Source organism: Chloroflexus sp., from assembly GCF_034434295.1.
Taxonomy (GTDB): domain Bacteria; phylum Chloroflexota; class Chloroflexia; order Chloroflexales; family Chloroflexaceae; genus Chloroflexus.
Map to the genome: position 1 here is coordinate 1 of NZ_DAOTZQ010000148.1, position 57,671 is coordinate 57,671.

Annotated in this window: 41 protein-coding genes, 1 tRNA gene and 2 pseudogenes (1 of these 44 running past the window's edge); 18 read left to right on the forward strand and 26 right to left on the reverse strand. The window is 57.3% G+C overall.

The window, feature by feature from the left end; genetic code table 11:
• Window positions 1-731: 731 nt before the first annotated feature.
• A complete protein-coding gene (locus VAE57_RS18320) occupies window positions 732-1,169 on the reverse strand; it encodes a CBS domain-containing protein (RefSeq protein WP_322823267.1) in 438 nt (145 codons plus the stop codon).
• 247 nt (window positions 1,170-1,416) lie between these two features.
• On the opposite strand from VAE57_RS18320, the gene VAE57_RS18325 reads away from it, so the two are divergent.
• The 4 genes from VAE57_RS18325 to VAE57_RS18340 all read left to right on the forward strand — a co-directional run bounded on the left by VAE57_RS18325 (window position 1,417) and on the right by VAE57_RS18340 (window position 6,103).
• Entirely contained in the window at window positions 1,417-1,632 is a 216-nt protein-coding gene (locus tag VAE57_RS18325) for a hypothetical protein (protein WP_322823268.1), read from the forward strand.
• Window positions 1,633-1,637: 5 nt separating this feature from the next.
• Window positions 1,638-4,016 carry a histidine kinase gene (locus VAE57_RS18330; RefSeq protein WP_322823269.1) on the forward strand — a complete coding sequence of 793 codons (2,379 nt, stop codon included), beginning with the start codon at window positions 1,638-1,640 and terminating at the stop codon, window positions 4,014-4,016.
• A 160-nt stretch (window positions 4,017-4,176) separates the two neighbouring features.
• Entirely contained in the window at window positions 4,177-5,439 is a 1,263-nt protein-coding gene (locus tag VAE57_RS18335; protein WP_322823270.1) for a DUF418 domain-containing protein, read from the forward strand.
• A 34-nt stretch (window positions 5,440-5,473) separates the two neighbouring features.
• Entirely contained in the window at window positions 5,474-6,103 is a 630-nt protein-coding gene (locus VAE57_RS18340) for a response regulator transcription factor (RefSeq protein ID WP_322823271.1), read from the forward strand.
• A 222-nt stretch (window positions 6,104-6,325) separates the two neighbouring features.
• Here the strand turns inward: VAE57_RS18340 and VAE57_RS18345 are convergent, their stop codons facing one another.
• The 6 genes from VAE57_RS18345 to VAE57_RS18370 form a co-directional block, all read right to left on the reverse strand.
• The gene (locus VAE57_RS18345) at window positions 6,326-7,447 is read right to left on the reverse strand and encodes a sodium ion-translocating decarboxylase subunit beta (protein WP_322823272.1); all 1,122 of its coding nucleotides are present in this window, start codon (window positions 7,445-7,447) and stop codon (window positions 6,326-6,328) included.
• A gap of 18 nt (window positions 7,448-7,465) precedes the next feature.
• Window positions 7,466-7,927, reverse strand: a complete 462-nt coding sequence (locus VAE57_RS18350) for a biotin/lipoyl-containing protein (RefSeq protein WP_322823273.1) — start codon at window positions 7,925-7,927, stop codon at window positions 7,466-7,468.
• Between the two features lie 6 nt (window positions 7,928-7,933).
• A complete protein-coding gene (locus VAE57_RS18355) occupies window positions 7,934-8,287 on the reverse strand; it encodes an OadG family protein (RefSeq protein WP_322823274.1) in 354 nt (117 codons plus the stop codon).
• 15 nt (window positions 8,288-8,302) lie between these two features.
• On the reverse strand, window positions 8,303-9,847 hold the full coding sequence (locus VAE57_RS18360; RefSeq protein ID WP_322823275.1) for an acyl-CoA carboxylase subunit beta: 1,545 nt from the start codon (window positions 9,845-9,847) through the stop codon (window positions 8,303-8,305).
• Between the two features lie 288 nt (window positions 9,848-10,135).
• Window positions 10,136-10,885: a type II CAAX endopeptidase family protein gene (locus tag VAE57_RS18365; RefSeq protein ID WP_322823276.1), complete on the reverse strand. Its 750-nt coding sequence runs from the start codon at window positions 10,883-10,885 to the stop codon at window positions 10,136-10,138.
• On the reverse strand, window positions 10,882-11,937 hold the full coding sequence (locus tag VAE57_RS18370; RefSeq protein ID WP_322823277.1) for a histone deacetylase family protein: 1,056 nt from the start codon (window positions 11,935-11,937) through the stop codon (window positions 10,882-10,884). The genes VAE57_RS18365 and VAE57_RS18370 overlap by 4 nt, the downstream gene beginning before the upstream one ends.
• Window positions 11,938-12,371: 434 nt before the next feature.
• Between VAE57_RS18370 and VAE57_RS18375 the strand changes: the two genes are divergently transcribed.
• The 8 genes from VAE57_RS18375 (at window position 12,372) to VAE57_RS18410 (ending at window position 25,377) form a co-directional block, all read left to right on the forward strand.
• The gene (locus VAE57_RS18375; protein ID WP_322823278.1) at window positions 12,372-13,397 is read left to right on the forward strand and encodes a GHMP kinase; all 1,026 of its coding nucleotides are present in this window, start codon (window positions 12,372-12,374) and stop codon (window positions 13,395-13,397) included.
• Between the two features lie 115 nt (window positions 13,398-13,512).
• Window positions 13,513-15,894, forward strand: coding sequence for a hypothetical protein (locus tag VAE57_RS18380; protein WP_322823279.1), 2,382 nt, complete (start codon window positions 13,513-13,515; stop codon window positions 15,892-15,894).
• Between the two features lie 10 nt (window positions 15,895-15,904).
• On the forward strand, window positions 15,905-16,762 hold the full coding sequence (locus tag VAE57_RS18385; RefSeq protein WP_322823280.1) for a class I SAM-dependent methyltransferase: 858 nt from the start codon (window positions 15,905-15,907) through the stop codon (window positions 16,760-16,762).
• On the forward strand, window positions 16,759-18,414 hold the full coding sequence (locus VAE57_RS18390) for a hypothetical protein (protein ID WP_322823281.1): 1,656 nt from the start codon (window positions 16,759-16,761) through the stop codon (window positions 18,412-18,414). The genes VAE57_RS18385 and VAE57_RS18390 overlap by 4 nt, the downstream gene beginning before the upstream one ends.
• Window positions 18,415-18,425: 11 nt before the next feature.
• Window positions 18,426-20,654 (forward strand): hypothetical protein, encoded by a 2,229-nt coding sequence (locus VAE57_RS18395; RefSeq protein ID WP_322823282.1) that lies wholly within the window; start codon window positions 18,426-18,428, stop codon window positions 20,652-20,654.
• Window positions 20,655-20,657: 3 nt separating this feature from the next.
• Window positions 20,658-21,779 carry a glycosyltransferase family 4 protein gene (locus tag VAE57_RS18400; RefSeq protein ID WP_322823283.1) on the forward strand — a complete coding sequence of 374 codons (1,122 nt, stop codon included), beginning with the start codon at window positions 20,658-20,660 and terminating at the stop codon, window positions 21,777-21,779.
• A gap of 49 nt (window positions 21,780-21,828) precedes the next feature.
• Window positions 21,829-23,052, forward strand: coding sequence for a glycosyltransferase family 4 protein (locus VAE57_RS18405; RefSeq protein WP_322823284.1), 1,224 nt, complete (start codon window positions 21,829-21,831; stop codon window positions 23,050-23,052).
• A gap of 288 nt (window positions 23,053-23,340) precedes the next feature.
• The gene (locus VAE57_RS18410) at window positions 23,341-25,377 is read left to right on the forward strand and encodes a cation:proton antiporter (protein ID WP_322823285.1); all 2,037 of its coding nucleotides are present in this window, start codon (window positions 23,341-23,343) and stop codon (window positions 25,375-25,377) included.
• Window positions 25,378-25,650: 273 nt separating this feature from the next.
• Here the strand turns inward: VAE57_RS18410 and VAE57_RS18415 are convergent, their stop codons facing one another.
• Together VAE57_RS18415 and VAE57_RS18420 are read right to left on the reverse strand one after the other, a co-directional pair.
• Window positions 25,651-28,344: a beta-galactosidase gene (locus VAE57_RS18415; protein ID WP_322823286.1), complete on the reverse strand. Its 2,694-nt coding sequence runs from the start codon at window positions 28,342-28,344 to the stop codon at window positions 25,651-25,653.
• Between the two features lie 39 nt (window positions 28,345-28,383).
• Window positions 28,384-30,294, reverse strand: coding sequence for a glycoside hydrolase family 31 protein (locus VAE57_RS18420; RefSeq protein WP_322823287.1), 1,911 nt, complete (start codon window positions 30,292-30,294; stop codon window positions 28,384-28,386).
• Window positions 30,295-30,714: 420 nt separating this feature from the next.
• Here VAE57_RS18420 and VAE57_RS18425 point away from each other — a divergent pair, with 420 nt between their 5' ends.
• Window positions 30,715-31,734, forward strand: a complete 1,020-nt coding sequence (locus VAE57_RS18425) for a LacI family DNA-binding transcriptional regulator (RefSeq protein ID WP_322823288.1) — start codon at window positions 30,715-30,717, stop codon at window positions 31,732-31,734.
• A 54-nt stretch (window positions 31,735-31,788) separates the two neighbouring features.
• The gene (locus VAE57_RS18430; protein WP_322823289.1) at window positions 31,789-32,895 is read left to right on the forward strand and encodes an ABC transporter ATP-binding protein; all 1,107 of its coding nucleotides are present in this window, start codon (window positions 31,789-31,791) and stop codon (window positions 32,893-32,895) included.
• A 96-nt stretch (window positions 32,896-32,991) separates the two neighbouring features.
• Here VAE57_RS18430 and VAE57_RS18845 read toward each other — a convergent pair.
• The 9 genes and pseudogenes from VAE57_RS18845 to VAE57_RS18480 all read right to left on the reverse strand — a co-directional run bounded on the left by VAE57_RS18845 (window position 32,992) and on the right by VAE57_RS18480 (window position 43,330).
• Window positions 32,992-33,901, reverse strand: a pseudogene (locus VAE57_RS18845) (Bpu10I family restriction endonuclease).
• A complete protein-coding gene (locus tag VAE57_RS18445) occupies window positions 33,898-35,139 on the reverse strand; it encodes a DNA methyltransferase (protein ID WP_322823292.1) in 1,242 nt (413 codons plus the stop codon). The pseudogene VAE57_RS18845 and the gene VAE57_RS18445 overlap by 4 nt, the downstream one beginning before the upstream one ends.
• 45 nt (window positions 35,140-35,184) lie before the next feature.
• Window positions 35,185-36,186 carry an N-acetyl-gamma-glutamyl-phosphate reductase gene (gene argC, locus VAE57_RS18450; RefSeq protein ID WP_322823293.1) on the reverse strand — a complete coding sequence of 334 codons (1,002 nt, stop codon included), beginning with the start codon at window positions 36,184-36,186 and terminating at the stop codon, window positions 35,185-35,187.
• Window positions 36,187-36,560: 374 nt separating this feature from the next.
• Window positions 36,561-36,971, reverse strand: coding sequence for a DUF2237 domain-containing protein (locus VAE57_RS18455; protein ID WP_322823294.1), 411 nt, complete (start codon window positions 36,969-36,971; stop codon window positions 36,561-36,563).
• 512 nt (window positions 36,972-37,483) lie between these two features.
• Entirely contained in the window at window positions 37,484-37,756 is a 273-nt protein-coding gene (locus tag VAE57_RS18850) for a tetratricopeptide repeat protein (protein WP_416208478.1), read from the reverse strand.
• A 481-nt stretch (window positions 37,757-38,237) separates the two neighbouring features.
• Window positions 38,238-39,896, reverse strand: a pseudogene (locus VAE57_RS18465) (CHAT domain-containing protein); the annotation flags it as partial.
• 519 nt (window positions 39,897-40,415) lie between these two features.
• On the reverse strand, window positions 40,416-40,685 hold the full coding sequence (locus VAE57_RS18470; RefSeq protein ID WP_322823296.1) for a hypothetical protein: 270 nt from the start codon (window positions 40,683-40,685) through the stop codon (window positions 40,416-40,418).
• Between the two features lie 298 nt (window positions 40,686-40,983).
• Window positions 40,984-41,059, reverse strand: a tRNA-Gly gene (locus VAE57_RS18475).
• Window positions 41,060-41,374: 315 nt separating this feature from the next.
• Window positions 41,375-43,330: a tRNA uridine-5-carboxymethylaminomethyl(34) synthesis enzyme MnmG gene (locus VAE57_RS18480; protein ID WP_322823297.1), complete on the reverse strand. Its 1,956-nt coding sequence runs from the start codon at window positions 43,328-43,330 to the stop codon at window positions 41,375-41,377.
• A gap of 66 nt (window positions 43,331-43,396) precedes the next feature.
• Here VAE57_RS18480 and VAE57_RS18485 point away from each other — a divergent pair, with 66 nt between their 5' ends.
• Window positions 43,397-44,350 (forward strand): response regulator, encoded by a 954-nt coding sequence (locus VAE57_RS18485; protein ID WP_322823298.1) that lies wholly within the window; start codon window positions 43,397-43,399, stop codon window positions 44,348-44,350.
• A gap of 241 nt (window positions 44,351-44,591) precedes the next feature.
• Here VAE57_RS18485 and VAE57_RS18490 read toward each other — a convergent pair whose 3' ends face one another.
• Window positions 44,592-45,131 (reverse strand): cob(I)yrinic acid a,c-diamide adenosyltransferase, encoded by a 540-nt coding sequence (locus VAE57_RS18490; RefSeq protein WP_322823299.1) that lies wholly within the window; start codon window positions 45,129-45,131, stop codon window positions 44,592-44,594.
• Window positions 45,132-45,643: 512 nt separating this feature from the next.
• Here VAE57_RS18490 and VAE57_RS18495 point away from each other — a divergent pair.
• Together VAE57_RS18495 and metG are read left to right on the forward strand one after the other, a co-directional pair.
• Window positions 45,644-46,618, forward strand: a complete 975-nt coding sequence (locus VAE57_RS18495) for a cation diffusion facilitator family transporter (RefSeq protein WP_322823300.1) — start codon at window positions 45,644-45,646, stop codon at window positions 46,616-46,618.
• 842 nt (window positions 46,619-47,460) lie between these two features.
• Window positions 47,461-49,263, forward strand: coding sequence for a methionine--tRNA ligase (metG, locus tag VAE57_RS18500; protein WP_322823301.1), 1,803 nt, complete (start codon window positions 47,461-47,463; stop codon window positions 49,261-49,263).
• A 148-nt stretch (window positions 49,264-49,411) separates the two neighbouring features.
• Here metG and VAE57_RS18505 read toward each other — a convergent pair whose 3' ends face one another.
• Entirely contained in the window at window positions 49,412-49,999 is a 588-nt protein-coding gene (locus VAE57_RS18505) for a DoxX family membrane protein (protein WP_322823302.1), read from the reverse strand.
• Between the two features lie 687 nt (window positions 50,000-50,686).
• On the opposite strand from VAE57_RS18505, the gene VAE57_RS18510 reads away from it, so the two are divergent.
• A complete protein-coding gene (locus tag VAE57_RS18510; protein WP_322823303.1) occupies window positions 50,687-51,694 on the forward strand; it encodes a hypothetical protein in 1,008 nt (335 codons plus the stop codon).
• A 602-nt stretch (window positions 51,695-52,296) separates the two neighbouring features.
• On the opposite strand, the gene phnE (VAE57_RS18515) is transcribed toward VAE57_RS18510, so the two are convergent.
• The 6 genes from phnE (VAE57_RS18515) to VAE57_RS18540 all read right to left on the reverse strand — a co-directional run.
• Window positions 52,297-53,109: a phosphonate ABC transporter, permease protein PhnE gene (gene phnE, locus VAE57_RS18515; protein ID WP_322823304.1), complete on the reverse strand. Its 813-nt coding sequence runs from the start codon at window positions 53,107-53,109 to the stop codon at window positions 52,297-52,299.
• Window positions 53,109-53,921 (reverse strand): phosphonate ABC transporter, permease protein PhnE, encoded by an 813-nt coding sequence (gene phnE / locus VAE57_RS18520; RefSeq protein ID WP_322823305.1) that lies wholly within the window; start codon window positions 53,919-53,921, stop codon window positions 53,109-53,111. The genes phnE (VAE57_RS18515) and phnE (VAE57_RS18520) overlap by 1 nt, the downstream gene beginning before the upstream one ends.
• Before the next feature lie 24 nt (window positions 53,922-53,945).
• On the reverse strand, window positions 53,946-54,755 hold the full coding sequence (phnC, locus tag VAE57_RS18525) for a phosphonate ABC transporter ATP-binding protein (RefSeq protein ID WP_322823306.1): 810 nt from the start codon (window positions 54,753-54,755) through the stop codon (window positions 53,946-53,948).
• A 73-nt stretch (window positions 54,756-54,828) separates the two neighbouring features.
• The gene (gene phnD, locus VAE57_RS18530; protein ID WP_416208479.1) at window positions 54,829-55,845 is read right to left on the reverse strand and encodes a phosphate/phosphite/phosphonate ABC transporter substrate-binding protein; all 1,017 of its coding nucleotides are present in this window, start codon (window positions 55,843-55,845) and stop codon (window positions 54,829-54,831) included.
• A 222-nt stretch (window positions 55,846-56,067) separates the two neighbouring features.
• On the reverse strand, window positions 56,068-56,928 hold the full coding sequence (locus VAE57_RS18535; RefSeq protein WP_322823308.1) for a xanthine dehydrogenase family protein subunit M: 861 nt from the start codon (window positions 56,926-56,928) through the stop codon (window positions 56,068-56,070).
• A gap of 56 nt (window positions 56,929-56,984) precedes the next feature.
• Window positions 56,985-57,671, reverse strand: partial view of a xanthine dehydrogenase family protein molybdopterin-binding subunit gene (locus VAE57_RS18540; RefSeq protein ID WP_322823309.1) — the end only. 1,677 nt of this gene lie beyond the right edge of the window; only the last 687 of its 2,364 coding nucleotides appear in the window; its start codon lies off the right edge, out of view; it ends in the stop codon at window positions 56,985-56,987.

Sequence of the window (57,671 nt, forward strand, 5' to 3'; positions counted from 1 at the left end):
GGTGGTGCGCTCTGACCGTCATCTGCATCGCTCTCGTGCGTTGTGTCTCGTCGCTATCATGTTGTGGTGCGTTGACCGAATTGTGAAATGAGTTCTAGAACCCATTTCAAAAAACATCTCCTGGAAGTTATCGTATTCATTCCTGACCAACCCCATGACCGTAACGAGCACATTCAGCCTCACGGTGACCAGTAGGGTCACCGACAAACCTCGCACCGGATCGTGAGCACGGCCGGTGCGGCAGCCTGGCCGCCGCACTCCAAACGCTGCGCCACGCGGATGGCGAGCGGGTAAGGCCACCAATCCAGCGCGTGATAGCACCGGAGATGGTCGGCAGACCTCCTCGCTGCCACGCAGATAGACTGGAAGCAAGATACTGTCATTGGTGGCTGGCAAGCGTGCAGGAGCTGTGCGGTAGACTCGAAGCACAGCAGCACAGCTTTTATGAAATAAGTTCTAGTATGAATGATCGATGCTTTGAGATGCACCAAACGCACTCTATGCCAGATTCATCCGCTGCGTCAGCCTGGCCGCCGCACTCCGAAACAGTAAGACGTGCAGTATAAAGTAGTTTTACCCCATGGTCTGATCTCTACAATGAGAACTCAGGATATTCTCAACTGGCTGTGAGATACTGCTTTGGGCAGTTTGTTTTGTGAACGATAAGGGATCGTCCCCTTTATCCCCATCCACACTCTGGTGAACCTGCGTCTAAAGACACTATCCCACCACTACCCATTCTCCTCGGCGGCCCAGGTGCTGGCAACCAGCCGGAAGATATCCGATTCGGTGATAATCCCGATCAACCGTCCGTTATCCATTACCGGTAGACCACTGACGCGGGCGCGGATCATCATGGCTGCTGCTTCGCCAATGGAGGCGTCGGCGGCGACAGTGATGGGGTTGGCGGTCATGTATTCGGCAACCGTCTGTCCGGCCAGGCTGAAGCGAGCGATACGGCGTTCTTCCTCGCTGCGCGGGTGGCTCATGGCCTTCTCGATGTCGCTACGGGTGATGATACCGACCAGCGTTCCATCTTTATCCACGACCGGCATCCGGCGGATTCCGCGGGTGCGCATCCGCTCGTAGGCGGCTAATACGGAGAAATCTGGCGTGACGGTGACGGGATTTTCGGTCATCCACTCAGCTACACGCTCGGTCTTTGGCATATGATGCTCCTTTAGGAGTGACTCCCTTCGTCTTCTCATCTATAGTATAGCTGTCCGGGTATCGCGACACAGAAAAGAAATGCTCACTGCCGGGGTAACTCTGGCGACGGGTGAATGTGAGGCGCTGAAAGTAGCACACTCCCTCGAAAGAGTGAGCCAGAATCGCTCGTTGCAGGGTAGCACAATCTGGTCGCCATCACTATGCTGAAGATGTGCTGGCAAGCGGAATCGCGAATGGAGTAACGGCGTGGATCGCAAGCGAATCAGACAATGGACTGGTTGGGGAACAGGTGTCCTCATTACGATGACAGGGCTATTCCTGATCGGGATGGGAGTACGCGAGCTGCTGGTGGGTGATGCGGTGTTTGGCGCAGCATTGATGATGATAGGCGCTGTCAGTATCCCTTTTGCCAACCCGTTTCGCTTCCTATCGGACGATGGTGAAGGTAGGGGAACGGAGTGACTGCTATGGATCGGGTCGAGACGGTCATGCAGTGGGTGCGTTGGGTATCGCGTGTAATCGTCGCGGTAACAGGGCTATTCCTGATCGGGATGGGAGTACGCGAGCTGCTGGTGGGTGATGCGGTGTTTGGCGCAGCATTGATGATGATAGGCGTTGTTGTTATCCCCACTGCCAGCCCGTTTCGCTTCCCGTCTGAGCGGGGTGAAGATCGATTGGCGGAGCAATCGAGCCGCAATCAGTTCACCAATCTGGTCACGCAACTGATCGCAGCCGGTTTCGGGCTGATTGCCATCATCGCTACACTGCTGATCATCTTCGGCCCGACCACGCTCAACGAACTCGGCTGGGCGGAATATGCCCTGCACTACACCGCCCTGGGTGTTGTGGTGTCGGTTGGCATGGTGTTTCTGAGCATCCTGATGCTCATGCGACACCTGATCCTGCCGCGGTTGCAACAGGAGATTGAGGAGCGGGCACAACAGCTCAGTGAGCGACAATCGCTCTTACTGGCCCAACTGCGCGAGGCGGCGGCGCAAGAGGAGCGGAATCGGCTGGCGCGTGATCTGCACGATACGATCAAGCAGCAGTTATTCAGCATCAATATCGCTGCGGCAACCGCTCAGAGCCTGTATGAACGCGATCCGGCCGGTGCTGCCCGGCACATTCAACACGTGCGTGACCTGACTCAGGCGGCGATGATCGAGATGAAAGCGTTGCTCACCCAACTGCGCCCGCAACCACTGGTAACCATTGGCCTGATCGAGGCGATCCGCGAACAGCTTGAAGCGCTCCATTTTCGGGCAGAGGTCAGCACTGCGTTGCACCACGATGGCTTCCCGGATGAAGCGTTCCTGCTGCCTGGTACCCAGGAGACGGTGTTTCGGGTTATTCAGGAGGCACTCTCGAATGTAGCCCGTCATGCTCGTGCCTGTCACGTACAGGTCTCATTCGGGCAAGAGATGGTTGCCGGCAGAGCCTGGCTGACGGTGACCGTTGCCGACGATGGGCGGGGCTTCGATCCGGCGACCAGTACATCGGGGATGGGGATGACCAATATGCGTGCCCGAATTGAAGCGTTCGGTGGCGAGCTGGCAGTGCGCTCAGCGCCACAAGCCGGAACGACAATCCAGTTTCGGATTCCGCTTGCCGACAATGAGAGTCAACACGAGAAGGAGGCACGTATGCGAGAGGAGCGTTTACAGCACATCTTCACCCTCAGTAGTTTGACTTCCGTGACCGGTATGGCGTTCATTATCGGTGGGCTATCGTTGATCATGGTACTTCAGAACGCGCCTCTGTACTTTGGAGGCATCGGTATTCTTGGTGTGCTGATCGGTATTGGTCTATTGCCGGTGATGGTGAACCGACGGCGGCGGGCACATCCCTGGACAACACATTCGATCTGGCAAACATTGCTGCGCTTCTACGACCTTTTGACGGTGTGTTTCCTGCTGTCGATTATTGCCTGGGTAACATTCTCGCTAAAGGCGTTTGCACTCACGTTTCTTCTTGGAGTCGGGGTTGCCGGCGCAGCAATTGCTCTCGTCCGCACACACCGCATCCTCAACGACCGCGTTGCAGAATGGGCAACGATATCTACGCTACGCACGCAGGTTCGGGAAGGCTGGTTCTTTCTGGGATTTGTGATCGGTTTTCAAGTACTGGTCTACAGTGGGTTGTTCGGCTCGATGCAGACAGTTAACCTGTTCCACGACACGCTTGATCGAAGCTGGTTTGTGTCGCTGCTAGCGATTGGCTATCCGCTGGTGATGCTGCCGTACAGCGTTATCGGGTTGCTCATCAGTCATCATCACCTCCGACGGCTAACAGCTCTTGAAGGTTGGTCGTCGGCGACTGAACCGGTGGTGGATAGCGGATTGCGCCGTCTGCATCGTACAGCCATCCTGCTCACGCTGGCCTACCATATCCTGTGCATCAGTGTCGGCGTGCTGATCGCATTCCAGGTGCCATTTGGCAGCGCGGCGGCGATTGTACTGGCCCTGGGAGTGTTGGTGGGCAAGTGGTGGATCGAACGCTCACTGACAGCACGAATTGTTGAGTGGTCATCTCGTTATAGTCAGTTGTCGGCATTGACGCTGTACGGTACGTTTCTCTTCACCTACATCTTCAGCTTCCTGGGGCTGCTGATCGGTGCGGCGATTGCGATCAGCCAGGGAGGGATTACTGCATCACTCCAGGATGTCGTGATCGACAGTTCACTTGCTAGTCTGCCAACCGCAGACCCGTGGGCAATTTTCGGTTTTGGCACCTGGTGGCTGGGTGTCTTCCCGTACCTGTTACTCCAGACCATCAATACCTGGCGTCGTTTGCAGATTGTGGCGCGAGAGCAAGCGGACACGGCACAATCACTGTCAGACAGATAATGAGCTGGTGTGGATGCAGAAGCTTTGTTTCTGCATCCACATGACGCAGATCGGGTTTTGTGGGAGTGCAACGCTCTCTTTACCTGGTTCGTCACATCGGTGGTGAGTAAGGATGAACTGTTCCCTGGCAAGCATATCGCAGGCAAAGGAGTAGTGTAGTATGGTGGCACATGGTATTCAACCGACGCGGAAGCACGACCGAATCGATCTTCTCGACATCTTACGCGGTTTCGCACTGTTGGGCATTCTGGTCGTCAATATGGCCATCTTCAGTTTTCCGTTCCTTGCCCTGTTCACCAGCACACCACGCGGCGAAGGGTTTGTTGACCACGTGAGCGAGATGCTTATTCTGGCGCTGGCAACCGGTAAGTTTTATCCGCTGTTCTCGTTTCTCTTCGGATTAGGCCTGTGGATGCAGATCGAGCGGGTGGAAGCAGCGGGTGGCAGGCCGGGGCGATTTATGGTGCGCCGCCTGATGATCCTTTTGGGCCTGGGGCTGATGCATGCGCTCTTGATCTGGAACGGTGACATCCTCTTTATATATGCACTGGCGGGTTTGGTGGCACTCTTGTTTCGGCGGTTACAACCACGCACCTTGTTGATCTGGGTCGCAGTGCTATTTGGGCTGCCAGTCGTGCTTGGGTTGGGATTCCTGGCTCTCGGCCTGCTGCTCGGTGGCTCCACTGCTGGCGCAAGTGGTGAGACCGATCAATTCATGGCAATGATAAGCGATCTCGAACAACGGGCCATTGCAATCTACGGTAGCGGCTCGTGGGGAGACATCTTTGTCTGGCGTGCGCTAGAGTGGATCGCCGCAATGGCGATCTACTTCTTCAGCGGGAATGTGTTGCAAATCCTGGCCTTCTTCCTGATCGGGATGTATGTCGGGAAGCAGCGACTTGCGCAACACCTGTACGAACAACCGGCTGCGCAGCGTCGGCTGCCGTTTGGCGGGATGTGCCTGGCAATCGGTCTGGTAGCTAACCTTGCGCTGGCATGGCTGGTAAGATATGGCAACCTCGATAACATCCTGCTTGGCTTACTGCAACAGGGGTTACTGATCGCCGCCCCCATCCTTACGTATGGGTATGTGGCAATGATGATTGCCCTTACCCGCAGCGATACCTGGCGACGCTGGTTGCAGCCGCTGGCAGCAGCCGGACGTATGGCATTGAGTAGCTATATTGCGCAATCGATCATCTGTACCTTCATCTTCTACAGCTACGGGCTGGGCTTGTTCGGTCAGGTTGGTGCCTTCAACGGCCTGCTGCTCAGCCTCGTGATCTGGATTGTACAATTGGGTCTCAGCGTGGTGTGGTTGCGCTTCTTCCAGTACGGGCCACTCGAATGGGTGTGGCGTAGTCTGACCTACGGTGCCCCGCAACGGATGACCCCTCGGCCACAGCAGTCGTCGGTGGTTTGACCGCCGGTTCTGGCGGGTAACAGGGAGAGACCAGATGAGTCCGATTCGAGTTGCACTAGTCGATGATCACAGCATTGTTCGGCGTGGACTGAGTGCGTATCTTGCCGCTCAACCCGATATTGTGGTTGTGGGTGAGGCAGCGAATGGCGAGAGTGCCTTGCAGATGGCATCGACCTGGCAGGCGGATGTGATTGTGATGGATGTGCTCATGCCGGGTGGAATCGATGGGATCGAGACTACCCGGCAGCTCAAGCGCCTGATTCCACACACGCACATCATCATTCTGAGCGGGTATGCCGATGATGCGCGGGTGATCGGTGCCTTGCGCGCCGGTGCGATTACGTACATCGAAAAAGAGAGTCAGCCGGAACAGCTTCTCGAAGCGATTCGGGGCGCTATGACGGGGAAGGCAATACTGGCACCAACATTGATGCAACGGATTCTCGAAGCTCAAACGTCCAAAGCCACTGATACATTGACCGAACGCGAGCGTGAGGTGCTGAAACTGGTGGCTGAAGGTCTCACCAATGCCGAAATCGCGAGTCGGCTAACAGTCAGTGAAGAGACGGTCAAAACCCACGTCGCCAGCATCCTGCGCAAACTCGGTCTGGCTCATCGCACGCAAGCGGCGATCTATGCGCTACGGCATGGATTGGTGAGTTGACGAGTACTGGTGGTGGCTGGCAGCGTAGCTTACGCATGGTGTGCTACCGTCGAATCGTTAGCAAGTGGTCGTCGGTGTTGCAGTAGGGGTACAGCATGCCGTGCCCCTAACGCATCAATGCGCTCCATCGTAGCGGAAATGTAGCCCCGCCTGAATCCTAGACTACATGTTCACAACAAATTCACCCCCTACCCCTACCTCCTATCTTCTATCTCCTACGTCCTACCTCCCCGCCCCCATCAAGGCCAACAGTACACCACCTGCCACGACACTGGCAATCTGACCAGCAGCGTTCGCTCCCATTGCGTGCATCAGCAGGAAGTTTTCAAAATCTTCTTCGTTTGCCAGCTTCTGCACCACTCGTGCCGCCATAGGAAAGGCACTGATTCCGGCGGCACCGATGATGGGGTTGAACCGTCCACGGCTCAGGAGATTCAGGAATTTGCCGAACAGAAGGCCGGCGGCTGTGTCGAGAGCAAAGGCCAGAATACCCAGGGCCAGGATCGCCAGCGTTGCCGGTTGCAGAAAGCGCGTTCCCTCCATGGTTGAACCAATCGCCAGGCCGAGGAAGAGGGTGACGATATTCGCCAGCTCCTGGGCCGAGGTGTTGGTTAAGCGCTGAACAACCCCCGACTCGCGCATCAGGTTGCCCAGCATCAGCATACCGATAAGCGGAATGGCGAAGGGCACCAGAATACCCACAATCACGGTAGTCACGATGGGAAACAGAATACGTGTGCGGCGGCTGACCGGACGGGTGACGTATGCCATCCGAATCTGTCGTTCTGCCGGTGTGGTGAGCGTGCGGATAATCGGCGGCATAATCACCGGCACCAGCGACATATAGCTATACGCAGCGACTGTGATCGGGCCGAGGAGGTGGGGAGCCAGCAGGCTGGAGACATAAATTGAGGTTGGCCCGTCGATGGCACCGATAATTCCAATCGAGGCGGCCTCTTCACGACTAAACCCCAGTGCCAGTGCGAGTAAGAGCGTACCGAAGATGCCAAACTGCCCGGCAGCCCCCGTCAACACCATGCGTGGGTTGGAAAGCAGCGGACTAAAGTCGGTCAGCGCACCTATCCCGATGAAGATCAAGAGGGGGAAGAGTTCGTTACCAACACCGGCATTGTAGAGGATGGTCAGTAAGCCATCCTCACCTGCTAACGGCGAGAGCGGGAGATTAGCCAGGAGCGCACCGGCACCAATTGGCAAGAGCAGCAGCGGTTCATACTGATGCACTATCGCCAGATAGAAAAGCAGGGCGGCAATCCCTATCATCACCAGTGATTGCCAGGAAAGCGCACCAATGCCGGCGAAGATGCTGGCGATCAATTCACTCATAGATCGTTCCATTCTCTGTTATTCAATCTGAGCCAGCGGTTCACCGTACCCGACACTTTGCCCGGTTTTGACCAGGATGGCAGAAATGACGCCATCACGTGGTGCACCGATGCTGTTATTCATCTTCATGGCTTCCAGGACGATGACCGGTTGACCGCGTTTGACCCGTGTACCGGGAGTGACCACGATCTGCAAGATTGTGCCCGGCATCGGTGCCCGAATAAGCTGATCGCTAATGGCCGTTGGTGGCGGAATTGACGGTGTAGGCGGTGCGGGCGGCGGTGTTGGAGCGTTCGGTAGCGGTGGTGACACAACCGGTAGCGGTGCCGAACGGGGTACAGGGTCGCTTACCTCACCGCTCTCGGTCAGTTGCACCTCGAATTCGCGGCCATCGAGCTGGACGATAAAGCGGTCGCTTCCCGTCTCGGTGACAGCCACCGTGTAGGATTTACCGTTAACTGTTAATTGATAGCGGCGCATAGCGTTCTATCTCCTGCGCTGCCAGCTCTGATTCTGGCGCGTGCGACCGGCGGCAACCCAACGACTGGCAAAGAGCAGACTCCCCGGCCAGTAGCTACGGACAGTTGGTGCAGCTTCCTGACGCAGGGTTGCTGCGTGGAGACGCACTGCAATGGTAATAGCGACAAGTTCTTCCGGTGAAAGCGAGCTGGCAGTCGTTCCCTCTGGTTCAGGTTCTGGTGTCAGGTCTGGCGATTCTACGGCGGCTGGCTGATCGAAACGAGTGAGCAGGTTGAGAATGCTCCACAGTAATGCCAGGACACTAAACACCAGCCCCATCCCTGTGACGGTGATGCTCAGGCCAAAACTGAAATCATTCATCGCCTTGCCCCCAGCTTATGATGGGTACAACCCGTGTTTACGGGGCGGATTCTGCTGCACTTTGGTACGCAAAATCTCAAGCGCACGGATTAGCCGTGGTCGGGTTTCAGCCGGTTCGATCACCTCGTCAATCTGTCCCAGATCGGCGGCGTGATAGGGGTTGAAGTACCGGCGGCGGTAATCAGCGATAAACTGCTCCATCAGTTGGGCAGGATTCTTGGCGGTGCGCAATGCTTCGCGGTGCAGAATGCGCACTGCACCTTCAGCCCCCATGACCGCAATTTGGGCCGAGGGCCAGGCAAAGTTGAGATCGCAGCGCAACTGTTTGCTTGACATTGCGACATACGCTCCCCCAATTGCCTTGCGCACGACAACCGAAATCTTGGGCACGGTAGCTTCGCTATAGGCGTAAATAATTTTCGCACCGTGACGGATCACACCGCCGTACTCTTGCTCTACACCAGGCAGGAAGCCCGGTGTATCGACAAAGGTGATGAGCGGGATATTAAAGGCATCGCAGATACGGACAAAGCGGGCAATTTTATCGCTGGCGTCGATATCAAGCGCACCGGCCATCACTGCCGGCTGGTTGGCAACAATCCCGACGGCGTAGCCATCAAGACGGGCAAAGCCAACCACAGCATTGGGAGCGAAGAGCGGCTGGATTTCGAGAAAGCTATCGTAGTCGCAGATCAGGTTGATCAGGGTATGGATGTCGTATCCCTGCCGCTCGTCTGCCGGTACCAGACTATTGAGGGCCAGTTCAATCCGATCAGCGCGGTCGTAGGGCATGATCTGGGGTGGGTCTTCATTGTTGTTCTGAGGCAGATAGCTGAGCAGCCGCTTGATCAACTCAATCACGGCCCGGTCGTCGGCCGCCGAAAGATGTGCAACACCGCTGCGCACGCAGTGTACCGCCGCGCCACCCAGCTCTTGGGTCGAAAGTTCACGCCCGGACACCGCTTTGATCACATCAGGCCCGGTCAGGAACATATACCCGGTTGACTCCGACATAATCACGAAGTCGGTCAAGGCCGGCGAATAGACAGCGCCACCGGCGCAGGGGCCAAGGATCGCCGATATTTGCGGCACAACACCAGATGCCATGACATTGCGCACGAAGACTTCACCATACGCCGCCAGGGAGCGAACGCCCTCTTGAATGCGAGCACCACCTGAGTCGTTCAACCCGATGATAGGAATACCGCTCTCGATAGCCAGGTCTTGCATGCGACAAATCTTATTCGCCTGCACAGCCGAGAACGATCCACCCATCACGGTGAAATCTTGCGCGAACACGGCGACGCGGCGGCCATTGATCTTCCCGAAACCGGTCACGATCCCATCACCAGGCATCTGCTGATCGTCATCACCGATAGGGCTGCTGGCAAGGGATCCAATCTCTTGAAATGAGTTGGGATCAAGAAGCAATCCCAGACGCTCACGAGCCGTCAATTTTCCGCGGGCGTGTTGTTGGGCAACGCGCTCAGGGCCACCACCTTGCAACGCTCGTTCGCGTAGCCGACAGAGGGTTGCGAGCTGTTCTTCAGGAGTTTCCACTACCACACCTCATTGTATGCTGTTATTGCAGGCAAAGGCAGTATAGAAGAGATCAGGGGGGTGGCGAGGAAAAGAATTCGCTACTACAGGCAAATGTTTAGCGACGAACAGTATCGGCGTGGTCAGATGAGGGGGAAGGCTGGCGTTGCACGTGGGACAGATGAACGATTCACATAACGCCACCCAGACGTCTGGCTCTGGCTGTTCTGGAAAAGGCGACGTGGCACAGGTTGAATCCTGTGCTACGTCGAAGCGTTTTCGCGCTATATTGCTGTATGCAAGCCCGGTCTACCCGGCACCTCCACCTGTGGCCAGCACAAACGCCATCGCCAGCAGTGCCAGCGTGTTTTGCAGCATGTGAAACAAAACGCTAGGCCAGATCGAGCCACTCTGCTCGCGCAGATAACCGAGACACAATCCGGCCACGAAGAGGCCGGGCACCAGCACCGGAATGAAATGGACGACGGCGAAGATCGCGGCACCGAGTACAATTGTGACCGCAGCACTGAAGCGACGGCGCAGCAGGTGGTGGAGTACCCCACGGAAGAAGAGTTCTTCAACCAGGGGCACAATCCCGACCACCAAGATCAGGAGTGCCAGTAACTCACTCAGGCCAAATGGTTGCCCCCCAGAAAGGCTGTCGATCTGCGGGTTTTGGAACTCACCGAAGAGCAAAACCACACCGAGATTGGTTAGAAACATCATTCCCATGCCAAAAATGAATACCGGCGGAACGAGGGCCAGATGTATCCAACCCGGCCATTGAAGGCCCAGATCACGCCAGGCGGCACGCGGCCCGATCACGGCCAGGATCGCACCGCCGATGATTAGGTAGAGTAACGCACCCGCCAGGTAGACCGGTAAGCTGATCAACCCGCGTGATGTATCCCAGTTGGCGATGTCGGTTACGAAGCGCAGGCCCAGTATCGTAAGCGAGCCGCCAACCCCAATGATTAACAGGGTGATGAACAGATCGCGCCAGCCCCACCCCGGCCTCAGCGACGGTTGTGGCTGGTCGAGCGAATTATCGTTGATCATGCTGTGAAAACTCCTTGTAGCAATGCCACGACATTGGCACCCAGGGCTGCGAGCGCATAACCACCTTCTTGCACCACCAGGGTTGGCAGACCGAGTTGGGCAATTGATCGACCGATCGTGCGGTATGCTTCGGTGGTGAGCGCAAACCCGCCCAGGGGGTCACCGGCAAAGGTGTCGAAGCCGGCAGAAACCACCAGGTAGCGCGGGCCGTAATCGGCAATCGCCTGCAACGCCTGATCGAGTGCACTGAGATACCCGACATCGTCAGTTCCCGCCGGCAACGGGAAATTGAGATTGTACCCTTCGCCGGCCCCAGCCCCGCGCTCGTCGGCGTAGCCGAGGTAGTACGGATATTCGTAAGCCGGGTCGGCATGGAGCGAGACGGTCAGCACATCATTGCGTTCGTAGAAGATGCTCTGGGTACCGTTGCCGTGGTGATAGTCAATGTCGAGCACAGCAACAGTCGGTGAACGCAATGCCCACGTTGCATCACCACTCGTCTGGCTACGCGCCAGGTAGTCGGCAGCCAGCGCGGCGTTATTCAGGTAGCAGTAGCCACCGGCCATCGCCGCCGCAGCGTGGTGTCCCGGCGGGCGGCAGAGGGCATATGCACGAGTATCACCAGCGAGCAATGCCGCAGCGCCGGCCAGCGCCGCCCCCGCCGCCGAACAGGCAGCGGTGAAGGTGCCGGCGGTGATGGGGGCGCTCAGGTCAAAGGTGTAGCGCCCGGCAGCCGCCTGCGGGCAGTCGCTGCGCAACCGTAACCCCGGCAATGGCCACGCCGATGGAAAGACCGGCACCGACAATCCGGTAGCCTGCCAGCGTGCGCTGCTATTAGCCAGATACTCCAGATAGTCGGCGGTATGGATTGCCGCCAGATCAGCGATAGTGGCAGGTGGAGCTGCTATTGGCGCGGCAAAACCTGCCTCTGCCAGTGCAGCCAGGATGATCGCGACCCGCTGCGGTGTTTCGGCATAGGGCACGACACGACCGTCGAGTATCTCGAACGGCGGGTTATGATGATGATGATCGGAACTCAGAAAGATGTTCATAGCTATATTGTAACGCAACTTGGTGCGCTGATGGGGTTGGCAGGGAGGAGATAGGAGATAGGAGATAGGAAAGGCTCATGTTCAAACTCGGTGCAGTAGGGTACACTCATACGTGCCCTTACGCCGCAGTGAACCCCAATGAGTGACCGTTTGCACCACTTTTGAACATGAGCCAATAGGAAATAGGAGGGAGACGAGCGGAGAGAGTCCGCTCTTACCCATCGGCAGGCCAGCCCCGAAGGGGCTTCCACGGCTTGAGGCATGGTTTTCAACGCCGCCCCTTCAGCACACCCGCCCCCGCTTACCGCCGGTAGTGCAGCCCTGCCGGCCTTCCACGTCGTGAGGCAGGGGGAGGCACCCGCCGATCTTACACCCTACTATCCCGTCTTCTGCTATACTGACGCCGCGGCATTCAGATGTGGCCGGAGGAAGTGATGAAAATCTATAAAGCTCGCGCACCGATGCGTATCGGCTTTTTCGGCGGCGGTACTGATGTCAGTCCTTACGCTGAAGAGTACGGCGGTAAGGTGTTGAACTGCACCATCAATCTCTATGTCCGTTGTATGCTGACCACTAGCACCACACCTGGTATTCTGATCCGTTCACTCGATTTGCAAGAGGTCAGCCGGCAGGTGAGTGATCGCGAATGGAACGGCAAGCTGGCGTTGCCGCAGGCGGTGCTCGATGCGCTACCGCAGTTGCGCCCGACAACGGCTGGTTACAAGATTACTATGTTCAGCGATGCACCACCTGGCTCCGGTCTTGGCTCGTCGTCGGCGCTGGTGGTCAGTATGCTGAAACTGCTGTATGCAGTCGCCGGACAAAATGCCGATCCGCATCAACTGGCCGAACTGGCGTACCGGATTGAACGGGTCGATCTAGGCATCCCCGGTGGTCGGCAAGACCAGTATTCAGCCGTGTTTGGCGGTATGTGTGTGTATCACTTTGGCCGGGATCGGGTGATTGTCGAACCGGTGCTCAGTGACCAGACGGCATTGCTTGAGCTGGAAAGCTGCCTGATCCTGGGATATATCGGTGACCGTCAGTTACTCACTCGTCACCTGATGACCGATCAGGTGCAACGGTTGGTCAAGGGCGACACCTTACGCCTGCATCACGAAACCAAAGCCTTCGTCGATACGGCAGCCCGTCTGCTGCGTGAACAACGGATTGCCGATTTTGGGCGACTGCTTCACGATGCATGGGAAGTGAAAAAGGCGTTTTCACCCCACATTGCGCCCCCCATCGTTGAAGAGGTTTACGCCCTGGCCCGTAAGCACGGGGCCTGGGGCGGTAAAATTTCGGGTGCCGGTGGTGGTGGGTTCATGGTCTTTGCCTGTCCCTTCGACCGGCGGCTGGCTATTGAGCGGGCCTTAACCGAGGCTGGCGTGGTTGTCCGTCCATTCTCGTTCGTGACTCATGGTGTGCAGTCGTGGGTGGTCGAAGAGCCGGATGTGTAGGTGATGCACTGTACCCACACCCCGACCTGCAAGGCAACCCGGTGAGCGTGGTACAATGCGGCGATGATGTAACAATGTCAGGCGCAGTATTCGCGCTCATCAGGTATCGTTAACGATGACAACTTCTATTTGGAAACGAGTTCATCTGACAACTGCTCATAGTCAGACGCGCCGTCTGTCGGGTGTCGTGCTACCCGCATTCTGGCTAGCGGTACTCACGGTTGTAGTGCTTATTGTGAGCTACACGGTGCGCCCGCTGGTCGTGGTTGATGTAGGCGATAACCGCGATGGCGCCTTTTTGGTAGATTTCAATGCGCGCGAGATCGACGCAGCCGGCCCATTCGAGCGGTTTGACTGGCCGATGGGTGCGGCCTCGGCTACTGTCCCCGGCAATCGCCAAGGGGTGTGGCTGGCGCGTATTGTAGCCCGGCCTGATGCCGATCCGATCATCTTGCAGCGCGAGTCGGCGGCAGCAGTGAATGGGGTGCGCGTCGAAATGCCACGCCGCAGCAGTAGCGAGATGTTCGTCAAAATTCCGGCCCATATTGCTTCGGCACCGACCCTCACCTTTGAGCTGGTCTCGGCACTGGTCGGTGGCGAGACACCGCCTGCAGGAGTACCGCTGGCTGTCGAGCTGGCACCGGCTCGCACCTATCGCTGGAGTACCGATCAGAGCGAAATTCACTTTCCGCGTCTGGGGCAGGGTACCTGGATTGTACGGCTGGATGCGGTTGTCGCCCACCCCGATGGCTCACCGGTCAATGGCCGTATCCAGGTCAACGGTGTCGAGCTGGCACGCTTACCGGAACAACCACAGTTGCGCCGTCTGCAATTGCTGGTGCCAGCAGCGTTGATGGGGAGTGGCGATCTGACTGTCTCGTTGCAGGCCGATCCGTTTCGCGATCCGCGTCCACTTGGCGTATTGATCGCTGATGTTGCCGTGGCTCCGGCTGTCAGTCCCTTGCCGGCAACAGTGATGCCACCGCCGATGGCGCTCGGTCTGGGGCTGTTTATTGTTATCGGGATGTTTGCCTGTCTCGCACTGCTCACGGTCGACCTGCAGCGACGCTGGTGGCTCGATGCCACCGGCTGGGCAGCAGTTGCAATGGCGCTGGTCGTCGTTGGTGCAGGCTGGGCACTGGTGGTCTATCGCTTCCCCGGTGGTCAGATGATCGACCGTCTGGCTGCGCTGACAGCGCTGAGTCTGGCTCTGACGTTGCTGATGCGACCGCTCACGCGCTGGCTGTTGCGGCAAACCGGCGTCAACGTTCCCCCTGCGTTTACGGCGACATTGCTGATCGTGTTCCTGGTGGGATTCTGGCTCAAAGCGATTGGCATGCTCTATCCGTACTTTGTCGGGATCGATGTCTTCTGGCACATGGACAAGGCGCGACGGATTTTGTTTGATGGCGCTTTACCACTCTACTATAGTACCAACAGCCCACTGAATGAGACGACCATGCCTGTGGCTGAGTGGGGCCGGAACCCGCCGGTGATTCCGTATTCACCCTGGTTCCACATCCTGGCGACTGCCTATGCCATCTTTCCATGGCCGATGGAAATGACGGCCAACTTCGTAAGCCTTTTGATGGATATGTCGCGAGTCGTGTTGATCGCAGCGATTGCGTTGAAGGCGGGTTTGTCACAGCGCGTAGCGCTGCTGGCAAGTGTGACATATGCAGTGTTGCCGGTGACCTTTCTGCTCCATATCTGGGGGAATGTGCCAACCGCCGCCGGCTTGTGGCTTAGCCTGCTGGTGCAGACAACGATCCTGCTGGCGTGGGATCGGCTGGGTGAGTGGAAGGTGCAGGTCTGGTTCGTGCCGCTGCTGCTGTTAACCTTCCTGATTTACACGGTCACCGGAGTCTTCACCGGTATATTCCTGGTGGTGCTGACCCTGCTCATCTGGCTCAATGCCCGGCGTGGTCCGGCCTGGCAGTCGTTGCTGCCGGGATTACGTCCGCTGTGGGTGGCGACGGCAGCGGCTATCGGGCTGGCAATTGCGATCTATTATGGCCAGTACTTCCAGCCTATCGTTGAACGAACACTGCCGTACATGGCGACGGTCTTTACCCGTGGGCCAGAGACGGTCGGTGTGTCACGGCCACCATTCCTGGAATATCTCTGGTCATTCGTACCCCACCTTGGCTACCATATCTGGCCCAACCACTACCTGTACTACGGTTTGGCGATTCCGCTAATCTTCTTCGTGCCGGGGTATTGGGCAATGCGCTCGCGGCCACTGCTCTGGCTGGTGGCGTCAGCCTGGGGCTCAGTGGCACTGCTCTTCTTAATCGCCGGCTATCGTATTTCGATGGTCGATAAACAGCTCTTCTACCTTATCCCGCTGATCTGTCTGGCCTGGGCGATTATGGCTGATCGATTGTGGACGCGCTGGCCGGGTCGGTTATTTGTGCTGGCGACGCTCACCCTCTCGCTGGGGAGTGCGCTCTGGTTGTGGGTGATGCGAATCAGTATTTCGCCGGTACAGAATTAGGTTCGTCGGTATGAGCGAATTGATTGAACGTATTGATGAACAACTGGCTGCGGCGATTGATCCGTGGCTGCAACACATGACCTGGCGACGCGATTTTGCCGCCTGGCGCGAGCGCCGGTTGCATCAGGAACAATATCAGACTGAACGCCTGGCACAGGTGCAGCAGGTGATGGGACTAGTGTCCGGCCTCCGTATCCTCGATCTGGGGGCCGGGATGGGTGGATTTGCAGTGGCGGCAGCACTGGCCGGAGCACAGGTCACCGCCTGCGAATACAATCCGGCGTACTGTCGGATTATTCACTTGCGGGCAGCCCGCTATCAGTTGCGCCTGCCAATCATCAACGCAGCCGGTGAAGCCTTGCCGTTGCCAGACGCAGCGTTTGATCTGGCAGTTGCCTGGGACGTGCTCGAACACGTTCAGGACCCAATTGCCGTGTTGCGCGAGCTGGCGCGGGTATTGCGACCAGGTGGACATGCGTTGATCACTGCCATCAATCGGCGAGCCTGGATTGATCCGCACTACCACATGCGCGCTATCAACTGGTTGCCCAGACCGGTGGCCGAACTGGTGATCAAACTACGCGGACGAACCAAGCGTGGCGCGGCGTTTCGCGATATGCAACGGCTCAGTTCAATGCACTACTTTCACTACCACGAATTGGTACGCATTTGTGAACGGCTGGGCTTTCGCGTCACCGATCTCCGCGAACAGTCCTTGCTGGCCGGCAAATTGCCGAGTCGCCGACCCTTGCGGCGGGTAATCCGGCGTGTCTTGCGCCAGATCGGGTTCGAGCAGACGGCGTATCGCTGGCAGCGACGCTTCTACACCGGGATGTTTGAACTGGACCTGCGCAAGGAGGGTGTATGACGGCGCAGCGTCCGTCGCTGGCGACCCAGGTATCGCGGGCGGTGTTGTGGAATACCCTCTTTGCGCCATTACGGTTGCTGGCTGAAGTTGTCGCTACCCTGGTCAAGCTCAACCAGCTCTCACAGGCCGGTTTCGGTTTGATTACTCTGGTGCGCGGAGCCAGCAACCTGTTCGGGACAGCCCTTGATCTGGGGATCGCCCGTGCGCTACCCAAATACATTCCAGAGACCGAACGTATCGGTGGCGCACGGGCCGCACGGCGGCTGTTTCTATTGGTCACTACGTTGCAACTGACGATCCTCGTGATCATTGCCATCGCTTTGATCGTTGCCCACCGGCAAATTGAGAGCTACCTGCAAGGACTCCTGCGCGGTGACATGACCGTTGAGGCAGTAGCCCGGGTTGAGCTGAGCCAGTTTGTGGCTGATTTTCACTGGCTGATTATTGGCGCGATTATCATTCTCTTGGGGCTGGGGGCGCTCTACGATCTGCTGATGGCGGTTCTGAGTAGCTTCTTTCGGCAAAAGGCGTGGAACAGTATTGCGCTGGTTGCCGGGTTGCTCCCGCAAATCCTGGTCGTCGTTGCCATCCTGGCCCTGCCCGACCGCTGGGATATTCTGGGGGTGTTGATCGCAATGGTCATCGCACCGACCATTGCTGTGGCGCTAGCAGGCTGGCAGGTGTGGCGCCTGCAAGCCGGTTTGACCGAAGAGTCTGCCTCTGGCATCCTGACCGATCTGCGTGACAGTCTACGTGATCTGCGTCGGGCACTCCCCCCCGGTTTTGTCCGCTATGCCGGCGTTTCGTATGTCATGACGGCGACCGATTTTATTGCCAGTTTCGAGTTCATCAACTTCTTCAATAGTGATATTCGTGATGTCTCGTTACTGGCTGCCGGTGCGTTGCTGGTACGCATGGCACTGAGCTATCTCTACACACCACTGGTTGGTGTGCAGGTACCGTTGTTCACGCGGGTGCGCCAGGGTGAAGGTGGCACCACCAACGGTGCCTACCAGTCGCTGATCCGTCTGCAACTCCTGCTGATGGCACCGGGCGGGGTTGGGTTGATGCTGCTGGCCGGGCCAGGATTGCTGGTCATCAGTCCCCAGTATCTCGACGCTGCACCAATCGTGTGGGTGCTGACGCCCTGCCTGTTTGGCGAGAGCATGCTCACCACCGCCCATAATGCGCTCATGGTCAATGAGCGCCTGGGAACGGTGCTCACTGCCCGGCTGGTAGCCCTACTGACGGTGATCATGCTTGGATTCTGGTTGCCAGCGCAGTTTGGTCTATTGGGCATGGCGCTGACGTTTGGCCTGGCGCGCATCGCGGCCGGTCTCTGGGTGACGATTGCCGGTATGCGAGGGCTGGGCTTGCGCTGGCCGTGGCGTTTCACGCTGCGCGTGAGTGTTGCGACAGCGCTGATGGGGCTGGTGGTCGCCATACTGCGTAACCTGATCGTCTTGCCGGCAGGTGATGTTGATCTCCTGACACGCCTTGGTCTGGCACTACAATTGCTGATACTGGCCGGAGCCGGTGCACTGATTTTCCTCATCGCACTGCGAATGGTTGGCGGTCTGGAACCAGTAGACCGCGATCACGTGTTGAAATGGCGACTCCCATTCCGCAGCGTGATTCGGCGCCTGATTTGAGGGACTCTGTGATGCGAGAACACCAAAGCCTGTTGACGGCGTCTGTTCGTCCGTGGCATTTCCTGAGCGATACGCAAAAAATAGCCTTGATGCGGACAGGAGCAGCGTATCTGGCGATCACGCTCCTGGTGATTGGGATCAACTGGTTGCTGGCGAATGTTGGTCAACCGTTGACTCTTGCTCCGGCGAGTGCCAGCCGCTGGCTGCTGGCCGGCTTGAACCAGGTCGAAACGAGTGAATTTGGTGATTTTCGCTGGACAGATGGCGAGAGCCGGGTATGCGTTGATGGGATTGGTTATGCTCCGCGCAGTCTGGTGCGGGTGCGGCTAGCGGGTGGCTACGCTCGTACCCTTGGTACGGAAACCGTCAATCTGCACGTCGGGCAGGCAGCGCCGGTCGTTGTTGCGCTAACACCAGAGTTGCGTCGTTACACGCTGTTGACCGGTTCTGACCAGCAACCGGGGGCAGCGGTGTGTCTCACTATTCAGAGCAACGCAGTCCGCGATCCGAACAATCCGCGCTGGCTCGGCGTTCCCTTCCACGGCTTGACCGTCCAACCACTTTCGGCGGCAGGTGCCGTAATGCCGGCGCCACAGGCGTTGGCCGTTGGCCTTGCACTGGCGATTGGCTGGCTGGTAATCTTGCATCTGAGTGGCGTACCGCTCTTGCTGGCAACCATCATAGTGACGTTTGGCAGTGGTCTGATCGGGTACAGCCTGGCCGCCGGGCTGGTACCATTCGGCGCCGGCACCCTGCGCTGGGCCTTGCCAACGGTTGGCGGTATCTGGATGGGTGTGGCCGGCCTGGCAATAGCCCGCCGTTGGCCGCTGCGTCAGGATTGGCTCAATGAACTGACTACCATCCTCTTCTGGAGTATTGCCATTCTCGGCGCATTCTGGCTGCTGCAACAGATCAGTGGCCACAGCGGAGTCTGGCCACTCAAATCACGGATCGATCCTTCACCAACGTGGTGGGTGGTATTGCCGATTGCGGTTGCTATCATCTGGTTCGTGGTCGGCTTCCGCTGGCTGCACCGTCCAATCGCTCCGGTACCAGTGGTGGCGTATACCCTGATCGGTGCATTCAGTCTGCCGGTTTTATTTGACATAACTGTTCATGGACTGGATGCGCCAATTGCTCTCTTTCGTGACAGCCCCTACGAATACCTGCGCGACACGCCGCAGGTGGCCGGTGATCCGCTTGGTTTTCTAGCCAACTTCGAGACGATTGCCCCTGGTCTTTCGGTGCACGGCAGCACTCACCCACCGGGCGCGATCCTGTTCTTGTGGCTGATCGAGCAGCTTTTCGGTGCGGGGGCGGTGGCAACTAGTTGGATCACGATTGTTCTCACCGCCTGCCTGCCGTTGATTGCGGTCTGGCTTGGCTGGCAATTGGGAGGGAGTCGGCTGGGATTGATGGCAGGCATGATCGCCGTTGTGCTTCCCGGTCAGATGGTGTACGGTGTCACTTCGCTGGATGGCGTGTTCAGTCTGTTGATCGCCACCGGGGCAGCCGCCTTCTTTCTCGCCCTTGAACCACCGTATCGGTTGTGGCTGGCGGTCGTTGCTGGCCTTGCAATTGCTGCTGCGCTCTTTATGACCTACGCGGCCACTCAGCTCTTCTTCTTCGGCGTCGCCGCAGTCGGCTTCGCGCTGGTGCGTCATACATCGCGCCAGGGACGGCGCACGACGCTGATCGCTCTTATCCGCCAGGGTGCTGTGGCCGCCGGGATTATCATTGTCGTCTACCTGATCATCTTCGTAACCACCGGTTTCAATGTCGTCAGTGCATCACGAACGGCAACGATGATCAACGGCGAGATGATGGAGCGTTTTCGTGAATACGGGCCACCACCAACGCCGTTCCTGCCCCCCAGCTACGACTACTACCTGCGGTTTGCGGCAGCCAACCTGGTTTCGTATCTGGTCTTTCTGACCCCGTGGGCACTGGCTGCACTCAGCATGCTCTATCTGCGGGCAGGTAGCGTTGGCTGGCAACCACAGTGGGCCGCCTTACTGGGATCGCTTGGGGTCTTTGTCCTTGGTATGTGGCTGAGTGGTCTATTCAACCGCGAGGTTGAACGAATCTGGATGTTTACCTACCCGCTGGCGGCAGTTCTGGTGGCATACCAGATTGGTGATGGGTCGGAACGCCGGCAACGGTGGCGACTGGCAATCTATCTGGGTTTAACCCTGGCCTTGTTTGTGGTGATGAAATTGACGCTCTACACCATCTGGTGAGGTATGCGCATCGCTCTCTACAACCTGACCACCACCACCAAGATTGGTGGGGTAGAGAGTTTTGTCTGGGACCTGGCTCGCGAACTGGCCCAGCGCGGTCATGCGGTTGATATTCTGGGTGGGGTCGGGAATCGGCGCGAAACGGTACCGGGAGTACGTGTGCTTACCTTCCCGTTTATTTCGCGTCGCTTCTGGCAGGCACTCCCGCTGCTGCGCCGGGCTTATGCCGAAGCGAAGCTGCTGGAGCGGCTGACGATGGCAGTTGCCGCACTCCCCACGCTGGTGCGCGAGAGGTATCAGATTATCCATCTGCAAAAACCATACGATCTGGCACCGGCGCTGCTGGCACGCCGGCTCAGCGGAGCACGCGTCATCCTCGGTTGCCACGGCGAAGACTTTTACCGTGGCGATACCTGGCTGGCACGGCGGGTGGACGCTGCGGTCTCGTGTTCGCGCTTCAATGCACAAACGATTGCCAGTCGCTATGGCTTCATGCCAGAGGTGGTTTTCAACGGGATTGATACCAGTCTGTTCCGTCCGCAGCCACCCGATCCAACCCTGCGTGAACGGCTCGGTGTGTCGCCGACTGTACCCCTGCTACTCTTTGTTGGTCGGCTACAACCATGGAAAGGGGTAGAGACGGCAATTCGGGCACTCTGTTCCATCGATCAGGGAATCCTGCTGATTGCCGGTGATGGTGAAGATCGGCCACGGTTGGCGGCGATTGCGCGTGAACTTGGGGTGAGTGAACGGGTCCGCTTTCTGGGGAGTGTGCCGCGTCAGCATCTGCCGGCACTCTACGCTACCGTCGATCTGCTGCTGGCAACCAGCTATGCCAGCGAAACCTTTGGTATAGGGCCGGTTGAAGCGCAGGCGTGCGGGTTACCGGTTGTGGCAACCCGTTTTGGTGGCTTTCCTGAAGTCGTCGCCGACGGTCAGACCGGGCTACTGGTACCGCCTCGCGATCCGGCGGCACTGGCTGCGGCTGTCAACAGCCTGCTCTCCGATCCGGCACGCCGGGCAGTGTTGGCTGCGGCTGCGCCGGCGTGGGCAGCCCAGTTCGCTTGGCCGGCGGTAGTAGATCGGATCGAAGCAGTCTACCGGGCTGTTCTGCAAACCGACTGACAGTACAGTTTGCCGGTTATCGTTACTCTACAACAACGTGTGACAAACTATGCGCATTTTGATCATCGGCCTTGGTGGGATCAGTCGTCATTTTCGTAACTGGCCCGAACGCACTTTAGGCCAGGCACTGGTAGCCGCCGGGCATGAAGTGATGGCACTGACGTACTGGCAACCTGATCAGCCTCATCTTGGCCTTACAGCTCGCAGGGAAGAGATCGATGGTATCGTGGTACGGCGGGTGCGACCACAGCTCTGGCCCGGTCACGAAACAATTGCTGCGCTCGAGTCGTTACCGCGTCCCGACATTGCCCACGTCATCCATCCACGCAACGTCCTGGCATTGCAGGCTGTACGCTGGTTGCGCAGGCACAACATCCCCATCGTGTGGACATGGCTCGGCCCCTACCATGATCGCTGGCTGGTTGACGACCGGGAACGGCCTTACGAAGCTCCCATGCATCCCGAACGGTTAATCTACTCATTGCCGCAGCTCATTCGGCGTAGCCTGCGCGACTGGCAGTGGCGCGATCACTGGCGCAACTACGCCATTCACCGTCCGTTGCGCGATGTCGCTGCCTTCATCCCCTGTTCGCACCACGAAGCGCAGGTGTTGCACTCCCTTGGTTTCAATCAGCCGATGACGGTCATTCCGCTCTGGCTCGACATGCAATTTATGAACGGGCCAGCGCCGACGCTGGAACCGCCCTTCACCTACCCGATCATTCCCTACATCGGCCAACTAACGCCCCGCAAAGGCTATGATTTATTGGTTGCCGCAATGCCGACGATCATTGCTCGCTATCCACAAGCCAGCTTCGTCTTCGTTACCCATAACCCTGCGCAACGTGCCGAGCTGCAACGGCTAGCTGGCGAGGCCGGCGTAGCGGCAAATCTCCACTTTCTCGGTACGCTGAGTGAGGCACAAAAGCTCGCCCTTCTGCGAGCCAGTGCCGTCTTACCGTTTCCATCACGCTACGAAGGATTTGGGCTGCCTGTCCTGGAAGGCATGGCCGCCGGTGTACCGGTCGTCAGTACTGATATTCCGGTCATTAATGAGCTTATCCGCAACGGGGAAGATGGTCTGCTTGTGCCCTACAACGATGCGCATGCGCTGGCTAACGCAATCCTTCGTCTGCTCGATGATGAGACACTGCGTGCCCGGATCATCGCTGGTGGACGGCAAGCGATCGCCGAACGGTTTGCACCACAGCGATTGGTTACTCAGGTGTTGGCAGTGTACGAGCAGGTGGTCAGAAGTGGACGAGCGCAGTAAAGTATCCTATACCCATCGACATCACCGGTGAAGATAGCAATAAGCACGGCCTGAAAGTCTGCATCTACCTCTGCTACCCACTTCCCTACCTCCTATTTCCTACTCCCTACTCCCTACCTCCCACTCCCCACCCTCCTACCTCCTACTTCCTATTTTCTCCTTTTTGACAGACAGCGCTACATTCTTTATCATAACAATACTCTCCCGCATTTACGCCATGCTGCGTACATTTTTTCCGTTCCCCGTTAGACTGAAAAAGATGTTGCTTTTTGTGATTGGAGTAGAGCAATGCATCAAGATATTTCATTGTTGGCAAATCTGGCTATTGCACTGATGGTGGCCTTCGCCGGTGGGTTGCTGGCCCGTAGAATTGGCTTGCCGACTATCGTCGGCTACCTGCTGGCCGGGATGGCCATCGGCCCATTTACCCCTGGCTTTGTCGGTGATGTTGAAGACCTCAGCCAGCTTGCCGAGATTGGCGTGATCTTTCTCATGTTCGACGTTGGCCTCCATTTTTCTCTGAAAGATTTGTGGGCTGTGCGCCAGGTAGCCTTGCCGGGCGCAATCTTACAGATGACGATTGCCACTGTGCTGGGGTTTGCGCTCAGCCGGATGTGGGGATGGGCGCCGTTGTCGGGCCTGATCCTTGGTCTGTCTATCTCGATTGCCAGCACTGTGGTGCTGTTGCGGGGATTGATGGATAACGGCCTGTTGAGCACCAGTGCCGGACGGATCGCCGTCGGCTGGCTGGTGTTGGAAGACCTGGCAACGGTGTTGATCCTGGTGTTGTTGCCGATTCTCTTTGGTAGTCAGGGAGAGCAATCATTCCTGTCCGGAACCTTCTCGCTGCTAAAGACCGCGCTGTTTTTGGTTGTGATGCTCTTCATCGGCAGACGGCTCTTACCAAGGCTACTTGACATAATTGCAAACACCCGATCCCGCGAGTTGTTCATTCTCGCTGCCGTTGCAATTGCCCTGGGAACAGCGTTCGGTGCTGCTGCGTTCTTCGGTGTCTCGCTGGCTCTGGGGGCATTTCTGGCCGGTGTGGTGCTGAGCGAGTCGCAGTTTAGCCATCAAGTCGGCGATGATGTGCTCCCCTTCCGCGAGACATTTGCTGTGATCTTCTTCGTCTCGGTGGGAATGATTGTGAACCCGCTGTACTTGTGGGCAAATGCTGCGCAGGTGCTGACCCTGACTGCGCTGATTGTGCTGGGAAAGGCGTTTTTCACCCAGTTGCTCGGTTTTATGCTGCCGGCCAGTGGCCGCACAATGCTGATCGTCGCTGCCGGTCTCAGTCAGATCGGCGAGTTTTCCTTCATTCTGGGAAAAGCTGGGATGCAGCTTGGCCTGCTCTCGCAAGACCAGTACTCGCTTATTCTCGCCGGCTCGCTGCTGTCGATTATGGTGAATCCGCTGATGTTTCGTTCCATCAAACCCATTGAACGTCTCATGCAGCGACTGTCGCCGCGCCTCTGGGAGCGCTTCGACAGCCATCCCCTCCAGCCCGCCGATCTGGCCCTCCCCAAAGAGGGGCATGTGGTGGTGGTTGGCTATGGGCGGGTTGGTCAACACATCGTTACCGTTCTTGAACGGCTGGGAATTCCGCGCCTGGTGGTTGAGATCGATTCGGGACGGGCGGCTGAGTTTAATGCCCGTGGCGTTCCCACGCTCTTTGGTGATGCTGCCAATTCCGACGTGCTGATCCACGCCGGGCTGGATCGGGCACGGACGCTGGTGGTGACCCTGCCCGACGAAACGGCAACCGAGATGGTGGTGGCCGCGGCGCGCAAGATCGCGCCGAATCTACCGATCATTGCCCGTGCGGCAACAACGAAGGGGGTGGGTCGACTGCTCAATCTCGGTGCGCACGATGTCATTCACCCTGAACTGGAAGGTGGTCTGGAAGTCATGCGTCATACGCTACTCTGCCTGGGGTACCCGGCCACTCAGGTGCAGGGCTATACCGATGCTGTGCGGCGCGACGAGTATGACACCTCGGTCTCCAGTCCCGCCGAGCATCAGGCGCTTGATCAAATGGTACGCGCTGCACGCGGAATCGAGATCGCCTGGCGGCTGGTTGGCGAGCGCAGCCCAATTGTCGGCCAATCACTGGCCGAGGCGAATATCCGCGCTCGCACCGGCGCCTCGGTGATCGCGTTGATCCGCGATCAACAACTCATTGCTAACCCAAAGTCGAGTACCATCTTCCATCCCGGTGATCTGCTTGGCCTGATCGGTGAGAGCGAGCAGATCGCGGCTGCCGAGCAGTTACTGGCCGATACCCCGGCACCAGCGCTGGCGCTGGCCGAGGAGCCTACAGTGTAAGGGGTTTGTTCTTTTGTTCGTGTCACCCCGCCCCCAGCAGGTATGAGGCGTGGGACAGGGGATTAGGGCGTTCTCCGCATTATCCCCCCTCCCGACTCTCCCTGGGGGGAGGAGCCGGATGTTCCCCGCTGGGGAAGGCGGTGTGGGTGTTCCCCGCCCCCAGTGGGAGGGGGCGGGGGTGGGTGGTCTTTGCCTCTCCCCTTCCGCCCTCCCCCACTATGGGAGTATCCCCCTCTCCCGATCACAGCGCGGGAGAGGGTTCGGGGTGAGGGCCTACCCCTCATACACCAGCTCAAGCGCACCGCTCCGTGCCTGCTCGACGAAGAGCAGCAGTTCATTTTGGGCCGTCAGCCATGACACCGGCAGCTTATACTCCTCTTGTGGCCCAATCTGCCAGAAACGCCCGCAATTCTGGCCGTTGAGCCAGATTTGTCCTTTGTCGAGCGTGCCGGGGCGCACCGCCAGTCGGCGCAGGTTCGTCGGCAGGTCACTGTGCGCAAATACGGCCTGTACGAAAGCGGGGCCGGTTGGCGGCGCCGGTTGATCGCTCACCGTCACACCGGCCCGGAAACTCCAGCGCACCGGTAAGGGCCGCTCAGCGTCGTAGCTGATAAGGGTCGCTCGCCACGGTGCACCGGCGTAGTTGAGAATCTGCAAGGCCAGCGTGTTGATTCCTGGTCTGAGCAGGTCGGTGATGTCGGTGGCGATGAGGCCACCACTGCGGTGACGGCTGAAACGCTCAACGGCGATGCCATTGACGAAGAACGCACCCGAATTGCGGTCTCCGGTGATGTGGACGCGGTAGCGTCTGCCGGCAACAACTTCGATGGTGCGAATCAGCCAGACCATCGGCCCTGACCAGGCAAAGCGACCGAGATGCACGTTGACCGCATCGGGGCGGGCGGCCCATGGCTTGACGTTGGCAACGGCTTCACCGGCGAATTGTACCTCTTGCCAGTAGGCCGCCCAACCGTCCGAGATGTCGGCCTGGTTGCCATCAAGGTACAGGGGCGCCAGTAACCCTTTTTGTTCCCCCAGATTCAAGCCGTAATTGAAACGACCCAGGTTGTCGACCAACATCCGCAGATCGTGCCGACCGGCAGGCAGGCTGAGGGGCAGCGTGTAGCGTGGCCCATGCGGATGCGCACCGAGGACGCCGATAAATTCGCCGTTGAGCAACACAAGGGCGCGGTCGTTGAGTTCAGGTGCAGCCAGAATGGTATCTAACGGCGCGGTCAAGTCTACTTCCGCTCGATACCAGCCGTAGCCGTAAGGGCAGCCGATCTGTTCGAGAGGGACAGGGCCGGGAATCGGCTGCCAGTCGGTGTCAGCAGTCGCTTCCAGTACCGCAAAGGCGCGGGTTGGCAAAATTGTGCGCTGAACCGGCGCGGCTGCCGGTAACGGTTGACTACCGTAGCGTTCGGCCAGGCGTTGTGGCAGCAGCTCGATCAACAAAGCATGATCTTCCCAGGCCACTTCAATCCGGCGTCCGTCAGCCGTAATCCAGTACTCGATCTGGAGCGTCTGATCGCGTAAACGCACTCTGGCCGTCAGTCCGGCATCATCGGCGTGGATACCGACCGGTGGGCTGGGAAGTTGCAAGGTCAGTTTGCCCTGCTCACCCTCGTTGCCGTAGATAACCAGCGTGCCCTGATCGGGCCAGTAACCCAGGATGCGACCGGTATGGCTGGTGATGGTAATCCCGCTCTCGCCCAACGGCAGATTGGCAAAGATAGGCCGGATACTCGTCGGCTCAACTTCGACACTCAAGTGTTCGCCATCGGGCAGAAAGACCTCGTAACTGATCGCTTCCAGACCGGGATTCATCAGGAAGGTGGCACAGAAATGCTGCCACGCGGGTGGCGCCGAAGGGCCGGCGCGCACGGTGCGGTACGGCTGGACACCACCCTCACTCCGGCCGGCGACCGCCATCGGTGCTATCACCGTCATCCCACCGGGGAGGGCGTCGGCCAGCACTGCCGAAAGGTCGGCCCCGAAACAGCTCAGGAAGAGATGATGGCGGCGGGCAACCAGCGCCTTCGCGGTCAAACGACCATACTCATCCACCGGAGCATCATAGTCGTAGCTGGTCGTCATATGGATCAGGTCACCACCAACGGTACGCCCACCCCAGAAACCGAAATTGGTACCGCCGGCCCACATCCAGTGGCTGAAACCGGCACACCCCACGGCGGTAAGCTGGTGGAGCGTCATATCGAGTTTGGCCGCAGTCTTTCGGGTCTGCCGATGGCCACCCCAATTGTCAAACCAGCCACTCCACAACTCCGACACGATCAGCGGATTATCGGGCCAAAGCTGGCGGGTCTGCACTAGCTTCTCGGCAATCCCACTCCAGCCATTGCGAAACTCTGGATAGCCGGGCATTGCCCCCATACAGGTGTACTGTGGGACAACGATCCCGCGCTCTAGTGCGGCCTGAGCCAGTGTCTGCTGATGCGTGTCAGAGCCATACACTCCCGACGCCCAGTGCTCATTCTCAATCTGGCAGAGAATAATCGGGCCGCCGTGCGAATACTGGCGCGGCACCAGGATCGGCATCAGCGTATCGAACCAGCGTAACACTGCATCGCGAAACGCCGGATCATCGCTGCGCAAACGCATATCACCACTTGCCGTTAACCAGGCCGGCAGACCGCCATTCTCCCATTCGGCACAGATGTACGGGCCAGGGCGCACAATCGCTTTCAGGCCCAATTCGTGACACAAATCGAGAAACGCTCCCAAATCGGCTTCCTCGGCAAAATCGAATACACCGGGCTGTGGTTCGTGCCGGTTCCACGGGATCACCGTATCGATAGTATTGAGACCAGCCCAACGTGCCTGTTCGAGCAGCGGTCGCCACTCAGCTCGCGGCCAGCGAAAGTAGTGAACACAACCGGAGAGCAGATAAAAAGGCTTTCCATCAAGCTCGATACCGTTACGATACACGCGAACGGTGTGCTGCATATACACCTCACAGCTATGTTGTTTATGTGATTGACCGGTTCATTGGCCCAACGGTTCATCTTGTCGCTCGAAGAGCGGCATCTGCTCAAGCGGCGCCGGTACATCGGTGAGAGCGACTGGCCCTTGATGAATCGCACCACTCCAGTAGTCACGCCAGACCCCTGCCGGCAGGTAGACATCACGCCGTCGCTGACCGGGGCGAACAACCGGTGCCACCAGATAGCGAGCGCCGAGCAGGAATTGGTCATCGCAATGCAATGCCTGGGTATCCGTTGGCGCGTACCAGAAAAGGGGGCGTACAAGTGGTGTGCCGTCGCGCAGATTCTCTGCGATAAGCGTTGCCAGATACGGTGCCAGATCAACGTGGAGCTGCGCATACTGGCGGCAAATGGCATCAACCTCGGCACCATACTGCCACGGATGAACGCTGAATTGCATCGTTGGCAACAACGCACAAAGTTGCGTCCAGCGCACCATCAGCTCGCCATCCGGCACCTCATCCTGATACGCATTCCCACCGATCATATCCGGTAGCACAAATGGATAACCACACAGACCGAGCGTCAACGCCTGCGTCAGCACACTGTGTAGACCATTATCAATCCCCCAGCGACTCCACTTATCCCACTCACGGTAGAGGATGCCACGGCGCTGACCACGCCAACCGACGCGCACCTCGGTATAGGCAAAGTGATCGGCCACAAATTCGGTGTAGCGGTCGGCATAACGACGGCGCGGCTCGCGGGCATAACAGATGGCGTCAGGCGGGATAAAATTGGCTTCACCGGCATCAAACTTAAACCCGTCGACCCCGGTTTCAGCCTGAAGAGCACGTAATTCACTGAGCCACCAGTCTACCGCTTCAGGATTGGTCACATCGAGGACACCGCCGTAGCCCTGCCACCACCGTACCAGATACGGTGCATTGTCGGCGGGATGACGGATCAAATACCCTCGCCGCGCCGCTACCGCAAAGGCCGGATCGGCCGGATCGAAAAACGTTGGTGTCCAGAGCGTCACCTTAAAGCCGGCTGCGTGCAGTTCATCCACCATCGCCCGCGGATCGGGAAATTTCCGCGGATCGAACACATACGCTCCATAGCCCCGTTGCCAGCGATCATCAATCTCCAACACCGAGTAGGGATAACCACGGGTGACAATCTGAGCCGCAAAATCAGACACATCCCGTTGCGTGACCGGCATCTTATAATGCGCCCAGGTCGTCCAGATCGGACGGCTGAACAACTCCAGCGGTGGGGCAGCAGCCGGTCGCCCTAACAGCGGCAACGCTGTGTAAAACGCAGCCGGTGCATTGGCCGCCAGGATCACCTGGGCGACCAGGGCCGGGCCAGGTGCAGCATAGCGCTCATCGAAGCCGAGCGTAGGCGGTGGTGGTGCCTCGCGAGCAGTGATACGCAGCAAACCGTCACCGTCGCGGTTCATCGTCACTGCCAGCTCTCCATCACCCTCTTCCAGCCAGATTGCGGCACCGGCAGCATTCAACCAGAAGGGGGTCACGATATTCAACGTACCGTCACGACCGTGGTCAATCGGCTCAAATGGATCGGAGATCACCACGCCACGGTCGAGCGGCCAGTGCTGAAACACGCGCTCACCCATACCATACCAGGGGCGTCCTGGTTCAAGTTGCCATTCAACCCGCAGTGCCGGCAGATGGGGCGGGCCAGACCAGATCAAGCGAAAGCCGATGGGAGTCGTCTCAATCGTCAGGCGCAGTACCACTTCCGGGCGCGTGGTCGCATAGTGAAGACGGGCCTGATGGTCGGTAACATCAGCACTCACGACACCAGTAATCGGTATATCCGTACCGTAGGCATACGCCGTTACCCCTCGACAGCACAAGACTGTGTGACCCTCGTGAGTAAAGATAATCTGACCGTGACCATCGAACGTAGCGGTACCGGCTGGGCCGTGAATGACATGTTGCATGACCGTATTCTCCATATCACTTCAGTACACGCACTGATAATACCAGATAGCGGCAAATCTGGGGTGAACTCTGGAGAGTGATAGGATATTTTCACCACAGCTACTGAATTGATTGCCTTTCCCGTACATCATACACGTGTCGCAGCGTTTGGCGTGCGGCAGCCACGCTGCCGCGCCAGCCGTGCTTCGTAGCAGGCGCGTGTCACGCCGGACCCTACCGGTCACGGCAATGCTGTGTGTACTCGTCACGATCATGAGATGATTAACGAGATAACTTCTACCACCACATCCTCTGTGTCTCTGTGGTAAACCTATCACTTGCGCTAAGGTGAACTCATCCCTTGACATCCACACATCGACGTGCTATACTCGGCTTAATCGTTTAACTGCTTAATCGTTTAACTAACGAGCGAGAAGACCGTGGCTACGATCAAAGATGTTGCCCGCCGGGCACAGGTGTCAACCGCAACCGTCTCCTATGTCCTCAACGGGACCGGTGTGGTTAGTGAACCAACCCGGGCGCGCGTCTTGGCCGCGGTCGCCGAGCTGGGGTACCAACCCAACCACAGTGCGCGTGCCCTGCGCACTCGCTCGCACACTATCGGCATTGTCGCTCCCGGCATTGCTGGCCGTCTAGCCGACCCAGCGACCGCCGAACTCCTGGCTGGTTTAAGCGAGGCAGCTACCACAGCCGGCTATTGCCTGTTGATCGCATCCCCCACTCCTGCCGAATCCGAAGACGAACTGGCGTTGCGACTGGCCCGTAGCGGTCGGGTTGATGGCTTGGTCATCTTCGATCTCCGTCGCAACGACGAGCGACCAGTGCGCCTGGCGGCTGCCGGCGTTCCCACCATTGCTATCGGCGCTCCGACTCCCGGCCTCGCCTGTCCGGTGGCCGGTTTTGATCTCCGTGCCGGTGCTGAACAGGCCGTCAATCACCTGGTGCGGCTTGGTCATCGTCGCATTGCCCTCATCACTGCCGCCTCTGATCTCAGCGTGAGCGAGCACTTCTACGCCGGCTATCGGGCTGCACTCCATGCTCATAGCATCCGCCGTGAAGCGGTGCTGGTAATCGAAGCCGGCAGCAGCGAAGACGATGGTGTCAATGCGATGCAGGAGTTACTGGCAATGCGGACACCACCGACAGCAGTGCTGGCGGCGTCTGATACGCTCGCCTTCGGTGCTATGCACGCCATCCGCGATGCCGGTTTGACGGTGGGGAAGGATGTTTCAGTTGTTGGTTGTGATGATTTGCCCCTGGCTGCTCACACCTATCCGCCGCTTACCACACTCCACGCTCCGCATCGTGAACTTGGTACGGTGTTAGCCCGCCACCTGATCGGGCTGGTTGAACGGCGTAACGTGCCGGAGGTGATACTTCTGCCGTTACGCCTGATTGTTCGTCACTCCACTGCTGCACCGGTGCGTGTAGCCGGTTGAGGAATATATCGGTTCTTGTGGCGAGGCGTCTCGCCTCACAAAAGGAGTCAGGAAATGGCCTCGATTAAGTATGACCACGTCTGGAAGCGCTTCGGCGAAGTAACCGTGCTCAAGAATCTCGACCTTGACATTGCCGACGGTGAATTTCTGGTGCTGGTTGGTCCTTCGGGCTGCGGAAAATCAACCGCTCTCCGCTGCCTGGCCGGCCTGGAAGAGATCACCGAGGGCCGCATCTTCATCGGTGACCGTGATGTGACCGACGTGCCACCCAAGGATCGCGACATTGCAATGGTCTTCCAGTCGTATGCTCTCTACCCCCATATGAGCGTCTACGACAACATGGCCTTCGGTCTCAAACTCCGTCGCGTTCCCAAAGCCGAAATCGACCGTCGGGTGAAGGAAGCGGCAGAGATGCTGAGCATCGGCCACCTCCTCGACCGCAAACCTAAAGCGCTTTCGGGTGGTCAGCGCCAGCGTGTCGCGTTGGGCCGTGCCATCGTCCGCGATCCCGCCGTCTTCTTAATGGACGAGCCACTCTCCAACCTTGACGCCAAGCTGCGCGTGCAGACCCGCGCCGAGATCAGCAAGCTTCACCAACGCCTCAAGACTACCTTCATCTACGTAACCCACGACCAGACCGAGGCGATGACCATGGGGTCGCGGATTGCCGTCATGCGTGATGGTATCTTGCAGCAGCTCGATACACCCCAGAACCTCTACGACCACCCGGCCAACATGTTTGTGGCCGGCTTCATCGGCAGCCCGGCGATGAACTTCTTCGAGGCGCGCCTGGAGCGCACTGATGGCGGCGTGAGTGTGGTCGTCGGCAAAGATTTCGTCTTACCGGTGCCGACCAGCAAGCTCGATCACGTTAGCAGCCACATCGGCAAGAACATCTACTTCGGCATCCGCCCCGAAGACCTGCACGATGCGCATTTCGTGCCCCGTGGTGTTGATGAACGGGCGAAGGTTAACGCAGCGGTCAATGTGGTTGAGCCGATGGGAGCCGAGATCTATGCCTACGTTGAAAACAGCGGCAAAGAGTTCATCGGCCGCTTCGATCCGCGCTCGAACGCTCGCACCGGCCATACCATCGAAGTGGTCTTCGACATGGAAAAGATGCATATTTTCGACCGCGAAACCGAAAAGGCATTGACATAATTGTGCTAAAGAATCTGGGAGGGGCAGGGATTGTCCCTGCCCCTCCCCGGCAATCAGTTCACCGCGCTTGCCGGTGCAATGATGGACCGCACCGCGTTAAAACCATCCACGTGCAAGCACATCACGCTCATCGGGACTGCGGTCTTCGAGGAGCAATCTCACGTGTGTCAAAAATCGCTCGAACACATCCACAGCAAAGGGATTATCGTTGAGATACCTGGCATACAACGCTCGTCCGGCTGCACGTCCTGCATATGACGCGAAGAGACCACGAGTCTGCGCTCCTAAACGTCTGGCTTTGCGAAGAATAAGAACTTCATCAACATCTGTCCCCGCTGTACTTACCGGGATCATATCAAGCCATTCACAGATGATCAGGTACTTTGCGCCTGGAACCACCGTTTTGACATCATGAGCTGTGGCACAGGCTTCTTGAAACATTGTTTTATCCAGATTTGTCTTACATTCGGCGCAGAGATGCAAGACTTACCTCAAGTTGATCAACCCCTTGAGCGTAGTGAGGATCAAATGACGCTTTCAGGTACATTTGCCTGGAAATGGTAAAATCATGATCCTTCGTTCGTATTCTTGCTTTGGGTGATGTACTTATCATTCCTGCGGTTGACGTAAAATATATTGCACCAAAGCACGATTTCATTCCCAGGGCAAGAGTATCTGGAAAGTCAGGAAACGCTATTGATACTAAGATCGGTAGAAACTCTTCAACAACAGTGTTATCAAGTTTAAGCTGACCTTTTTGTCGGTACAAAAAGTCATTTTCGCTGTCAAATACAATATCGAGATCAAGAAATAGCCGGTATTCATTCAATAAACGAACTACTTCTTTCACAACATCGTTGGTACCGCGAGGTAAGTTAATCAAAGTTTGGCGCCATGTTTGATAACGACTAACAGCTCGTTCAATGCGCTCTCTGTCACCAGATGGTAACTTTTCATTCTGCAAAAGAGCACGTAACTTATTGCCATGCGGAGCAGGATACATCATAACAGTACTTCTCTGATTCTCGTTGGATCCAACACTGGTGATGGAAGTATCTCAGAAAGGCGGTTTATTGCGTCAGCGAGAAATATCCTCCGGTCAGCAGGAGTACGCTCAAACGCTTCATTCAGAACCTCTCCGGCAATGGAACGTGCCTGTTGGATAAGCATATCTTGCGAGGGTAGTTTCCGATCCGAAGGTGGGGTGAGATGGAGAATATCTTCATAGATTCGTTGTCCAAATCTGTTACTAAAAAAACGTTCCTGCTTTAAATGGATATGCATGCCCAGTACACGAACCGCAATCTGCTCGACAATGTGACCGTTAGCAAAGGGAGTCTTTTGCACACGTGACTCCCGGCCGAGGACAAGAATGATGCGAGCAGACCTCCTGCACACCCGGCATATCTCTCCGAGCATGAGCGCTATATCAATACAATACTGGATGACCGTTAGAAAACGATTTTGCCTGAATTTCCGATTGGCACCGATTTCTGATTGTCCAGCAACCAACGGATTCCATCCGAGTACCTCGATACCGGTCCGGGCGTTGTGGTGATAATTGAACACGTTCAAGTAGGGCGGCGAGGAGAGTACGAAATCAACCGATTCGTCGGGAAGGTCTATTCGGCGAGCGTCGCCAAACAGCGCTTTGATCGGCGTATTACTGTAAGGCAGGTTCAGAATAATGTGACGGACCGATGTCCATGCCTGGTAAAGTGCATTCTCATCAGATGCATCACCATTGAGCATGACAACAAGAGCGTCGAGCAGGATTCGTATCTGAACATCTGGAATTGTCCGCACCCAATCGAAACCATGCGTCTGTTGGTGAGTAGGATGTCTGAACAACGGCATCACAAAAGCATTCGGATGCACCCGTGTGAGCAGGTCTTCTACGTTACGCACAAGGTTATATCGTTCAGCCACCGGCAGCGTGCAGCACTCGTAAAGCCGGGCAAGTACGTAAGCCGCAGGATTAACGTCAATACCGTAAACGGGTGACCCTAAATGAGCAGCTTCGTACAACACAGTTCCACTTCCCATGCAGGGATCGAGAACAGTTCCACCCTGGGGAGCGTATGACTGCAACAGTACCTCAACGAGTTGGGGGGAGAACTGACCACGCCACGGTAAAAGGTTTTTTCGCGATCTGGTAGCAATATTCAAAACCTCTTGCGGGAGTGGCGTATCGAACGGCAGGACCTCTCTCCGTTGGGTATGGTATGCTATCGGTGTCTTCATAGCTTCAGCGTCGCGATCAAGGGCAGGTAGACATATAACCTGCCCCTACCCCATCAACCCCACCGTCTCAGCAAACCCCAGCAACAGATTCATATTCTGCACTGCCTGACCGGCGGCACCCTTTACCAGATTGTCGATCACCGCAACCAGAATCGCCCGGCTTGGCTCAACCATCTGATAACCGATGACCACATGGTTTGTGTGCTGTACGTGGCGCAGCTCCGGCAACCGTCCGCCCGGCAAGACATGGACGAAAGGCTCAGTCGCATAAGCATCAGCATACACTGCGGCCAGCGTTGACTCGTCAACCTCCGGTTTTAATTTGACATAAATTGTCGAAAGAATACCACGGAAGACCGGCAATAAATGGGGGGCAAAGATGATATGCAGGCCGGTCTCCTGCTCCATTTCGGCCAGATGACGATGGACACGCCCGACATTGTAGGCGCTGAAGGTTTCATGGGTTTCGCCGAAGTGGGTCTTGAGCGACAGCGAGCGGCCGGCGCCGGAGACGCCTGACTTACTATCAACAATCACCGTCGAGTCGGCAAGCAGATCGGCGCGCACCAGTGGCACTAGCGGCAGAATGGCGGTCAATGGGTAACAGCCGGTATTGGCAACCAACCGCGCCTGCCGGATTCGCTCGCGATGCAGCTCAGGCAATCCGTACACGGCCTGGGCGAGCAACTCCGGCGCCGGATGTTCCTTTCCGCGCCGCGCAGCGTAGACCTGCGGATCACTGATGCGAAAGGTGTCGGAGAAATCGACCACTCTGGCACCCGCAGCCAGCGCTCGTTGCACGATGGGGATCAAATCAGGGGTGTTATGGGGGAGACAGGTAAAGACGAGATCAACCGTCGCCGGATCGACCTCCTCCACCGCGGTCAATCGCAGATCGCTCAGGATCGGAAAGACCTCGCTCAGGCGCTGCCCGGCAGCAGAGCGAGCGGTTGCGAACCCTATCTCAACCTCCGGGTGGCGGGAGAGCAGTTTGATCAGCTCAATCCCGGTGTACCCGGTTGCGCCATAGATACCGACACGGGCCATTGGTGCGCTCCTTGTTCAATGAACGAATACCATCTCGTTCATTGTACCGTACTCTCTACCACGTGCGATCAGGCGCGATAGCGATCACAGCCGGGTGAATCTGGCCAAGCCGACGCAAGAACTTCAGAAAACGGGTAAACATACACATGCTCCTCTTGCCGACAACCGTACATCTGTGCGTGACGCTTCCCCGAGGCGCATCATTCCACAACGGGAAGTCATCGCTCGCACACGCTGCTTCACGCAGCCGCAAGCCGGACAGAACCGGCGGATGGACGGTCATCTTTTCTACTGATGCGCCATCTACAGCATAACATAGCTCCGTTAGACCGGCATCAGCCGAAAGGTAGAGATGTGTTAACGCAGCGATTAGACTACACCGTACCCATGTCCTCCTGCACATCCAACGCATGGGCCAGCAGCACTGCCCGTGGAATCACCGCGAGCGCAGCTTCGTGGGTTGCCGCGAGGATCACAGGTGGCGCGACGCCGGCCTCATAGGCTTCCAGCCAGCGCAGCGCGCAGAGACACCAACGATCACCCGGCTTCAGCCCTGGAAAGCGATATTCAGGTCGGGGCGTGATCAGGTCGTTGCCACGGGCACGGCTAAAGTGCAGAAACTCCGCCGTGACCTGCGCACAGACGACATGCAAACCGACATCGTGCGGGCCGGTGTCACAACAGCCAGTTCGGAAAAAACCGGTCACAGGTTGCTGACTGCACAGCGCCAGTGGGCCACCCAACACATTACGGGCCGCTGCTGGTTCCTTGCCATTTGTTGACATAAATAACTCCTGGCTAGCGACAAGCATCCAATGTATGGTTAGGGTGAATATCGCAACACCTTCGTCTTCCTTCATGGTACCAGCAAACAGTGCGCGTGTGGCCCAATAGCAGGGTGTTCAATAGCAGAGCAGGGAACGGCGTTATAGAACATATTTCCTAAAAGCTGTGGGAAGGACTGACGACCATCTCCGGAGCCAGCGCACGCTGGATTGGGTGCCTTACCCGCGCATTATGCACGTGTCGCGACGTTTGGCGTGCGGCAGCCATGCTGCCGCAGCAGCCGTGCTCACGATCCAGCGTATGACCGCCGTCGACTATACTGGTCACGGGGATGAGGTTCTAGCGTTTCGTCCTACGCTGCTCAAGATAAGGCATCAAAAAGTAAACAGTAACTCTACAACTCTACAAACGCAGGTTTCTGGCGGTTCTATCGGGTATATGTCAGTGCAACATATCGGATGCTATGTTGCACTGACAGTTCCACCACCGGAGAAGTAATGACGGGTTCTGCTTACCCTTTGTTCAGGTCTGTCAGATTATTTCGTATGATGTGGGTTTGCGGGTGGTCGGGGCCGAGGCTGCGTTCGGCAATTGCCAGCGCCCGTTCCCAGAGCGGACGGGCCGCCGCGTACGCCCCCTGGATATAGAGCAACCAGCCGGTTGTTGTCAGCAGCCGTGCTGCCAGCACCTCCGTCAGCCGATCCGTGTGCCGGCACAGCTCCTCCAGATGTGGCCGGTAGGGTGTCCCTGCCAGCCAGCAGCGTCTGATCCAGGTCCTGGGCATCAATCACGGCCAGCGTTGCATTCGCAGTGGCAGTGAGCGTCGCTGCCGGTTCCGGGTCACGCGCACGGCCAAAAGCGGCAATCAGGCGGTGAAGCTGTACCTCGCGCCGGTCAATCAGCCCAACCGCCCGCAGCCGGCGCAGGGCCGGGTCGGGAGACTGACCATCGCTCAAGGCGGTCAGGAGGGCGTCTGGTACCGGCAGCGGCGCCAGCCAGGTCAGCCGGTGGAACAGAATCAGCGCCGCAGCATCGTGCTCCGGGGCAAGCTGCGCGTAACTCAGCCTTAGTGCAGCAGCAACGCCACGCCGATATGCGGTTGGCAGGTCGGCATCAGCCGCCATCACGTCGGTCAGAGCCGGATCGACCAGCAGCAACTCCTGTACGCGCTGGTGATAGTCGACCAGTGCAAGCCGCAGGTTGTCGGCCAGGTAGGCACCGGCCAGCGCCAGGGCTAGAGGCAGGTCTCCCAGTTCGCCGCAGATCGCATCGGCAGCCGTCCGCTGCTGCGGATCGGCCAGCAGGGTCTCAACCGGTCGTTCCAGTTCATACGCCCGTGGTCCCAGCAATACCTGATAGCTCGCCGACCGATCCAGCGGACGCAATGGCAATTCGGTGACGCCATCAGTTGCCCGCCAGTCACCGCGCCGGCTGGTGACCAGTACCTGTGCACCACCAGTTGTAGGCCGCCACTGCCTCAGCAGTTCCTTATCCTCCAGGTTATCGAAGATGAGCAGGCGCCGCACCGGTGTCGCCCACGCCCGTTTGACGGCGGCCACCTGATCGTCCAGGCTTAATCCATTCCAGCCGGGCAGGTTCAGACCCGCAGACCCACCGCAGCGCGCCACCTGTGTTTTGATGTCCTCAGGGCTGACCATCGACAGCCAGAAGACGCCACCGGGGAAGCGGTCACGGAGCCGGTAGGCACACTCGCTGGCCAGTTGGCTCTTACCCACGCCGGCCATGCCATTGATCACCACCGTCATCGGCTCATCACCGCATAGCCATCGTTCGAGGTCGGCCAGCTCCTTATCGCGCCCCCGGAAGAGCGGGTTAGGCCGGTAGGGCACCAGGAACGGTGCACTATCAGGCTGGTGGGTCGGTGCGGACACCCAGAGCCGCCCATCACGCAACCGGCTGAACAGCGTCAATCCCCACCAGTCAGTGCGGCCATCCTGGCGGGCGGCTAGACGGGCAGCATTGAGGGCGCGGTCGATCTGGCCGTGCTGCTGGAGGTCACGGAACAGAACCGGAAAGCTACGCGCAGCCGTCGCCAGGGACAGGGTGCCATACGCGGCAATCACGGCCGGTGGGCCGCTCCGGGCGAGCAGCGGCCCCAGCGCCGTCAACGGCTGCCGGTCATCATCGCCGGCACCGGCACAACTGATCAACACCACCAGCCGTGGGCAGCGCTCACCAAGACTCTTGAGTATCGCCACCAGATCGGCACCGGATCGCCGGGCTACCCGCTGCTGCTCGTCGACCAGGAACAGCCAGGGTTGACTCTCAACCAGCGTCCCGTGGGCCACCAGCACCAGCACATCGTAGCCGGTGTACAACTGGTTCTGCACGTCATCCCAATTCGCAGCGATCACCGTCGTCTCCCAGCCTTCCAACGCCCCGCGGAGCAGGTTGGTGTACGCTGCATCAAGCGCCGGCAGGCGATAGGTCGCCGCATCAATCGGGTCGGCCACTGCCAGCAACACCCGCCGGACACTGGCTGGCGCAGGCGGGGTTGGTGTCGTATGGTCAACCGGCAACAACCGCGACCACCAGGCGTCAGCGTCGCAGCCGACCGGCAGCCCGCTCACCGGGTCGCGCAGCAACTCCCAGCGCAACCCCTGCAACGCAGCAGGTACAATGAGCTGCACCGACATCGCACGGGTATGGTTCCGGTTCTGCGCTGCCGCCCGCAACGCACGGTATTCGGCGACCGCCTGCGGATCGGCAAACAGCGCCTGACCCAGTGCGGCACCGTAGGCCTCGGGGTCACTAACCAGCAAGGCACGCAGCGTATCAACATCAAACGGCCCGCAGGGGAAGGTCTGAGGTGGACGATGACGCTGGTCATCGTCCAGTTCCAACCGCAGCTCGTAACACTGAGCGGTGGTCGGCGTAAGTTCGACGGTCAGGACGGCAGGCATTGTTGTCGTTGATGTCACACGAAAGATACTGTACAGGACAAGTATATCACATCACCGGGCGCGGTGCAGGATGGTGATGGGGCGAAATCACCACGGATCATCGCAGGCCAGGAGGTCGCTCGCAGGCTTACCGCAATGCGTGGTGGGTCGGTACGGTCATCATTGCATTTACCGCTGCACCGTACGCCTGAGTGTAAGCGCGGTAGGTATGGTGTGGTGGGCGGGCCGATACCACACCTCCGTGCTCACGCACGCTCATCACAACGACACCAGATATGCACCCTAATGGCTACTGCCTCAGACCGCACCGATGCAGGCTTGTGCACTCCCCTCTCCCGCGCTGCGGGCGAGGGGCCGGGGGTGAGGGCCGATACCACACCTCCGTGCTCACGCACGCTCATCGCAACGACACCAGATATGCATCCTGATGGCTACCGCCTCAGACCGCACCGATGCAGGTTTGTGCACTCCCCTCTCCCGCGCTGCGGGCGAGGGGCCGGGGGTGAGGGCGTGTACCCCCTATCCACCAGCCCGCAGTCGTCTGACGATATACCACAGTGCGACCGCAGCAATGAGCGTACCGGCGATACCGGCATACGCTATCTCAGCGGGTACGAAACTGATCAAAATGCTAGCCAGCAACTGAATAACTGCGAGCAGCAGTGCCATCATCAACGCCCAGCGTCGTTCATGCCAGAGACCAACCGCGCATACCAGCAGCAGAGTAGCAAAGACCAGCGCAGGCACACCAACGAAAACAATCACGACCTGTGCGGCCAGCTCCTCCATGCCCCGCCCCCCAGGTTGACCAGTCCAAACACAAGAGAGAGCAGCCCGAGGATTGCCCACAGCACACCGTACCCACCAACAATGATTGGAAACAGTTTGCTTCGCTGAGTTCGGTTCATTGTAACCTCCACGATTGAGATATAGAACGGCGTTTTGTGGATTGAATATTTATGTCAAATTAAGCGCCTGCCATACGGACAAAAACCATCGCCCGTCTTCATTCCGTTATAGTCCATCAAGAACAGCATTATCGCCGCAAATAAAACATCCCACCGCACTAGGTGGGACAGTTCATTACTGGAGCGGGCGACGCGACTCGAACGCGCGACCATCTGCTTGGAAGGCAGATGCTCTACCACCTGAGCTACGCCCGCACGGCCTTTAATGTAGCACAAAATGGCGGAGTCTGCAAGTGGTGAGGGGAATTTAGGAGAAAGAAAATAGGATATAGAAAATAGGGTATAGGAGATTTTGGCGTATGTACGCCTTGTTACGTGCGAGCCGGCGGCTCGTGCGCCCAGGGAAGTGCTGGTGTATAAGGCTGATAGCCCTTGGCGTATGTACGCCTTGTTACGTGCGAGCTGGCGGCTCGTGCGCTCAGGGAAGTGCCTGGCCAGCTCTGTGCGCTCGGTGTCTCGATAGAGTAATTCATACCCCCACGACACGGGCGGGGTGTCAGGGGGAGGGTATCACCTCGCCACCTGATCACCCTGCCGACGCTCAAGTGCGAACAGGATAATTGCGACGTCTGCCGGATTGATTCCGGCCAGCCGCCCAGCCTGGCCCAGCGTCGCCGGACGGAAACGCATCAGCACCTGTCGTGCTTCATTACGTAAACCTGGCAATGAAGCGTAGTCAAAATCAGGTGGAATCCGCCGATGCTCCATCTTCTGCATCCGCGCCACTTCGCGCTCCTGGCGAGCGATGTAGCCGCTGTATTTGCAATTGATTTCCACCTGCTCGATCACCGCGTCACTGAGCGCCGGTAAGTCAGGAAGGGCATCGCGCAATTGTGTGTACCGGACTTCGGGTCGGGCCAGAACTTCGGCAACCGTAACCGGTTGACTGATCGGCTTGATCCCATGTGCTTCCAGGCTGGCATTAACCGCTGCCGAGGGGAAGATGCGCCGTTCACGCATCTGCTGCAATGCCTGCCCGGTTTGCTGTCGTCGTGCATCCACGACCGCAGCCCGATCACCGTCAACCAGTCCAAGCCGATACGCCAGTGGCATCAGACGCAGATCGGCATTGTCTCCGCGCAGTAGCAGCCGATACTCCGCCCGCGAGGTAAACATGCGGTACGGCTCACGAATCTCTTTAGTGGTCAGGTCATCGATCAAGACACCAATGTACGCTTCAGCACGCCCCAAAATCACCGGCGGCTTACCCTGCACATAGTGCGCCGCATTAATCCCTGCCATCAATCCCTGCGCTGCCGCCTCCTCGTAGCCGGTGGTGCCGTTGATCTGCCCGGCGAAGAACAACCCACGAAGCCGGCGCGTCTGCATGTCGGCGGTAATCTCTCCGGTTGCGACTGCATCGTACTCGATAGCGTAGCCGATCCGCATCAATTCAACATTGCGTAACGCCGGGATCGAACGCAGCATTGCCCACTGTACGTCTTCAGGCAGCGAGGTGTTACACCCCTGCACATAGACTTCTGATGTTGTCCAGCCTTCCGGTTCCAGGAACAGCCCGTGACGCTCCTTGTCGGCGAAGCGTACAATCTTGTCTTCGATACTCGGACAATAGCGCGGCCCGACGCCTTCAATGATCCCACTGAAGAGGGGGGCGCGGTGCAGGTTCTCGCGGATGATCGCGTGAAATTCGGGCGTCGTATGCACCTGATAGCAGGGTAACTGCGGTCGCCAGCCATCGAGCTGTGGGTGCGGGTAAACCGGTGCCGGCGGGCCGTGGTATTCAGGGGGCGGAATTGTTTCACCGAGTTCGGGATAGTAGTGGCCGAACGACAGCGGTGTATCGCTACCGGGTTGCAACTCGGTCAGCGAGAAATCTATCGTCGCCGCAGCAAGGCGCGGCGGCGTCCCCGTCTTGAGCCGCACCAGCGGAAAACCGAGTGCCGCCAGGTCTTCACTGAGCGCCATGGCTGGCGCTTCACCGGCCCGACCGGCACCCCACATCGCTTCACCGGTGATTGCCCGGCCCCGCAAAAAGGTACCGGTGGTCAGGATCACCGCCGGTGCCAGATACCGCCAGCCAGTGTGCGTCGTCACTGTGAAACATTGGGTATCGGCGTTCGGTGGGGCAATCCGTTCAACCATGGCCTGGCGTAGATCGAGATTGGGCACCCGTTCAAGCGCCTCTTTCATCAGGCGGGCGTACAGCCGCTTGTCGCACTGCGCCCGCAACGATTGCACCGCCGGCCCTTTACTCTCATTGAGCAGCCGAATCTGAATCGCACTGCGGTCGGTAATACGCCCCATCAGGCCACCCAGCGCGTCGATCTCGCGCACCAGATGGCCTTTCGCTGGCCCGCCAATGCTCGGATTACACGACATATGGGCCAGCTTGTCCAGATCAATGGTCAACAACAGGGTCCGACAACCCAACCGGGCCGCAGCATGCGCGGCTTCACATCCGGCGTGGCCAGCACCCACTACAATGACATCGTAACGTGTTTGCATAGGCGGACGTGGTATAATGACGCAACGTGCGAAGACATTCGTTTGCTATCTATCACTCATCATCATATGCGCACTATCTTTATTATAGACGATGATGTTGCCTTCATGGCAAAGTTGAAAGAGCAATTGCAAGAGGCCGGCTATCGGGTCTTGACCAGCAATATTCTGCAATCGGCAGAGCATACCTGTGTTCGTGAGCAGCCTGACCTGGTACTCTTAGAGGTTCGCATCGAACAAGGAGCTGGCTGGGATGTCCTACCGCGCCTGGCGGCGCTGCAACCGGTTGTCGTTCTCAGTAAGGCCGGTTTGGAAGAAGACGTCATGCGTGCATTTGCCGCTGGCGCGACCGATTACATCGCCAAACCGTACCGTACCGGCGAACTCCTGGCACGGATTCAGGCGCGGATGTTACCGGAAGCGCCGGTACTGACGCCACCACAACCAAAAGTCGATACAGAAGGAGCAACTCAAACAATGTCCCAGACAGCACGACGTCGCTCTACCGATGAAGAGAGCGAATCGGTGTTTATGAGCGAAGCGGAAGAGCTGGCCCTGTTGCGCAGCACTGAAGGTATGGCTGACATCCGTCAGCTTACTGAAAGCGAAGAGCAGGCCAGCTTTGGGCAACGCCTACGCGCCGAACGCCAGCGGCGACATCTGACGCTGGTGCAGGTCGAAAATGAGATTAAGGTTCGCATGTACTACCTGCAGGCTATCGAGGATGAACAGTGGTCGCTGCTGCCGCGCGGCCCGGCAGCAGTTCGTATGATGCGCACCTACGCTTCTTTCTTCGGCATTGACTCGTCGGCAGCCGAAGCTGAATACCGCAAACGGTATCAGGTTGACGAGAAGTCGCCCTCATTTTCATTTATCGTTGGCAATGTCAATACCCGCGTCCTGCGTCGCACACCACCACGCTGGTTGATCGTTATGCTGGCGATTGTGCTGGCACTTGCCATTGCGGGAGGAGCGATTTATCTGTTCGATCCGATGTTTTTTAGTCGGCTATTGGGCGGGTGACGGGAGAAGGTAGAAGAGAGAAGATAGAAAATAGAAGTGAGAAGGTAGGAGAGAGGAAAATGGACGGTTTGCGCCGTCCATTTGTTATGTCTACAATGGGCAGAGTGAATTGTCTGCGGTTCGGTACACGCTGCTGGTTTACTCACCCGGCGTACCCGAATGACCGTATGGGCGGGTTCTCAACCCGCCCATACCACCACCCACGCCAGCGATTTGCGAGCTGAGATACTCTCTTGCCCCATCATGACTTCTGCCAGGGCACATCACTCGCCCCTGTCCTGGCGTTCGCGATCCGTGCCGCCACGAACAGAAAGTCTGACAGACGATTGAGATAGGTTAAAATCTCAGGCCGCACCTCTTCCTCAGCGGCCAGCGTCACCACCACCCGTTCGGCCCGCCGGCAGATCGTGCGGGCCAGATGGAGATGCGCAGCCACCGGATGTCCGCCGGGCAAGATGAACTGCCTCAGCGGCGATAATTCGGCTTCCATGGCGTCGATCTGCTCTTCCAGAAACGACGTAAGCTCAGCAGAGACGCGCGGAATGTACGGCGACTCACCGGGTGACGCCAGATCTGCTCCAACCACAAAAAGCTGATTCTGCACAACGGCCAGGACCGCATCGAGTGCCGGATCAGGGCCGGCTGCGCGGGCCACGCCAAGCGCTGCGTTGCACTCGTCAACTGTGCCATACGCCTGTACGCGCAGATCGTCTTTCCGAACCCGCTGACCGCCAAACAAACCTGTTTCACCGGCATCGCCAGTGCGTGTGTAGATTTTCATAGCGTTACTCACTTATGCCAGGTATTGCACTTTTGTTGTCCAGACTACTCGTAGTATACACGAGAGTGTGATAGCGCGAGAGGATGTTTCACCACAGAGACACCGAGGCCACAGAGGTGTTGAGAACTTAGCCCGCTCGTCATGCGCGTGTCGCGGAGTTTGGCGTGCGACAGCATGGCTGCCGCAGCAGCCGTGCTCACAATCCGGTGTGTGGAACGCCGTTGACCCTGCTGGTCACATGGTGCTATATGCGCTCACCACGATCATGCCTGGAGCTGGTCAGTTCAGTAATGAATGAGATTACCTCTAGTAGTCGCCCCACCTCCCGTGTGCTGGTGAGGTTCACCACAGAGACGCAGAGGTCACAGCGGTGCATGTCGTCCCGCATCGGAAAGTTTCGCCTTCACAAAATTACCGATTGCGCTTCCCGAAGATTCGGCTGCGATCTTGCCAAAACCGCCATAATCCGGCTATTCTGGTTGGTGAAATGTGAACTAGTGCGGAGTACAACGGTGAGTCAACGACAAACGCTAACCCGCTATGCCTGGCTCGCAATCGGCGCTGCCATCGCGACTATCAGTCTCAAATCAGGCGCATTCTGGTTGACCGGCTCAATCGGTATTCTGGCCGATGCGCTCGAATCGCTGGTGAACCTGGCTGCGGCTGTTATTGCATTAATGATGTTAACTATTGCCGCTCGGCCCGCCGATGAGGAGCACACCTACGGGCACGGCAAAGCCGAGTACTTTGCCGGCGCGTTGGAAGGTATCTTCATCATCATCGCCGCGATGGGGATTGGCTGGACGGCCATCCAGCGCCTGTTGTCGCCACAACCGCTGGAACATACTGTCGCCGGTTTGCTGGTCGCCGGCATTGCTACCCTGATCAACGGCGGCGTAGCCATCGTTCTTTTGCGGGCCGGACGGCGTCACGACTCGCTCACCCTCGAAGCTGATGGTCAACATCTCCTGACCGATGTCTGGACATCGCTGGCAGTGGTAGCCGGTATCGGTCTGGTAGCCCTCACCGGCTGGTATATCCTCGATCCGCTGATTGCACTGGCGGTAGCGGTGAACATCACCCTCACCGGCTTTGGGTTGGTACGGCGTGCTGTCCTGGGACTGATGGATACCGCCCTGCCGGCGAGCGAGCTGGCGGCAATCCACGATGCGCTCGCCGATCTCAACAATTACGGCTGCGATTACCATGCTCTGCGTACCCGTCAATCAGGCGCAAGACGTTTTATCTCGTTTCACCTTCTTGTACCCGATACCTGGAGCATCCAGCAAGCTCACGCAATGGCCGAGCAGGTCGAAGCGGCAGTGCGGGCTGCGGTGCCAAACAGTACAGTTTTCACCCATCTCGAACCGCGCAACGATCCGACAGCACTTGCCGATGTTGGGCTGGATCGCGATGAAGCGTGTGTGATTGCCGATTCTCACTCACCTTGCCTCGCGGCTGAGCCAGCAGAGAGGAGAAGGTGGTAAATCGCTCGCCCTGCCTTCCCCGGCTTTCTGGAGCTTATTTCACAAAAGCTGTGCTGGTGTGCCACCTGATCATCACAGGTTCACGAACACTTGCCCATCGCAAAGACAGCATATTCCGCTCCCAGGCTAACGGTATAACAGCGAGAAGTCCTGCCGACCATCGTCGGTGCCATCACGCGCCGGATGGGTTGCCTTGCCCGCTCGTCATGCGCGTGTCGCAACGTTTGGCGTGCGGCAGCCATGCTGCCGCACCAGCCGTGCTCACGATCCAGCACGTTGTACGCCGTTGACCCTGCTGGTCACGAGGATGCGGTGGATACTCGTCACAATCATAGCGTCGGTCAGGAATGCCCGAGATGACTTCCAGGAGATATTTTTGAAATAGGTTCTAATCTCTCCTTCCAGGCTGTGGACTCCGTAAACACGACTAACACCAGCATACCTGGTACGTAGGGTTACTCATCTCCATCAGCTCCGTTGTGCCGGTTGTGTATGCTTACCCCGCAGCCCAGCCCGGTGTCACAAAGCGGCGTTGATTCGCTCTTCACCCACGTTTTGAACACTTACGGACGCCTAACGCACAACAGACGCGCTACAATCTGTTATACTAGATTACCAGCAATCATTGCACGTGGAGCTACCATGGTATACCAATCGCACGACCCGGTGACGCAAAATGGTTTTTTTCCCGCCCGCTGGAGCGGTGTACGCCTGACTGCACGCGGTTACATGGCGGTTTGACCGCCTCTCCCCTCTATTTATTACAGATACCGTGTTCTGCCGCAAGATCCATTGGAAGCACGTTCGTCAGTTGTTATTGATTTGACGCTTGAGGTGATACAATGCCTGAACATATTCTGGTTGCCGTTGCCTGGCCATATGCCAATGGGCCGCGTCACATCGGTCACGTTGCCGGTTTTGGTGTCCCGGCTGACATTTTTGCCCGTTACCACCGTTTGCGGGGAAACCACGTGTTGATGATTTCGGGCACTGATGAGCACGGGACACCGATTACGCTGGTTGCCGACAAAGAAGGAACCACGCCCCAGGCGATTGCTGATCGCTACAACAAAATCATCGGTGACGATCTCTACAATCTTGGTTTGAGCTACGATATTTTTACCCGCACGACGACCGCAAACCACTATGCGGTAACCCAGGACATCTTCCGCACGCTCTACGAGCGGGGCTATATTATTCGCCAGGAGACACTGGGTGCGTTCTCGGCTACGACTGGCCGTACTCTTCCCGACCGCTACATCGAAGGCACCTGTCCCATCTGTGGCTACGACGAAGCTCGCGGCGATCAGTGTGATAACTGTGGCAGCCAGCTCGATCCAACCGACCTCATCAATCCGCGCTCGAAGGTGGATGGGCAACCGCCGGTGTTCAAACCTACCGAACACTTCTTTCTCGATCTGCCGGCGTTCGCCGAACAGTTGCACGCATGGATTGATCGGCAAACCCACTGGCGCCCGAACGTGCGCAACTTCTCGCTCAACTTCTTGAAAGAACTGAAGCCACGGGCCATCACGCGCGATCTGGAGTGGGGTGTGCCCATCCCCCTGCCGGAATATGCCCATCGTGACGATAAAAAGATTTATGTCTGGTTCGACGCAGTGATCGGCTACCTGTCGGCGAGCATCGAATGGGCACGCAATAGTGGTCAACCCGATGCCTGGCGCACCTGGTGGCAAAACCCGACTGCCCGCCATTTCTATTTCATGGGCAAAGATAACATCGTTTTCCACACCGTGATCTGGCCCGCGATGCTGCTCGGTTATGGGGCCGGTGGCGATTTTGGTGCCGATCCGAGTGGAACCTACCAGGACGTTCCCCTTCAATTGCCGTACAACGTTGTATCGAGTGAATTTCTTACGATGGAGGGGAAGAAGTTCTCAAGCTCGCGTGGGATTGTCATCTACGTCAACGATTTTCTCAGCCGGTACGACGCCGATGCGCTGCGCTACTTTCTGACCATCGCCGGGCCGGAGAACCAGGATACCGATTTCACCTGGGCCGAGTTTGTGCGCCGGAACAATGACGAATTAGTGGCAACGTGGGGCAATCTGGTCAATCGAACGCTGACCAATGTCTACAAAAATTTTGGGAGCGTCCCCCAACCCGGCCCCCTGACCGCAACCGACGAGCAGTTGTTACAAGAGGTGAACGGCGGTCTGACGACGGTGGGCGATCTGCTAGCTACTGCCCGCTTCAAGGCTGCGCTGAGTGAGGCGATGCGGCTGGCCGCGCAGGTGAATATCTATCTGAGTGAACAGGAGCCGTGGAAGGTGATCAAGAGTGATCGCGAACGCGCCGCAACCATCTGGTACGTCGCGCTGCGCTGCGTTGATACGCTCAAGATCATCTTCACACCGTTCCTGCCCTTCTCCAGCCAGCGCCTGCACGAGTATTTGGGGTATGACGGTTACATCGCCGGCCCGCTCTTCTTCCGCGATGTCACCGAAGCCGATGGTCGCGTTCATCGCGTACTGACCGGCAATTATACAGAATGGGTCGGGCGCTGGCAACCATCAGCGTTACCGGTGGGGCAGGCGCTCCGACAACCGCAGCCGCTCTTCAAGAAGCTTGATGAAAAGGTCGTGGATGAGGAACTGGCGCGGATGCAGAGTCGGGCGCTATAGGCGGCGTGATCGCCATCTCAACGCACGTCGCCATTGGTGAGAGCATTGACCTCGGATTAAAAACAAATGTTCGCTACACCATAAACCAGGAGCACCGGTTGACGCCGGTGCTCCTGTTGCTCTTTCGCCTACGACGAGCGCTGTGGACTTACGCCGACGCCGGACTGGTCTGTAGCGGTTTGTTGCGTCCCCACGGCGTACCCAACAGTGGGAGCAGGTAATAGTCAAGACCGTAGTAACCGGCAACCTTCCAACCCAGCATCAGAATAATGGCAAGGGTGAACATCACCGGGTTGGTACTGGCCGTACCTGCCAGCATAAAGTTGAAGTTCATCAGTGCGCCGAAGAAAGCCGAGAAGCCGACCAGACCACCAACAATCAGACCGATACCGACCAGAATCTCGCCGTAGACGATCAGCTTCGCAAACCAGGTGTGCGATTCGGTATCGATCAGAAACTGAATGAACGAGCGATACCAGTCATAAGCGATTGGCGGGCGACCGGTTTCAGGAATAACGACTGCATTCTTCCAGAAACCCAGAATAGCCTCACCACTCTCCATCCAGGCCGGGTTGTTCAACTTACCCCAACCGGATGTTAACCATGAATAGCCTAAGAAGAGCCGAATAATCAGGAACAACCACGCGAACTTCGTACTGCTGAAGAGCGCTTGCACGAACGGTGGATCGGGAAACTGTACTTCGCCGCGCTCGTTAACTGGGGTTTTGGGTAGCATAACTGGCCTCCTTGCCGGTTAGTTGTGAAATTTTTCCTGTAATTACTATAACAAAAGAGATGGCTTGAGGAACGAAATACATGACAATTGTTGGTTAAGAGATAGTTGCGCAATGGCTGTCCACCACCTGTCTGAGACGAGAACCTGTTTCAAAAACATTGAGCAGTTATCTCATCAATGACTGACAGACTCTACGATTGTGACGAGCACAAACGGCATCTCCGTCACCAGCCAGTTCAACTGCGTGCCACGTGCCGGGCACAAAGTACGGCTGGTGGGTGCGGCAGCCATGCTGCCGCACGCCAAACGCTGCGCCACATGCATGAAAAGTGGGTAAGATACTCAATCCAGCGCGTGATGACACCGGCAAGGTTCGTCACCCATCCTCACTACCGTACTGGCAGCCTGGGAGCAGGATATGCTGTTGTTAGCGATTGGCAAGCGTTCCTACGCCTGGGCGACCGTCTGGGAGCACGACAGCACAGCGTTTATGAAATAAGTTCTAACATTACCGGGATTATGAACCCATTATGCCGGGTCTCCGTAAGGCATTCTGCTTTGCTCAAGCGGCTTTCGATACAGGAAGGGCATGCTATCGAACACATGTTTGATTTTGCAACCTGTCTCACGTATAATGCAAGAGCCGGTCACACCCCTATATACTCTTGAAACTGCATGGAGGTTTTTATGAGATCGCACCGGCTGCGCCTGCTGTTCACAGCAGTTGTAGCAACATTATTGACCGCGCTGATGCCGGCTGTGCCAGCCCAGGCGCAGAGCCGCATCTGCTTCAATGAAGTTCCCGATTGTGTTGAGGGACGATTTGCCGAATACTGGCAGCAGAACGGTGGGTTGCCAGTGTTTGGTTTTCCGATAACACCGGCCTTCCAGCAAGAGGTTGAAGGTAAGGTGCGGCTGGTGCAAATCTTCGAGCGCAATCGCTTTGAGCTGCATCCAGAGAACGCACGTCCCTACGATGTTTTGCTCGGTCGGCTGGGTGACGATCTCTTGCAGCGGCGGGGCACACCCTGGCAAAATGAACCCAAAGCTTCTACCACCTCACAGGCAGGTTGTCGCTACTTTGCACAGACACAACACCTGGTCTGCGATGCATTCCTGCGCTACTGGCAATCGCATGGCCTGGACTTCGACGGACGGCGTGGCTTTAGCGAAGCTGAGAGCCTGGCCCTGTTCGGATTACCACTCACCGAGCCACGTCTGGAGACCAACTCTTCCGGCGATACGGTTTTGACTCAGTGGTTCGAGCGGGCACGGTTTGAATTACACACCAATCTTGGGCCTGACGTTGTCCTGCTTGGTTTGTTGGGCCGCGAGGCATTTGCCCCGCAACCTCCCCAACCAGCGCCGCCACCAGCTCCAGCCGATCCCTGTGCCGACATTCCGGCGCCGATCAATGGCAAGATCACTATTGCCTGCATTACGGATGACGTTACCGAGACGGCTGCCGGTGGTTTTGGCTTTACCCCCGGTGAACGGGTAGGCACGTATATCACGCAGGTAGAAATCGGTCAGGTAGTTGGCCTTGAGGTGGTAGGCGATAACACAGCCGATGCCGATGGCTTCTATGGCCTGCTGATCCTTGGGCCGCAATTGTTACCGAAAGGACTGTATGCGCTCACAATGGAAGGGGTACAGTCGGGCTTTAAGGTTATCGTCTACCTCAAGCGGGTATAGCCGGTAGTATCGTGACCTTATACTCCCCACGCAGGCGACCAGTGCGTGGGGAGTGTTTCTTTCGTGATGTAAAAACCTATCTCCAACATTCGGAAAGGTGCGGTTTGACGACCATCTGGAGCTATCACTCGTTGGATTAGAACTTATTTCATAAAAAGTTGTACTGTCGCGCTCTAATAACCATCTCCGGTGCCATCACGCGCTGGATTGGGTACCTGGCTTGCTCATCATTCGCGTGTGGCGTCGTTTGGCGTGCGGCAGCATGGCTGCCGCGCCAGCCGTACACACGATCCGGCACGTGTCACATCGTTGAACCGGCCAGTCACGCAGATGCCAGGCGTGCTCGTCACGATCATGGAGTCGATCGGCAATGAATGAGACACCTTCACAGGAGATGTTTTTGAAACAGGTTCTAGTTGACTTGCCCGCTCGTCAAGCGCGTGTCGCAACGTTTGGCGTGCGGCAGCGCGGCTCCGCACCAGTCGTACTCACGATCAGGAGCTGGTCATGCCGTTGACCCGGCTGATCGTGCCTGATCATCGAAAGAAATAACTTCTCGCTCCCCGTCTCTCTTGTCGCTATGGCAACAATTCGCACAGAGTCTAAATGATCGCTTTCCGCACTTTTGCCGAAATCCATTCACTGATAAGCACCAACCCAAAAATGGCGACAAAGATCATTGCAGCCTGATCCCAGCGCAGTAAATTCACTGCCGAATTGAGATTGAGTCCAATTCCTCCTGCACCAACCAGACCGAGGACTGTCGCCTCACGAATATTGATGTCCCAGCGAAAAACGCTGATTCCTGCAAAGCTTGGCATAACCTGGGGCAGGATGCTATAGCTTAACACTTGCAACGGACTGGCTCCGGTAGCAGTAATTGCTTCAACCGGCTCACGGCTTGTCTCTTCAATTGACTCATACGCCAGTTTGCCGATGAAACCAATGGAACGCAGGCCAATGGCGATAATCCCGGCTAGCGTGCCAGGACCGGTAATCGCCACAATAATCAATGCCCAGATCAGCGAATTCACCGATCTCGATACCACAATTATCAGTAAAGCCAGGTAGCGGATCAGCGGGTGGGGTGTCGTATTGCGCGCTGCAAGAAAACTGAGCGGAAATGCCAGCACGATAGCCAGCAGTGTGCCGAGTGTCGCAATATTCACGGTATCCCAGAGCGGTTGCCACAACTGGCCGGCATAGCTCCAGTCAGGTGGAAACATACGTTGTAAAAAGATGCCAAGCTGCTGCAACGCATCGGCAACAAACTCCCAACGGGTTGCACCTGAAATAACATTCCAGCAGATGAGGGTCACGATGGTACCACCCAACCAGCCAGCCCAGATTCGTAAACGAGTCTGGATGTCGTAGCGCTGCCAGAGCTTTGTTTGACCACTGATACGTACCGGCATTACTGCAACCTCTTCCGAATGTCACCAGAGATGAGTTCAGTTATCATCACCAGCGCAATAATCACAATTAAGATTGCACTGGCTACGTCATAATCGTAACGACTGAAAGCTGTTTGCAAGGTCGAGCCGATCCCACCAGCCCCAACAATACCAATGATCGCCGACTCGCGCAGGTTGATGTCGAAGCGATACACGCTCAAACCTACCAGGCGGGGCGCTACTTGCGGTATTACGGCGTAAGTGATGAGCTTCCACCAAGAAGCACCGGTAGCCCTGATTGCCTCTAGTGGGGCAGGATCGGCCTCCTCAATATCTTCAGCCAATAACTTGGACAGAAAGCCAACAGTAGCAAAGATCAGTGTACAGAGACCTGCCAGTGGGCCAAAGCCGAACATGACGACAAAGACGATGGCAATGACCACTTCTTGAAATGTGCGCGAAAGAATGATGAGACCACGACATACCAGATATACCGGTGCTGGAGCAATATTGCGGGCTGCTCCCAAGCCGATTGGTATCGACAGGAGTACTCCCGCCACGGTGGCAACTACTGTCATCGTCAGGCTTTCCAGGACACCGGCTTGAATATCACTCCAACGCGATACAAAATCCGGTTGGAGGAAGGCACTGACTATCTGGGCACCACGCTGTAAACCACGAGCCAGCCGATTACCATCAATAGCTATCGAGCTGATCGCAAGTATCAGATACGTCAGGCTGCCGATCAGAAGTCCCCATCGTAGCCAGGGGTTTTTAATCCACGGTGGTTTACGCCAGCGTCGGCTGGTTGAGGAGGAGATTGTTGTCGCCATACCGTCAATCCTGAGGGTTTACCCTTATACTGTTCGCTCATTCTCGATCACAGAGGCTTCGCTATCCTGCAGAGCGACTTCTCGTTTCTGACCCCAATCTTCTTCGCCGTAAATCTCAGTCAGTTGCTGATATGACAGATTGTCTGGCGAACCGTCGTACACAATCTCGCCTGCACGCAGACCAACAATACGCTGCACAAACATCTGGGCCAGGGGAACATCGTGAATATTAATAATAACAGCCAGTCCTCGTTCACGGGCCAAATCGGTGATTAAACGCATAATCTGCCGTGATGTCTTTGGATCAAGACTCGCGGTTGGCTCATCAACCAAAAGCAAATCTGGATTCTGGATTAACGCACGAGCAATCCCAACCCGTTGACGCTGACCGCCAGAAAGAGCATCGGCTCGTTTATCTACAAACTCGCCCAAACCAACGCGATCAAGCAGCATAAAGGCCTGATCGATATCGGATTGCGGAAAACGACGAAACCAGCTCTGCCAGAAGTTCACGTACCCCAGCCTTCCAGAGAGGACATTCTCCATCACCGATAACCGCTCAACCAGGGCGTACTCTTGAAAGATCATTCCAATCCGCCGCCGGACACGTCGCAATTGCGCATGATTGAGGGCTGTAATCTCAGTGTCTTTCAGCCAGATACGACCCGAAGTCGGTTCAACCAGACGATTCACGCAACGGATCAACGTACTTTTGCCGGCACCTGAAGGTCCGATTAATGCCAGCACCTGCCCTTCAGGTACGGTCAGATCAACCCCCTTCAACGCCGTATCACCAGTTGGGTACTTCTTTACTAGTTGTTCTATCCTCAGCATACGAATGCTTTCCTGATATAAAATACGCGAGACGGATGATCGAGTCATCCGCCTCGCACGAGACAAATCTACTCTACGGTACGTACTTCACACCCAGGGCAGCATCGATCTGTCGAATAACTGCCCAGTACTCCTGGTATGTAATCGGTATGAACTGTGCCTCTCCCGACTTGCTAAACTCTTGTTGGAGCGATGTCCCTTCCCAGTTGAACGTTGCGAACGCTTCGCGTACTTTAGCGGCCAGCTCGGGATCGAGGTTGTACACATAACCATAGCCGGTCGTCGGGAAGGTTTGCGAGCGGTAAATGGAACGCACCTGATCAGCAGAGATCACACCACGCTCGATCATCCGTTTCATGACCGAATTCGCGATAGCAGCCGCCTCGTAATCACCATTCGCTACACCAAGAATTGAATTGTCATGACCACCGGAGAAGACAGCGTTAAAATCACGACCTTCAACCATGTTGAATTGTGACGATAGGAGCGCTGAGGGTGCCTTGAAGCCTGAGTTCGAGGTTGGTTCGGTGAAGGCGATCTGACGACCCTTCAAGTCCTCAATTGACTGAACATCGCTGTTGGCCGGTACAATGATCTCCATCTCATAGCCGAACGAACCATCTGCTTTCGCCATCATTGTGAAGGGGACAAAACCGGCAAAATTGACAGCGAATGGTACACTTCCGGTATTAAATCCGGCAACGTGGAGGCGTCCGGCACGCATTGCCTCAAGCTGCGCTGCGTTTGAGTCGACAGCAAAAAACTCGACCTTCTTACCGGTCACTTGCTCCAAATGGGCAAGAAAATCGGCCCAGGCAACCCGATACACAGCCGGGTCTTCCACCGGTGTGTAGGCAAAAATAATCGTATCTGGATTCACCCACTGTGATCGATCTTTTGGCGGGTCAGCCACCAGATCACCATCCTCATCACAAAAACGGGTGTCCATCTCAGGCGGTCTTGGGCAGGTGTCTGTTGCCGCAACAGGTGCAGCAGTCGGGGCAGGTGCAGACTGGGGTGCAGAGCCACATGCCGCCAACACAAAGCCAATCAGCAAAAGTAGCAATGGGTATCGAGCATTCCGCAGCATAACGATTACATGTCCTCCCAGTACTAAGCCAATACAAACGGTCGTACTGTAGCATATAGACATTATGAGAAACTTATCTAATTATGAAGAGGAGGTAAAAAAGACAGAGAGAGTTGGTTAAAGTAAGAATGTGTCCTGCCTTATACCCAACTGAACTTATGAAAAGTGGGGCAATGTATGTAATTGCCCCACCTCATCATTACCTTGAAAATGCGCTTACTACTACCGCGCCCGCTCAACCGCCTTTAGCAGCGCCCGCTTTGTATACACCTTGCACATTGCCCGGCGGTACTCTTCACTGGCGTGAATGTCACCGAGCATGTCCATTCCTTCGCCGGCGTGTGCGGCGGCGGCGGCAATGGCGTCAGCACTGCCATCGGTACCAATCAGGGCTTGCTCAACGGCCGGCTGACGCTCGGCTTTGGGGCCAGCTCCGGTAATAGCCACCCGGCAAGCAGTTACCTGACCATTCTCCATCTTGACGTAGGCGGCTGCGCCGACAATCGCGTAGCGGCTGGCCGGATGGGGGAATTTCGCATAGGCAGCCCCTTCACCGGCACCGAGGCTGTTGAAAGTAATCGCGGTGATAATCTCACCCGGTTCCAGCGCCGTGCTCAGCATATCGGTGAAGAAATCGGCAGCAGCAATTGCGCGAGGGCCATTCGGCCCTTCAACGTGAATCTGGGCATCGAGCGCCAGTACTACCGCCGGCATGTCCGCAGCCGGGTCAGCATGGGCCAGCGAACCGCCAATCGTGCCCCGGTTGCGCACCTGAATATCACCGATCAGACTGACTGCTTCAGCCATCACCGGGCATGCTTTTGCCAGCGCTGCATCGTGTTCAATAGCACTCCAGGTAGTCATGGCACCGATCTCGACGGTGCCGTCAACTTTGATGCCACGCAGCTCGGCAACCTTATTGATATCGATCAAAACAGCGGGTGATGCCAGACGCAACTTCATTGCCGGCAGCAGCGAGTGACCACCGGCTAAAATCTTCGCATCATCACCGTGGCGCTGCAACAGGGTTAACGCCTCAGCCAGGCTGGTTGGCGCATAGTAATCAAATGGGGCTGGAATCATAGCTACTCCTTATGATGAGCAGGCGCAGGTCTAACCCTGCACCTGCCGGCATATACCTACTTCCCGTGGATTGCCTTCCAGATGCGCTCTGGCGTTGCCGGCATCTGGAGATGCTTCACCCCAAACGGTGCCAGTGCGTCAATGATGGCGTTCATCACACACTGGGCCGATGCAATCGTTCCGGCCTCACCCGCACCCTTGACACCGAGAGGATTGACCGGCGACGGGGTTACGGTGTGGTCGGTTTCGATATGAGGCACCATCGCTGCGGTCGGTACTGCATAGTCCATCAACGTACCGGTCAGCAACTGACCGTCCTCGTTGTAGACCGCACCCTCATAGAGCGCCTGGGCCAGCCCTTGGGCAATACCGCCGTGGATCTGCCCTTCGACAATCAGCGGATTGATCTGATTGCCACAGTCATCGACCGCGATATAACGCAGGAGTTTGACATGACCAGTCTCTGGATCGACCTCAACAATACTTACGTGGGTACCGAACGGGAAGGTGCAGTTCGGCGGATCGTAGTAGCTGGTCTCATCGAGGAACGGTTCCATGCCAGGTGGCAAATTGTAGGCGACTGCTGCTGCTGCTGCGAGTTCGCCAATGGTCTTGGCCTTGTCGGGTGAACCCTTGACGTAGGCCCGACCATTCTCAAAGACGATGTCCGCTTCATTCGCTTCGAGCAAGTGAGCGGCCAGCTTGCGCGCCTTCTCTTTTATCTTATCGACGCTGCGCTTGAT

What these genes read in the sequence shown, in the direction of transcription:
- VAE57_RS18510 (WP_322823303.1), top strand. Translation starts at nt 50,687, where the DNA reads ATGAGATCGCACCGGCTGCGCCTGCTGTTCACAGCAGTTGTAGCAACA.
- VAE57_RS18400 (WP_322823283.1), top strand. Translation starts at nt 20,658, where the DNA reads ATGCGCATCGCTCTCTACAACCTGACCACCACCACCAAGATTGGTGGG.
- metG (WP_322823301.1), top strand. Translation starts at nt 47,461, where the DNA reads ATGCCTGAACATATTCTGGTTGCCGTTGCCTGGCCATATGCCAATGGG.
- VAE57_RS18490 (WP_322823299.1), bottom strand. Translation starts at nt 45,131, where the DNA reads ATGAAAATCTACACACGCACTGGCGATGCCGGTGAAACAGGTTTGTTT.
- VAE57_RS18480 (WP_322823297.1), bottom strand. Translation starts at nt 43,330, where the DNA reads ATGCAAACACGTTACGATGTCATTGTAGTGGGTGCTGGCCACGCCGGA.
- VAE57_RS18430 (WP_322823289.1), top strand. Translation starts at nt 31,789, where the DNA reads ATGGCCTCGATTAAGTATGACCACGTCTGGAAGCGCTTCGGCGAAGTA.
- phnC (WP_322823306.1), bottom strand. Translation starts at nt 54,755, where the DNA reads ATGCTGAGGATAGAACAACTAGTAAAGAAGTACCCAACTGGTGATACG.
- phnD (WP_416208479.1), bottom strand. Translation starts at nt 55,845, where the DNA reads ATGCTGCGGAATGCTCGATACCCATTGCTACTTTTGCTGATTGGCTTT.
- VAE57_RS18445 (WP_322823292.1), bottom strand. Translation starts at nt 35,139, where the DNA reads ATGAAGACACCGATAGCATACCATACCCAACGGAGAGAGGTCCTGCCG.
- VAE57_RS18330 (WP_322823269.1), top strand. Translation starts at nt 1,638, where the DNA reads ATGGATCGGGTCGAGACGGTCATGCAGTGGGTGCGTTGGGTATCGCGT.
- VAE57_RS18385 (WP_322823280.1), top strand. Translation starts at nt 15,905, where the DNA reads ATGAGCGAATTGATTGAACGTATTGATGAACAACTGGCTGCGGCGATT.
- VAE57_RS18455 (WP_322823294.1), bottom strand. Translation starts at nt 36,971, where the DNA reads ATGTCAACAAATGGCAAGGAACCAGCAGCGGCCCGTAATGTGTTGGGT.
- VAE57_RS18320 (WP_322823267.1), bottom strand. Translation starts at nt 1,169, where the DNA reads ATGCCAAAGACCGAGCGTGTAGCTGAGTGGATGACCGAAAATCCCGTC.
- VAE57_RS18380 (WP_322823279.1), top strand. Translation starts at nt 13,513, where the DNA reads ATGACAACTTCTATTTGGAAACGAGTTCATCTGACAACTGCTCATAGT.
- argC (WP_322823293.1), bottom strand. Translation starts at nt 36,186, where the DNA reads ATGGCCCGTGTCGGTATCTATGGCGCAACCGGGTACACCGGGATTGAG.
- VAE57_RS18345 (WP_322823272.1), bottom strand. Translation starts at nt 7,447, where the DNA reads ATGAGTGAATTGATCGCCAGCATCTTCGCCGGCATTGGTGCGCTTTCC.
- VAE57_RS18505 (WP_322823302.1), bottom strand. Translation starts at nt 49,999, where the DNA reads ATGCTACCCAAAACCCCAGTTAACGAGCGCGGCGAAGTACAGTTTCCC.
- VAE57_RS18415 (WP_322823286.1), bottom strand. Translation starts at nt 28,344, where the DNA reads ATGCAGCACACCGTTCGCGTGTATCGTAACGGTATCGAGCTTGATGGA.
- VAE57_RS18405 (WP_322823284.1), top strand. Translation starts at nt 21,829, where the DNA reads ATGCGCATTTTGATCATCGGCCTTGGTGGGATCAGTCGTCATTTTCGT.
- VAE57_RS18535 (WP_322823308.1), bottom strand. Translation starts at nt 56,928, where the DNA reads ATGATTCCAGCCCCATTTGATTACTATGCGCCAACCAGCCTGGCTGAG.
- VAE57_RS18355 (WP_322823274.1), bottom strand. Translation starts at nt 8,287, where the DNA reads ATGAATGATTTCAGTTTTGGCCTGAGCATCACCGTCACAGGGATGGGG.
- VAE57_RS18470 (WP_322823296.1), bottom strand. Translation starts at nt 40,685, where the DNA reads ATGGAGGAGCTGGCCGCACAGGTCGTGATTGTTTTCGTTGGTGTGCCT.
- VAE57_RS18485 (WP_322823298.1), top strand. Translation starts at nt 43,397, where the DNA reads ATGCGCACTATCTTTATTATAGACGATGATGTTGCCTTCATGGCAAAG.
- VAE57_RS18395 (WP_322823282.1), top strand. Translation starts at nt 18,426, where the DNA reads ATGCGAGAACACCAAAGCCTGTTGACGGCGTCTGTTCGTCCGTGGCAT.
- VAE57_RS18350 (WP_322823273.1), bottom strand. Translation starts at nt 7,927, where the DNA reads ATGCGCCGCTATCAATTAACAGTTAACGGTAAATCCTACACGGTGGCT.
- VAE57_RS18375 (WP_322823278.1), top strand. Translation starts at nt 12,372, where the DNA reads ATGAAAATCTATAAAGCTCGCGCACCGATGCGTATCGGCTTTTTCGGC.
- VAE57_RS18390 (WP_322823281.1), top strand. Translation starts at nt 16,759, where the DNA reads ATGACGGCGCAGCGTCCGTCGCTGGCGACCCAGGTATCGCGGGCGGTG.
- VAE57_RS18365 (WP_322823276.1), bottom strand. Translation starts at nt 10,885, where the DNA reads ATGATCAACGATAATTCGCTCGACCAGCCACAACCGTCGCTGAGGCCG.
- phnE (WP_322823304.1), bottom strand. Translation starts at nt 53,109, where the DNA reads ATGCCGGTACGTATCAGTGGTCAAACAAAGCTCTGGCAGCGCTACGAC.
- VAE57_RS18335 (WP_322823270.1), top strand. Translation starts at nt 4,177, where the DNA reads ATGGTGGCACATGGTATTCAACCGACGCGGAAGCACGACCGAATCGAT.
- VAE57_RS18410 (WP_322823285.1), top strand. Translation starts at nt 23,341, where the DNA reads ATGCATCAAGATATTTCATTGTTGGCAAATCTGGCTATTGCACTGATG.
- phnE (WP_322823305.1), bottom strand. Translation starts at nt 53,921, where the DNA reads ATGGCGACAACAATCTCCTCCTCAACCAGCCGACGCTGGCGTAAACCA.
- VAE57_RS18370 (WP_322823277.1), bottom strand. Translation starts at nt 11,937, where the DNA reads ATGAACATCTTTCTGAGTTCCGATCATCATCATCATAACCCGCCGTTC.
- VAE57_RS18850 (WP_416208478.1), bottom strand. Translation starts at nt 37,756, where the DNA reads ATGCCCAGGACCTGGATCAGACGCTGCTGGCTGGCAGGGACACCCTAC.
- VAE57_RS18420 (WP_322823287.1), bottom strand. Translation starts at nt 30,294, where the DNA reads ATGCAACATGTCATTCACGGCCCAGCCGGTACCGCTACGTTCGATGGT.
- VAE57_RS18340 (WP_322823271.1), top strand. Translation starts at nt 5,474, where the DNA reads ATGAGTCCGATTCGAGTTGCACTAGTCGATGATCACAGCATTGTTCGG.